Annotated in this window: 52 protein-coding genes and 1 pseudogene (1 of these 53 cut by a window edge); 32 read left to right on the plus strand and 21 right to left on the minus strand. The window is 71.8% G+C overall.

What is annotated here, in order from left to right; translation table 11 throughout:
* Positions 1-128: 128 nt before the first annotated feature.
* Together ACFW6B_RS32565 and ACFW6B_RS32570 are read right to left on the minus strand one after the other, a co-directional pair.
* A complete protein-coding gene (locus ACFW6B_RS32565) occupies positions 129-731 on the minus strand; it encodes a hypothetical protein (protein WP_386601768.1) in 603 nt (200 codons plus the stop codon).
* Positions 732-949: 218 nt separating this feature from the next.
* Positions 950-1,675 (minus strand): siderophore-interacting protein, encoded by a 726-nt coding sequence (locus tag ACFW6B_RS32570; protein ID WP_386601771.1) that lies wholly within the window; start codon positions 1,673-1,675, stop codon positions 950-952.
* A gap of 135 nt (positions 1,676-1,810) precedes the next feature.
* Between ACFW6B_RS32570 and ACFW6B_RS32575 the strand changes: the two genes are divergently transcribed.
* Positions 1,811-2,482 (plus strand): GNAT family N-acetyltransferase, encoded by a 672-nt coding sequence (locus tag ACFW6B_RS32575; RefSeq protein ID WP_386601774.1) that lies wholly within the window; start codon positions 1,811-1,813, stop codon positions 2,480-2,482.
* 216 nt (positions 2,483-2,698) lie between these two features.
* Entirely contained in the window at positions 2,699-3,433 is a 735-nt protein-coding gene (locus ACFW6B_RS32580; RefSeq protein ID WP_386601776.1) for a calcium-binding protein, read from the plus strand.
* A gap of 98 nt (positions 3,434-3,531) precedes the next feature.
* On the opposite strand, the gene ACFW6B_RS32585 is transcribed toward ACFW6B_RS32580, so the two are convergent.
* Both ACFW6B_RS32585 and ACFW6B_RS32590 read right to left on the minus strand, forming a co-directional pair.
* Positions 3,532-4,848, minus strand: a complete 1,317-nt coding sequence (locus tag ACFW6B_RS32585) for a cytochrome P450 (protein ID WP_386601778.1) — start codon at positions 4,846-4,848, stop codon at positions 3,532-3,534.
* A gap of 30 nt (positions 4,849-4,878) precedes the next feature.
* Positions 4,879-6,234 carry a glutamine synthetase family protein gene (locus ACFW6B_RS32590; protein ID WP_386601780.1) on the minus strand — a complete coding sequence of 452 codons (1,356 nt, stop codon included), beginning with the start codon at positions 6,232-6,234 and terminating at the stop codon, positions 4,879-4,881.
* A gap of 423 nt (positions 6,235-6,657) precedes the next feature.
* On the opposite strand from ACFW6B_RS32590, the gene ACFW6B_RS32595 reads away from it, so the two are divergent.
* From ACFW6B_RS32595 to ACFW6B_RS32630, 8 genes are all read left to right on the plus strand, one after another.
* A complete protein-coding gene (locus ACFW6B_RS32595) occupies positions 6,658-6,846 on the plus strand; it encodes a ferredoxin (RefSeq protein WP_037622194.1) in 189 nt (62 codons plus the stop codon).
* Positions 6,847-6,851: 5 nt separating this feature from the next.
* On the plus strand, positions 6,852-8,060 hold the full coding sequence (locus ACFW6B_RS32600) for an NAD(P)/FAD-dependent oxidoreductase (protein ID WP_386601782.1): 1,209 nt from the start codon (positions 6,852-6,854) through the stop codon (positions 8,058-8,060).
* Positions 8,061-8,082: 22 nt separating this feature from the next.
* On the plus strand, positions 8,083-8,889 hold the full coding sequence (locus ACFW6B_RS32605) for an acetoacetate decarboxylase family protein (RefSeq protein ID WP_386601784.1): 807 nt from the start codon (positions 8,083-8,085) through the stop codon (positions 8,887-8,889).
* A 34-nt stretch (positions 8,890-8,923) separates the two neighbouring features.
* Positions 8,924-10,387 carry an aldehyde dehydrogenase gene (locus ACFW6B_RS32610; protein ID WP_386601786.1) on the plus strand — a complete coding sequence of 488 codons (1,464 nt, stop codon included), beginning with the start codon at positions 8,924-8,926 and terminating at the stop codon, positions 10,385-10,387.
* Positions 10,380-11,315 (plus strand): 3,4-dihydroxyphenylacetate 2,3-dioxygenase, encoded by a 936-nt coding sequence (locus ACFW6B_RS32615; protein ID WP_386601788.1) that lies wholly within the window; start codon positions 10,380-10,382, stop codon positions 11,313-11,315. Before ACFW6B_RS32610 ends, ACFW6B_RS32615 begins: the two co-directional genes overlap by 8 nt.
* Positions 11,316-11,324: 9 nt before the next feature.
* Entirely contained in the window at positions 11,325-12,170 is an 846-nt protein-coding gene (locus ACFW6B_RS32620; protein WP_386601790.1) for a fumarylacetoacetate hydrolase family protein, read from the plus strand.
* A 184-nt stretch (positions 12,171-12,354) separates the two neighbouring features.
* A complete protein-coding gene (locus ACFW6B_RS32625) occupies positions 12,355-12,999 on the plus strand; it encodes a TetR/AcrR family transcriptional regulator (RefSeq protein ID WP_386601792.1) in 645 nt (214 codons plus the stop codon).
* 169 nt (positions 13,000-13,168) lie between these two features.
* Positions 13,169-14,629, plus strand: coding sequence for an APC family permease (locus ACFW6B_RS32630; RefSeq protein ID WP_386601794.1), 1,461 nt, complete (start codon positions 13,169-13,171; stop codon positions 14,627-14,629).
* A gap of 137 nt (positions 14,630-14,766) precedes the next feature.
* Here ACFW6B_RS32630 and ACFW6B_RS32635 read toward each other — a convergent pair whose 3' ends face one another.
* Entirely contained in the window at positions 14,767-15,477 is a 711-nt protein-coding gene (locus ACFW6B_RS32635; RefSeq protein ID WP_386601796.1) for a type 1 glutamine amidotransferase, read from the minus strand.
* A gap of 140 nt (positions 15,478-15,617) precedes the next feature.
* Between ACFW6B_RS32635 and ACFW6B_RS32640 the strand changes: the two genes are divergently transcribed.
* The gene (locus ACFW6B_RS32640; RefSeq protein ID WP_386601798.1) at positions 15,618-17,108 is read left to right on the plus strand and encodes an aldehyde dehydrogenase; all 1,491 of its coding nucleotides are present in this window, start codon (positions 15,618-15,620) and stop codon (positions 17,106-17,108) included.
* Positions 17,105-17,815: a gamma-glutamyl-gamma-aminobutyrate hydrolase family protein gene (locus ACFW6B_RS32645; RefSeq protein WP_386601800.1), complete on the plus strand. Its 711-nt coding sequence runs from the start codon at positions 17,105-17,107 to the stop codon at positions 17,813-17,815. Before ACFW6B_RS32640 ends, ACFW6B_RS32645 begins: the two co-directional genes overlap by 4 nt.
* Positions 17,816-17,971: 156 nt before the next feature.
* Here ACFW6B_RS32645 and ACFW6B_RS32650 read toward each other — a convergent pair whose 3' ends face one another.
* On the minus strand, positions 17,972-18,544 hold the full coding sequence (locus ACFW6B_RS32650) for a MarR family winged helix-turn-helix transcriptional regulator (protein ID WP_386601802.1): 573 nt from the start codon (positions 18,542-18,544) through the stop codon (positions 17,972-17,974).
* Between the two features lie 123 nt (positions 18,545-18,667).
* On the opposite strand from ACFW6B_RS32650, the gene ACFW6B_RS32655 reads away from it, so the two are divergent.
* The 7 genes from ACFW6B_RS32655 to ACFW6B_RS32685 all read left to right on the plus strand — a co-directional run bounded on the left by ACFW6B_RS32655 (position 18,668) and on the right by ACFW6B_RS32685 (position 25,277).
* Positions 18,668-19,069, plus strand: a complete 402-nt coding sequence (locus tag ACFW6B_RS32655; RefSeq protein ID WP_386601804.1) for a YciI family protein — start codon at positions 18,668-18,670, stop codon at positions 19,067-19,069.
* On the plus strand, positions 19,066-20,316 hold the full coding sequence (locus ACFW6B_RS32660) for an RNA polymerase sigma factor (RefSeq protein ID WP_386601806.1): 1,251 nt from the start codon (positions 19,066-19,068) through the stop codon (positions 20,314-20,316). The genes ACFW6B_RS32655 and ACFW6B_RS32660 overlap by 4 nt, the downstream gene beginning before the upstream one ends.
* A 122-nt stretch (positions 20,317-20,438) precedes the next feature.
* Entirely contained in the window at positions 20,439-21,359 is a 921-nt protein-coding gene (locus tag ACFW6B_RS32665) for a phytoene/squalene synthase family protein (RefSeq protein ID WP_386601808.1), read from the plus strand.
* Positions 21,360-21,512: 153 nt separating this feature from the next.
* Positions 21,513-22,154 (plus strand): DUF4240 domain-containing protein, encoded by a 642-nt coding sequence (locus ACFW6B_RS32670; RefSeq protein WP_386601810.1) that lies wholly within the window; start codon positions 21,513-21,515, stop codon positions 22,152-22,154.
* A 250-nt stretch (positions 22,155-22,404) separates the two neighbouring features.
* Positions 22,405-23,304, plus strand: a complete 900-nt coding sequence (locus ACFW6B_RS32675) for a type II CAAX prenyl endopeptidase Rce1 family protein (RefSeq protein ID WP_386601813.1) — start codon at positions 22,405-22,407, stop codon at positions 23,302-23,304.
* Positions 23,305-23,414: 110 nt separating this feature from the next.
* Positions 23,415-24,581: a sensor histidine kinase gene (locus ACFW6B_RS32680; RefSeq protein WP_386601815.1), complete on the plus strand. Its 1,167-nt coding sequence runs from the start codon at positions 23,415-23,417 to the stop codon at positions 24,579-24,581.
* A gap of 3 nt (positions 24,582-24,584) precedes the next feature.
* A complete protein-coding gene (locus ACFW6B_RS32685; protein ID WP_386601817.1) occupies positions 24,585-25,277 on the plus strand; it encodes a response regulator in 693 nt (230 codons plus the stop codon).
* A 12-nt stretch (positions 25,278-25,289) separates the two neighbouring features.
* On the opposite strand, the gene ACFW6B_RS32690 is transcribed toward ACFW6B_RS32685, so the two are convergent.
* The gene (locus ACFW6B_RS32690; protein WP_386601819.1) at positions 25,290-26,279 is read right to left on the minus strand and encodes a zinc-dependent alcohol dehydrogenase family protein; all 990 of its coding nucleotides are present in this window, start codon (positions 26,277-26,279) and stop codon (positions 25,290-25,292) included.
* An 86-nt stretch (positions 26,280-26,365) separates the two neighbouring features.
* On the opposite strand from ACFW6B_RS32690, the gene ACFW6B_RS32695 reads away from it, so the two are divergent.
* Positions 26,366-26,749, plus strand: coding sequence for a winged helix-turn-helix transcriptional regulator (locus ACFW6B_RS32695; RefSeq protein WP_386601821.1), 384 nt, complete (start codon positions 26,366-26,368; stop codon positions 26,747-26,749).
* 151 nt (positions 26,750-26,900) lie between these two features.
* Here the strand turns inward: ACFW6B_RS32695 and ACFW6B_RS32700 are convergent, their stop codons facing one another.
* Entirely contained in the window at positions 26,901-27,197 is a 297-nt protein-coding gene (locus ACFW6B_RS32700; protein WP_386601823.1) for a hypothetical protein, read from the minus strand.
* A 301-nt stretch (positions 27,198-27,498) separates the two neighbouring features.
* Here ACFW6B_RS32700 and ACFW6B_RS32705 point away from each other — a divergent pair, with 301 nt between their 5' ends.
* Complete coding sequence (locus ACFW6B_RS32705; RefSeq protein ID WP_386601825.1) at positions 27,499-27,675, plus strand: helix-turn-helix domain-containing protein; 177 nt, start codon at positions 27,499-27,501, stop codon at positions 27,673-27,675.
* A gap of 30 nt (positions 27,676-27,705) precedes the next feature.
* On the opposite strand, the gene ACFW6B_RS32710 is transcribed toward ACFW6B_RS32705, so the two are convergent.
* Positions 27,706-28,188: a winged helix-turn-helix transcriptional regulator gene (locus ACFW6B_RS32710; protein WP_386601923.1), complete on the minus strand. Its 483-nt coding sequence runs from the start codon at positions 28,186-28,188 to the stop codon at positions 27,706-27,708.
* 206 nt (positions 28,189-28,394) lie between these two features.
* On the opposite strand from ACFW6B_RS32710, the gene ACFW6B_RS32715 reads away from it, so the two are divergent.
* Positions 28,395-28,820: a tautomerase family protein gene (locus ACFW6B_RS32715; RefSeq protein ID WP_386601827.1), complete on the plus strand. Its 426-nt coding sequence runs from the start codon at positions 28,395-28,397 to the stop codon at positions 28,818-28,820.
* Positions 28,821-29,210: 390 nt separating this feature from the next.
* On the opposite strand, the gene ACFW6B_RS32720 is transcribed toward ACFW6B_RS32715, so the two are convergent.
* The 3 genes from ACFW6B_RS32720 to ACFW6B_RS32730 form a co-directional block, all read right to left on the minus strand.
* On the minus strand, positions 29,211-29,819 hold the full coding sequence (locus ACFW6B_RS32720) for a hypothetical protein (RefSeq protein WP_386601925.1): 609 nt from the start codon (positions 29,817-29,819) through the stop codon (positions 29,211-29,213).
* Between the two features lie 400 nt (positions 29,820-30,219).
* Positions 30,220-30,762, minus strand: coding sequence for a hypothetical protein (locus ACFW6B_RS32725; RefSeq protein WP_386601830.1), 543 nt, complete (start codon positions 30,760-30,762; stop codon positions 30,220-30,222).
* Positions 30,763-30,910: 148 nt separating this feature from the next.
* Positions 30,911-31,675, minus strand: coding sequence for an SDR family oxidoreductase (locus tag ACFW6B_RS32730; RefSeq protein WP_386601832.1), 765 nt, complete (start codon positions 31,673-31,675; stop codon positions 30,911-30,913).
* Positions 31,676-31,775: 100 nt separating this feature from the next.
* Here ACFW6B_RS32730 and ACFW6B_RS32735 point away from each other — a divergent pair, with 100 nt between their 5' ends.
* Complete coding sequence (locus ACFW6B_RS32735) at positions 31,776-32,630, plus strand: helix-turn-helix transcriptional regulator (protein WP_386601834.1); 855 nt, start codon at positions 31,776-31,778, stop codon at positions 32,628-32,630.
* 59 nt (positions 32,631-32,689) lie between these two features.
* Here the strand turns inward: ACFW6B_RS32735 and ACFW6B_RS32740 are convergent, their stop codons facing one another.
* A complete protein-coding gene (locus ACFW6B_RS32740) occupies positions 32,690-34,297 on the minus strand; it encodes an FAD-binding oxidoreductase (RefSeq protein ID WP_386601836.1) in 1,608 nt (535 codons plus the stop codon).
* Positions 34,298-34,365: 68 nt separating this feature from the next.
* Between ACFW6B_RS32740 and ACFW6B_RS32745 the strand changes: the two genes are divergently transcribed.
* The 4 genes from ACFW6B_RS32745 to ACFW6B_RS32760 all read left to right on the plus strand — a co-directional run bounded on the left by ACFW6B_RS32745 (position 34,366) and on the right by ACFW6B_RS32760 (position 39,571).
* Positions 34,366-35,016 carry a TetR/AcrR family transcriptional regulator gene (locus ACFW6B_RS32745; protein WP_386601838.1) on the plus strand — a complete coding sequence of 217 codons (651 nt, stop codon included), beginning with the start codon at positions 34,366-34,368 and terminating at the stop codon, positions 35,014-35,016.
* 241 nt (positions 35,017-35,257) lie between these two features.
* A complete protein-coding gene (locus tag ACFW6B_RS32750; protein ID WP_386601840.1) occupies positions 35,258-36,703 on the plus strand; it encodes a 3-hydroxybutyrate oligomer hydrolase family protein in 1,446 nt (481 codons plus the stop codon).
* Positions 36,704-36,778: 75 nt separating this feature from the next.
* Positions 36,779-38,248: a serine/threonine-protein kinase gene (locus ACFW6B_RS32755; RefSeq protein WP_386601842.1), complete on the plus strand. Its 1,470-nt coding sequence runs from the start codon at positions 36,779-36,781 to the stop codon at positions 38,246-38,248.
* 72 nt (positions 38,249-38,320) lie between these two features.
* Complete coding sequence (locus ACFW6B_RS32760) at positions 38,321-39,571, plus strand: MFS transporter (protein WP_386601844.1); 1,251 nt, start codon at positions 38,321-38,323, stop codon at positions 39,569-39,571.
* Positions 39,572-39,611: 40 nt separating this feature from the next.
* Here the strand turns inward: ACFW6B_RS32760 and ACFW6B_RS32765 are convergent, their stop codons facing one another.
* Positions 39,612-40,856, minus strand: coding sequence for an MFS transporter (locus tag ACFW6B_RS32765; protein WP_386601846.1), 1,245 nt, complete (start codon positions 40,854-40,856; stop codon positions 39,612-39,614).
* A gap of 139 nt (positions 40,857-40,995) precedes the next feature.
* Here ACFW6B_RS32765 and ACFW6B_RS32770 point away from each other — a divergent pair, with 139 nt between their 5' ends.
* Complete coding sequence (locus ACFW6B_RS32770) at positions 40,996-41,958, plus strand: LysR family transcriptional regulator (protein WP_386601848.1); 963 nt, start codon at positions 40,996-40,998, stop codon at positions 41,956-41,958.
* Positions 41,959-42,025: 67 nt separating this feature from the next.
* Here the strand turns inward: ACFW6B_RS32770 and ACFW6B_RS32775 are convergent, their stop codons facing one another.
* From ACFW6B_RS32775 to ACFW6B_RS32790, 4 genes and pseudogenes are all read right to left on the minus strand, one after another.
* The gene (locus ACFW6B_RS32775) at positions 42,026-42,895 is read right to left on the minus strand and encodes an SDR family oxidoreductase (RefSeq protein ID WP_386601850.1); all 870 of its coding nucleotides are present in this window, start codon (positions 42,893-42,895) and stop codon (positions 42,026-42,028) included.
* Positions 42,896-43,243: 348 nt separating this feature from the next.
* Positions 43,244-43,775: pseudogene (locus ACFW6B_RS32780) on the minus strand (hypothetical protein).
* Between the two features lie 25 nt (positions 43,776-43,800).
* On the minus strand, positions 43,801-44,943 hold the full coding sequence (locus ACFW6B_RS32785) for an acyl-CoA dehydrogenase family protein (protein WP_386601852.1): 1,143 nt from the start codon (positions 44,941-44,943) through the stop codon (positions 43,801-43,803).
* 88 nt (positions 44,944-45,031) lie between these two features.
* The gene (locus tag ACFW6B_RS32790; protein WP_386601855.1) at positions 45,032-45,844 is read right to left on the minus strand and encodes an SDR family oxidoreductase; all 813 of its coding nucleotides are present in this window, start codon (positions 45,842-45,844) and stop codon (positions 45,032-45,034) included.
* A gap of 487 nt (positions 45,845-46,331) precedes the next feature.
* On the opposite strand from ACFW6B_RS32790, the gene ACFW6B_RS32795 reads away from it, so the two are divergent.
* Positions 46,332-47,294 (plus strand): NAD(P)H-dependent flavin oxidoreductase, encoded by a 963-nt coding sequence (locus tag ACFW6B_RS32795; protein WP_386601857.1) that lies wholly within the window; start codon positions 46,332-46,334, stop codon positions 47,292-47,294.
* A 51-nt stretch (positions 47,295-47,345) separates the two neighbouring features.
* Positions 47,346-48,134 carry an enoyl-CoA hydratase-related protein gene (locus ACFW6B_RS32800; RefSeq protein ID WP_386601859.1) on the plus strand — a complete coding sequence of 263 codons (789 nt, stop codon included), beginning with the start codon at positions 47,346-47,348 and terminating at the stop codon, positions 48,132-48,134.
* Positions 48,135-48,208: 74 nt separating this feature from the next.
* Here ACFW6B_RS32800 and ACFW6B_RS32805 read toward each other — a convergent pair whose 3' ends face one another.
* Entirely contained in the window at positions 48,209-48,892 is a 684-nt protein-coding gene (locus ACFW6B_RS32805; protein ID WP_386601862.1) for a TetR/AcrR family transcriptional regulator, read from the minus strand.
* A gap of 55 nt (positions 48,893-48,947) precedes the next feature.
* Positions 48,948-51,131, minus strand: coding sequence for an MMPL family transporter (locus ACFW6B_RS32810; protein WP_386601864.1), 2,184 nt, complete (start codon positions 51,129-51,131; stop codon positions 48,948-48,950).
* A 336-nt stretch (positions 51,132-51,467) separates the two neighbouring features.
* Between ACFW6B_RS32810 and ACFW6B_RS32815 the strand changes: the two genes are divergently transcribed.
* Positions 51,468-52,643, plus strand: coding sequence for a sensor histidine kinase (locus ACFW6B_RS32815; protein ID WP_386601866.1), 1,176 nt, complete (start codon positions 51,468-51,470; stop codon positions 52,641-52,643).
* Positions 52,618-53,289, plus strand: a complete 672-nt coding sequence (locus ACFW6B_RS32820; protein WP_386601868.1) for a response regulator — start codon at positions 52,618-52,620, stop codon at positions 53,287-53,289. The genes ACFW6B_RS32815 and ACFW6B_RS32820 overlap by 26 nt, the downstream gene beginning before the upstream one ends.
* An 11-nt stretch (positions 53,290-53,300) precedes the next feature.
* Here ACFW6B_RS32820 and rph read toward each other — a convergent pair whose 3' ends face one another.
* On the minus strand, positions 53,301-55,708 hold the 3' portion of the coding sequence (rph, locus tag ACFW6B_RS32825) for a rifamycin-inactivating phosphotransferase (protein WP_386601870.1). The gene runs 211 nt beyond the window's last position; the window shows 2,408 of its 2,619 coding nt (coding positions 212-2,619); its start codon lies off the right edge, out of view; it ends in the stop codon at positions 53,301-53,303.

Genomic DNA, 55,708 nt, shown 5'->3' on the forward strand with positions numbered 1-55,708 from the left:
AGGCGCAGCGACTCGCGGCCCTGGTCGTCGAGGGACTTCAGGAGCTCGGCGTCGGGGGGGGGGCGGCCCCCGGGGGGGCCCCCCGCGCGGGCCCCCGGCCGCGCACGGCCACGGCGCGGACCGTTGCCTCAGATGCCGCGCGCGCCGGCCAGGATCGCGGCCTGTTCCATCATGCGGGTCGGCTCGCGGCCGTTGCCCCAGGCGTCGTTGAAGGACGGTACGGACTCCACCTGCGGGCCGAACCGTCTGCGGATCGCCTCCAGCAGTACCGTCATGGCCCGTGCCTCGAGGGTTCGGTCGCCGCCCGACTCCTTGCGGATCGCGCCCTGTGAGCACAGGGAGCCGTATTCGTCCGTCAGCGTTCCCGAGCACCAGCCGTCCGTCCGCAGCCGCAGCGACGCCCGGTGCAGGAGTGCCGCGACGGGTGTGGCGTCTGGGTCGGGGCCCGGGGGAGTGGTGGGGGGCAGCACGGCGGGAGCCGGTGGAGCGCCGATCCGGGTCCAGTCGACCGGAGGCGTCTCGATGTGCGCCGTGTTGACCTCGTAGGCGACGGCCGCCAGTGCGAGACGGGCGTCCATCTCCTCTTTGACCGCGGCCAGACGGGCTTCCAGACCGTCGCCGGGAGGTACGGGAGATCCGGCAGGCCGCTCGGGCTTCACGGCCGTGGGCGGGGCGGCGGCTGCGGATGCGGCTCGGCGGGCGGCGACGGCGTACGGCGTGAGGGACTGCATGGTGGATGGGTTCCTGGCGCGCCCCGCTTTCAGCGCCGCCAAACGGGCGGTACCGGGAGCGGGGCGGCAGGGACCGCGATGCGGGCGCGCGGGCCGGCCGCGGCACGGTCAGGTGCCGGACGGGCCGGCCGCGGCACGGTCGGTCGGGGCCGGGCGCCCCGGGACGGCGCGCCCGGCTGTCGCCCCCGGTCCCCTTCCGCCCGGTCACGCGCGTGTGCTCAGGTCGCCCGCCAGTACCCGAGCGCGTTGACCCGCTGCTTGGGCACCGACAGCTCCTTGCGGACGTGCGCCGACAGCGCGCGCGTGGTCGCCGTGTCGCACGCGATCCACACATAGGGGTGCGGGCTGTCCTTCAGTACCTCGGGCAACGCCGCCTTCACCTCGTCGACCAGATGGCGTCCGGCGTCCCGGCGCGCCACCTGCCGTACGTCGTGGTGCGCGGCGGCCCGGCAGGGCAGGCCCTCCAGGCTGCCCTCGAACCAGATCGTCGCGGGAACCGGGCCGAGTGCCGTGAGCAGGGAGTTCAGGGCGGGCAGGGAAGCCGGGTCGGCCACGGCGACGACGTGCGAGGGCGCGGGGCCGGGGTGCTCGAAGCCCGTCCCCTGGATCGTCGCCTCGATGGTGTCCCCGGGCTCCGCCGCCCTGGCCCAGTCGCTCGCGCGTCCTTCGTGCAGGGCGAACTCCAGGCTGAAGGTGCCGGCCGCCGGATCCGGGTCGACCAGGGTGTACGCCCGCTGGTGGGGCTTGCCCGCGTTGTCGAACCACAGCCGCACCCACATCGTGGGGTGGACGCCGGTCACCGCCAGCATGCCCCCGTCGGTGAAGTGGAGCCGGCGGTACTCCGCGGTGACGTCCTCCGAACCCGTCACGGTGAACACGTAGTCCTTCGCGCGCAGCAGTCTGAGAACCGCGCCCTCCCAACCCCGCCCCTGCGCCTGCCCCATCGTTTCCTCGCCTTTCGGTACGACTGCACCCGAGTGATCAATTAGGTGAGCCTAACCTAATATGACCGGGTGGTGCACAGGGTGCTCACAGGAAACCGCCGGGCGCACCCGTGGCCGGCCGAACGAGGGAGACCGATGTCCGACACGTACGCCACGCGCGCGGCCCTGCACGAGCAGTTCGTCGACGGCTACGGCACCGTCCGCGTCCTGCCCGTGGACGCGGGGCTCGACGGTCCGGTGGTCCACGGCTGGGTGAACGCGGACCGGGCCGCCTTCTGGGGCATGAGACAGCTGACGGAGAGTCAGGTCATCGAGATATACGCCCACATGGAGACGCTCGACACCCATCACGCCTACCTCCTCGTGAAGGACGGTGAGCCGGTCGCGCTGCTCCAGACGTACGAGCCGGCGGCCGACCGGGTCGGCGAGTGCTACCCGGTCGAACCCGGTGACATCGGCGTCCACCTGCTGCTCGCGCCGGCCGGACCCGGCGGCGGGCGTCCCGGCTGGACCACGGCGCTGCTGAGCGCGGTGGCGTCGTACGTCCTGCTGGGCCTCGAGCGCGACCGCGTCGTGGTCGACCCCGACGTGCGCAACGAGAGGGCCATCGCCCGCTTCCGCCGTCAGGGTTTCACCCCGGGCCCGGTGGTCGTCCTGCCGGAGGTCGACCTGCCGGACGTGTACCTCCCCGAGAAGCGGGCCCAACTCGCCTTCCTGGCCCGGGAGACGGTCTTCCCCGGGGGGACCCCGGACCACCGGGCCGACCGACCGGCGGCGACCTCGCTCCAGGCCGGCCAGGTCCTTTGAGCTGCGCATTTTCATAATCGTCACAAGATCGTCACGAATGCCGCACGGCACGGTTTCCTTCTGCGAGACTCACAGCTCACCAACATGGCTCGCGGCGCGAATCCCCTGCCCGGCACCGGAATCGACTGCCGAGGGGGCCTCGTCGTCGCGGTCGCCTGCGAGGACGAGGTCGCGACGCCCCTGGCGCGCGTGACCTGAATGAAGGAGAAACACCACATGGGCAAGCGCGTAGCGCTGTCTGTCGCCGCCGCGTTCGGGGTCGTCGGCCTCGTGGCGCCGACGGCTCACGCCGACGGCGGCTGGGGCGACACCGAGATTCTCGGTGTGACCGTCAACCACGGCTCGGACGTCGTCATCGGCACCACGGCCGCGAAGACCTTCGACGTGACGATCTACGCCTACGACGACTCGGGCCTGCTGTCGGCGGACACCTCCCTGGAGGGCCCCGGCTTCGGGTATGCCACCGACGAGACGATCTGCGAGACCGACAGCGAGTGCACGCACTCGTTCATCGTCGACCCCCGGGTCGATCTCGACAATGACCAGGCGGGCACCTGGTACGTGGGCTCCTGGGTGGACGCCCTCGACGACGACTACCGCTGGGACGAGCGCATCGACAGCTTCCGGCTCAAGCGCGCGAGCACGCTGACGGTCAACGCGTCGCCGGAGCCGGTGAGCAAGGGCAGGACCATCACCGTCACGGGCACGCTCAAGCGCGCGAACTGGGACGACTACCAGTACCACGGCTACACCGGCCAGTCGGTCAAGCTCCAGTTCCGCAAGGCGGGCTCCAGCACCTACACCACGGTCAAGACGGTGAACACCAGCAGCACCGGCACCCTGAAGACCACGGTCACCGCGTCCACCGACGGCTACTGGCGCTGGAACTTCGCCGGCACCACGACGACCGGCGCCAAGACGGCCACGGGTGACTACGTCGACGTGAAGTAGGACCAATACGGGCCGCTCGTACGGCTGTCCCCCCGTCCGGCGGGGCGGGGGGACAGCCGTTTCGCGCGTCGCGGAACGTGCTCCGCGGGGCATCCTCGTCAGGCGAGCGTGACCTCGACCGGGAGCTTCTTGATGCCGTTGACGAAGTTGGACAGGACGCGGGGCGCGTCGCCGGCCAGTCTGATGTCGGCGATCCTCGGGATCAGCTCCTCGAACATGATGCGGATCTCGGTGCGGGCGAGCAGGTTGCCCAGGCACAGGTGAGGGCTGCCCTTGCCGAAGGTCATGTGGTCGTTGTTGGTGCGCGTGACGTCGAAGTCGTACGGGTTGCCGAAGACCTCCTCGTCACGGTTGCCGGAGGCGAACCACATGACCACCTTGTCGCCCTCCTTGACCTGCTTGCCGCCGAGTTCGACGTCGCGGGTGGCGGTGCGGCGGAAGTGGTAGACGGGGGAGGCCCAGCGCAGGAACTCCTCGACCGCGCCCGGGATCAGGGACGGGTCGTCCTTGAGGCGGGTGAGCTGCTCGGGGTGCTGGAGGAGCGCCAGCATCGAGTGCGAGATGGTGTGGCGGGTGGTCTCGTTGCCGGCGACGACCAGGAGCAGGAAGTAGTTGTCGAAGTCCTGCTCGGACATCGGGATCCCGTCGCGCGGAACGGTGTTGACCAGTTTGGAGACCAGGTCCGTACCGTTGCCGCCGCGGCGCTGCCTGGCCAGTTCGCGCCCGTACTCGAAGACTTCGAGGGAGGCGGGCGAACGGAACGGCAGGTCGCGGTACTTGTCGCTCTCCGCGCTGTGCAGCAGCACGTCCGCGTAGTCCGGGTCGGTGTTGCCGATGATGCGGTTGCCCCAGTCGATGAGCTGCTGGTTGTCCTCCGGCGGCACGTCGAGCAGGCGGGCGAGCACGTTGATGGGGAAGTCGGCGGAGACGTCGGAGACGAAGTCGAAGGTGCCCTTGGCCAGGGCCGCGTCCAGGGTCTGCGCCGTCAGACCGCGCAGGAAGTCGCCGTAGCTGTTGATGACGCTCGCGCCGAACTGGCGCTGGATGACGCTGCGCATCGCGCGGTGGCGGACGCCGTCGAGCTCCAGGATGGACGCCCGCTTCTTGATCTGGTCGTCGTCGAGCTCTTCGAGGTTGACGAACCTCGAGGAGGTGAACGTCTCGGCGTCGCGGTCGACGGTGGCGATGTCCGCGTGCCGGGTGACCGCCCAGAAACCGGAGTTGGGGGCCTCCTCGGGCTGCCAGTGCACCGGGTCCTCGTGGCGCAGGGTGTGGAACATGCGCCAGGGCTTGATGCCGTCGGCGAAGTTGTCGAGGTTCGCGAGGTCGACCTCTTCGAGCGGCAGCGGCTCGGCGAGGGCCGCGCGCAGTTCGGCCTGGGTGGTGGGCGTGGCGGGAACGGTGGGGCTGGTCATGGTGGTTCTCCTGGGCCGGGCTTCGAGGGTTTACAGGTGGTAGGCGTACTCGGTGAACTCCCAGTCGGTGACGTGCCGCCCGAAGCGCTCGACCTCGTCCCGCTTGTAGGTGAGGAAGGACGAGGTGAAGTCCTTGCCGAGGATGTCGGTCAGGGCGGTGTCCGCCTCCAGCGCGTCCAGCGCGGCGGCCAGGCTCGTGGGCAGCAGGGCGGAGCGCGCGGTGTCGTAGCCGTAGCCCTCCAGGGGGGCCTCCGGCTCCTCGCCCGCCTGGACGCCGAGGAGGGCCGCGGCGATGGTCCCGGCGATCAGCAGGTAGGGGTTGGCGCTGGCGTCGCCGAGCCGCAGTTCCAGACGGGCGCCCGAGCCGCGCTCCGGCGGGATGCGCACCATGGCGCTGCGGTTGTCGAGCCCCCAGTCGATCAGCCAGGGCGCGAGCGTGTCGGGCCCGAAGCGCTTGTACGAGTTCACGGTCGGGTTGGCGAGCGCGGCGAGCGCGGGGGCGTGGGCGAGGATGCCCGCGATGGCGTGGCGGGCCGTGGCCGACAGGCCGTACGCGCCCGACGGGTCGTCGAAGGCGTTGCGGCCCTCGGCGTCGTCGCAGGACAGGTGGAGGTGGAAGCCGGAGCCGCCGGCGTCGCCGAAGGGCTTGGCCATGAAGGTGGCGAGGTTGCCCTCCAGGCGGGCGAGCTCCTTGACGGCGGCCTTGAAACGGAAGGCGCGGTCGGCCGCGTCCAGGGCCGAGGAGTGGGTCAGGTTGATCTCGTACTGGCCGCCGTCGAACTCGTGGTTGCCGGTGACGACGCCGAGACCCAGGTCGCGCAGCCGGCGCAGGGTGCGCAGCAGGTGGTTGCCCGGGTCGGCGCGCAGGCCGGCGGTGTAGACGGATCCGGTGGTCTCCGGGGCGCGGCGCCAGCCGGTGGGGGCGTCGGGTGCGGGCTCCAGCAGGAAGTACTCCAGCTCGGGGCCGACGACGGGGCGCAGGCCCTGTTCGGCGCACCGGGCGAGGACGGTCCGCAGCAGGTCGCGCGGTGATTCCGGGGCGGGGGCCGAGGTCGCCGGGTCGGTGACCTCGCCGAGGCAGGTCGCGACCCCGGGTTCCCACGGCAGTACGGCCGCGGTGGACAGGTCGGGGCGTACGGTCACGTCGGGCAGTCCGGCGTCCAGGCCGCCCGCGACGGGGACCACGTCTCCCTGCGGGGTGGTGTGGTAGACGGCGCGGCAGAAGGCCAGTCCGTGCTCGCAGGCCGAGGGCAGGTGGTCGAGCAGGACGTCACGGGCGCGGTCGGTGCCGATCAGGTCGGGATAGACGACCCTGACCACGTCGACGCCCTCGGCGGCGAGCCGCTCCACGTGCCGGCGGATGTCTGGGGTGTCGGATGCGCTCACCGTTGTCTCCTTGGCGGAAAGGTGGGATGTCCCCGGGGGCTGGGGCGCCGGGGACGCGTGGTGTGCAGAGAACGGGAGCCGGGGTGCGGGGGAGGCGGGGGCGCCGTCCGGAACGGTCCGGCGGCCCCGCGGCCGGATCCGGAACGTTCCGGGCGACACCCGCCGGGTCGAACCCCGAGTCGGTCGTTTGAGTCCGAACGGTATGAGGAGGGTCGGGGTCCCGCAAGGGGTTCGGCGGTAAGAATTTATCCACCTGGACAGGTATTGACCAGGGTCGAACGGCTTCCTATGTTGTTTGAAGCCAAACGAGTCAGGGGTGCGGTTCCGCATCCCTTTGGCCGAGGGGCCCGGTCCGACACAGGTCGGGCCCCTCTCTTTCCCCTTCTCCCTGCTCAGGCGCCCGTATCCCCAGGAGGACCGGCCATGAAGGTCGTCGTCGACATGATCAAGTGCCAGGACCACGGCCAGTGCGTCTTCGCCGCCCCCGACGTCTTCTCCATGGACGACGCAGGCCACCTCGCCTACGTCTCCGACGTGGACGAGGCGCTGCGCGACGAGGTCGAGGAAGCGGCCGACGTGTGCCCGCTCCAGGCCATCCGGATCGAGGGCTGAGGGCCATGACCGGACGCGTGGTCGTCGCGGGCGCCTCGATGGGCGGCCTGCGCGCCGCCGAACAACTGCGCGCGGCCGGCTGGACCGGCACCGTCACGGTCGTCGGTGACGAGCCGCACATGCCGTACAACCGGCCCCCGCTCTCCAAGGAGGTCCTCGCCGGCAAGGCGTCGTTCGAGTCCCTCCTCTTCACCCCGAAGGCCGCCGCGGCCGACGTGGAGTGGCGGCTCGGGACACCGGTCGCCTCCGCACGCCTGGACGAGCGGGTCGTCGAACTCGCCGACGGCGAGCGGATCCCGTACGACGGACTGGTCGTCGCCACCGGAATGCGGCCGAGGCGGCTGCGCTGCCCGGGTCCGCTCGCCGGGCGGCACACGGTCCGCACCCTCGCCGACGCCCAGACCCTGCGCGACGCGCTGATCCGGCCCGGAGCGCGTGTGGTCGTCGTCGGCGCCGGATTCATCGGCTGCGAGGTCGCCGCCACCGCGGTCGGACTCGGAGCGGGGGAGGTCACGGTCGTCGACCCGCTCCCGCTGCCCATGGCGGGACCGCTCGGGGACCTGCTCGGCGGCGCGCTGCTCAAGCGGCACGAGGAGCGCGGAGTGCGCTTCGCGCTCGGCACGGGCGTCGCCTCCTTCGAGGGCGACCAGCGGGTCACCGGAGTCGTCCTCGGCGACGGAACGGTCCTCCCGGCCGACGTGGTCGTCGAGTCGGTCGGCTCGGTCGCCAACACCGAATGGCTGGACGGCAACGGCCTCGACCTGTCCGACGGAGTCCTCACCGACGAGCACCTGCGGGTCGGCGGACGCCCCGAGGTCGTCGCGGTCGGCGACGTCGCCCGCTTCCCCAACGCCCGCTACGACGGCGTACCCCGCCGCGTCGAGCACTGGTCCATCCCCACCGACACCGCCAAGCACGCCGCCAAGGTCCTCGCCGCCCATCTCGCCGGCACCGAAGCCGAGCTGGCCCCGTTCTCCCCGCTGCCCACCTTCTGGAGCGACCAGCACGAGTTCAGGCTCCAGTCCTTCGGCTCGCCGCTCCTCGGCAAGGACGACGTACGGATCCTGGACGGCGACCCGGACGGCGACGTCGTGGTCGGCTACCACACCGGCGGCCGGCTGATAGGCGTCGTGGCCCTCGGCGGCCAGTCCGCCGCGATGCGCGCGGCACGCTACCGCGCCGAACTGCTGAAGCAGCCCGCCCCCACCGCGTAACGAAGCGTAAGGAATCCCCGCTATGTCCCCTGTCCGTGGCTACTTCCACCCCAAGACGGCGACCGGTTCCTCGTCGCTGATCCCGTCGCCGCCGTGGCGCTACTCCGGCGACCTGCTCACCGTCGAGTACCGCACGGACCCCGCCCGCGTACGCGAACTCCTCCCCGAACCGCTGGAGCCGGCCGACGAGGACCCGGGCGCGGTCGCGCTGATCTGGGCCGACTGGCAGTCCTGCTCCACCTCCGCCGAGGAACTGCTCGACCCGGTGCGCGCCCAGTACAAGGAGGCATTCGCGGTCGTCCGCTGCCAGTACCGGGGACAGACCTACAGCCGCTGCGTCTACATCTGGGTCGACAAGGACTTCGCCATCGCCCGCGGACTCCACCAGGGTTACCCGAAGAAGCTCGGCTCGATCCACCAGACCCGCCCGCACCCCTACGGCCCGGCCCCGCGCATCGAGGCCGGCGCCCGCTTCGGCGCCACCCTCGCCGCCGCCGACCGGCGCCTGGCCGAGGCCGTGGTCACCCTGCGGGAGCCGTCCGAGACCAACGGCTTCGTCAACGGCCACCCCATGGCCCACCACCGCTGGCTGCCCTCCGTCGAGAAGGGCAAGGGTCTCGCGCTCGACGAACTGATCGAGACCGGCGCGGCCTCCTTCGAAGCCGGACAGGCCTGGGTCGGCGACGCGGACCTGACCCTGTTCGAGGCGCCCACCGAGGAACTGGCCCGCCTGGAGATCCGCGAGCCGATCGCCGCCTACTACCGCCAGGTCGGCGTCGTCTGGGACGGCGGACGCCTCCTGGAGTCCGGAACCTCCGGCGCCGAGTGACCCCCTCACCCACCACAGGACTTGGAGTCCGGACATGACCGAGCACACCCTCACGGTGGCCGGGGTCGCCGTCGACACCCGGCACTGGATCGGCGGCGAACGCGTCGCCTCCGCCGAGACGTTCACCGACGTCTCACCGATCGACGGAAGCGTCCTCGGCGAGATCTCCCGGGGCACCGAGGCGGAGGCCGCCGCGGCCGTGGCCGCCGCGAAGGCCGCCTTCCCCGCCTGGGCCGCGACCCCGCGGGCCGAACGCGCCCGCGTCCTCCACGCGATCGCCGACGGCGTGGAGAAGCGGATCGAGGACCTGGCGATCGTCGAGACCACCGACAACGGCGCCCTCCTGCGCTCGCACCGCCGGGGCGTGATGCCGCGCGTCGCCCACAACTTCCGCTTCTTCGCCGACTGGCTCCTGAACCTGGAACACGGCGACTTCGAGACCCGCGGCCACACCAACCACGTCAGCTGGGACCCGGCGGGCCCCTCGGTGCTCATCACCCCCTGGAACGCCCCGCTGATGCTGTCGACCTGGAAGGTCGCCCCGGCCCTCGCGGCCGGCAACACGGTCGTCCTCAAGCCCGCCGAGTGGACCCCGCTGACCGCGTCCCTGCTCGCGGACATCGCCGCCGAGGCAGGACTGCCCGCCGGCGTCCTCAACATCGTCCAGGGCTACGGCTCCGAGATCGGCGACGCCCTCACCTCGCACCCCGACGTGCGCCGCATCAGCTTCACCGGCTCCGTGCCGACGGCCAAGCGGATCACCGCGTCGGCGGCCGCGAACCTCACCCCGCTCAGCCTCGAACTCGGCGGCAAGTCACCCCTGTTGGTCTTCGCCGACGCCGACCTCGACCTCGCCGTCGACCTCGCCGTCGAGCAGTACGACAACGCCGGCCAGGTCTGCCTCGCCGCCACCCGCATCCTGGTCGAGGAGTCCGTCGCCGAGGAGTTCACCCGCCGGTTCACGGAGAAGGCCGCGACGATCGTGCAGGGCGACCCGCGCGACGAGGCCACCGACATCGGCCCGAACATCCACGAGCGCCAGCTGGAGAAGATCGACGGCTTCGTGCGGCGCGCCCTCGACGCGGGCGCCCGCGCGGTCGTCGGCGGCCGGCGAGGAGAGGGCCAGTACTACGCGCCGACCCTGCTCACCGACGTCGCCCAGGACTCGGAGATCGTCCAGGAGGAGGTCTTCGGCCCCGTCCTGACCCTCCAGACCTTCACCACAGAGGAGGAGGCGGTCCACCTCGCCAACGACACCCGCTTCGGGCTCGCCGCCACCCTCGCCACCGGGGACCGGGACCGCGCCGCGCGCGTCACCGAGCGGCTCGTCGCGGGCACGGTCTGGGTCAACTGCTTCTTCGTGCGCGACCTCCAGGCACCCTTCGGCGGCTCCCGGCACTCCGGCGTCGGCCGCGAGGGCGGCACCTGGAGCTTCGACTTCTACTGCGACCTGAAGAACACCGTGACCGCGCCGAAGGGATGGAAGGACCATGGGTGAGATCGTCGGGGCGGGGCTGCTCGCCCACGTCCCCACCATCGTGCTCCCCGAGGAGATCCGGCTGGAGCTGAACGAGGGCAAGGAGATCACCCTCGTCACCGGCCTGGAACAGCTCCGCGAGGAGGTCTTCGAGCGCGACGACTACGACACCGTCGTGGTCCTCGACTCGCACTGGGCGACCACCGTCGAGTTCGTCGCCACCGCGCAGGACCGCAGGGCCGGCCTGTTCACCTCCGAGGAACTGCCGCGCGGCATGAGCCGGATGCCGTACGACTATCCGGGAGACCCCGAACTCGCGCACAACATCGCGAAGTTCGCCGACAAGCACGGCACCTGGATCACCGCGATCGACGACGCCTACCTGCCGGTCTACTACGCCACCATCAACCTCTGGAAGTTCCTCGGCGAGGGGCTGCCCGACAAGCGGTGGGTGACCATCGGGGTGTGCCAGACCGGCGACATGGAGGACCACCTCCGTCTCGGCCGGGCCCTCGCCGACGGCATCGCCGCCACCCCCGGCCGCCGGGTGCTCCTCATCGCCTCCGGCGCCCTCTCGCACACCTTCTGGCCGCTGCGCGAACTGCGCGACCACGAGTCCAGCGACCCGGCGCACATCTTCACTCCCGAGGCGCGCGACGCCGACGAGGAGCGCATCGCCTGGTTCAAGGAGGGCCGTCACGACAAGGTCCTCGACACCATGGACGAGTTCTGGAAGTACAAGCCCGAGGCGAAGTTCTTCCACTACCTGATGATGGCCGGCGCCCTCGGCGAAGGGGCCTGCGTCGCGAAGGCCCGCCAGTACGGCGAGTACGAGAACTCGATCGGCACCGGCCAGGTCCACCTCTGGTTCGACCGCCCGGCCGACGGCTGGACCGGCGCGGGTACCCCCGCGGCCGCCGCACCCCACAACCCGCACCGACGTTCCTAGGAAGCCGCCATGCCCGAATACCGCCGCATCCTCCTCGACGGCGCCGCCGTCCAGGTCACCGTCGACGGGGACGAACTCGTCGCCGGTGACGGCCGCCGCGTCAAGACCGAGGACGCGCAGCACCTGCCCCCGGTCGTGCCCTCCAAGGTGATCGCCGTCCACCTCAACCACCGGAGCCGCGTCGACGAGTTCGGGATCGAACTCCCGCCCACTCCCACGTACTTCCACAAGCCGACCTCGGCCCTCAACTCCCACAAGGGCGCGATCGTCCGTCCCGAGGGCTGCAAGTGGCTCAACTACGAGGGCGAGGTCGCCATCGTCATCGGGAGGACCGCGCGGAACATCTCCCCGGCCGAGGCGGGGGAGTACATCGCGGGCTACACCGTCGCCAACGACTACGGCCTGCACGACTTCCGGGACACCGACGCCGGCTCCATGCTCCGCGTCAAGGGCTCCGACACCCTCTGCCCGCTCGGCCCCGGCCTGGTCACCGACTGGGACTTCCGCGGCAAGAGCCTGCGCACCTATGTCAACGGCGAGGTGGTGCAGGACGGTTCGACCGACGAGATGCAGTGGGACATGCACTACCTCGTCGCCGACATCGCCCGCACCATCACCCTGTACCCCGGCGACGTCCTGCTGTCGGGCACCCCGGCCAACTCCCGTCCCGTACAGCCCGGTGACGTCGTCGAGGTCGAGGTCGAGGGCCTGGGACGGCTCACCAACCACATCGTGACCGGCCCGACCCCGATCCGCACCGACGTCGGAGCCCAGCCCACCGAGTCCGAAGAGGTCCTGTCCACCGCGCTCGGCGGCGACTGGGAGTTCCGCGGCGTCCGGCCGCCGCGGCGCTGATGCGGTCGGCACGAGCGCGCCGTACCGGGGGTCACGGAGAAGGACACCCGGTACGGCGCCCCGGCCCGTACCCGGCGCCCGCCCGCACGGGCCCGGGCGGGTCGACGGGCGGGGCCGCGGACCGGACCACGGCCCCGGTCGGGCCTGCGCCGCGGGCCGGAAACGGGCGAGTAGGGTCGGAGCCATGACCGAAACCGCCGAGACTCCTGAGAGCCGCAAGCCGCGCCGGCGCATGAACTACGGGGAGGGCCGCGAAGCCCTGCTCAACGCCGCCGTGCGCGTCGTGGCCCGGGGCGGACTGCGCCGGCTCACCTACCGCGCCGTGGCGGAGGAGGCGGGCACCACGCACGGGCTGGTCGTGCATCACTTCGGTTCCCGTGACGCGCTCATCGAGGAGGCGGTCGCGCACGCGATCCGCACCTCCCTGAACACCAGCGCCCTCGAACCGGGCACCGGCAGGGTCGAGGACTTCTCGGTGGGCGTCTCCGAGATGGTCACGGCCGATCCGGACATCCAGTCCTTCCAGTACGAGCTGCTGCTGGAGGCCAGGCGGCGCCCCGAACTGCTCCCGCACCTGCGCGCGTTGTACGACGAGTACTTCGACGCCACCGGACGGGAACTGTCCCGCATGATGCCCGACGGCGCCGGGCAGCCGCTCACCCGGCTCGTCTTCGCCGCCCTCGACGGTCTCGTGCTGCACCAGCTCGTCTTCGGCGGCCCCGAGATCACCGACAGCGCCGTCGAGGAACTGCGCTCGCTGCTCCGGCTGCGCCAGAGCGAGTGCGACACCGACACCGACACCGACACCGACGCCGAGAGCCGCGACTGACGGTCCGCACCCCGCGTTTCGAGGCCCTGGACGCCCGTCGTCCGGGGCCTGTCGCGTTCGGAGCAGGAAACCGGGCCCAGGCCCTTGTCAAACGGATAGTTCCAGCCCAGTATGAGGCAACTCGTTTGGCCTGAAACGAATTCCTCTTCCTCCCTGGCAGGTGATCCGAGTGGACAGTCAGACGGCGGTCGTGAACCAGACCGCGGCCGACGCCCCCACAGCAGGCAAGCTCAAGCCCAACTCGCTCGGCGTCTTGGGCATCCTCTTCTTCGTCCTCTCCGCCCAGGCGCCGCTGACCGGTGTCGCGGGAGCCGTGCCCATCGCCGTCGGCATCGGCAACGGCGCGGGAGCGCCCGCCGCATACGTGGTGGCGGGCCTGATCACGCTGCTCTTCTCGGTCGGCTTCGTGGCCATGGGCCGGCACGTCGTCGACGCCGGCGCCTTCTACACGTACATCGGCAAGGGCCTCGGCCGGACGGTCGGGACCGGCAGCGCGGGCGTCGCGCTGTTCGCCTACTGCGCGATCCAGGCCGCCATGTACGGCCTGTACGGGGCGACCGTCAATGGTCTGCTCGCGCACTACACCGGGGTCGACGTGCCCTGGTGGGCGTGTGCCCTGGTCACGATGGTGATCGTCCAGGTGCTCGGAAGCGCGGGCATCGAGATGGGCGCGAAGGTGCTGGCGGTCTTCGTCATGGCGGAGTTCAGCATCCTGACCGTCTTCGCGCTGGTCACCTTCTTCAAGGGCGGCGGCCCCGAGGGGCTGGCCTTCACGGAGTCCTTCTCGCCGAGCGCGGCCTTCGACGGCGCCCCGGGCGTGGCGCTGATGTTCGCCGTGGCGTCGATGATCGGCTTCGAGGCCACCGCGATCTACGGCGAGGAGGCGCGCGAGCCCCGCAGGACCGTCCCGCGGGCCACCTACGCGGCCGTCGCCTGCGTCACCGGTTTCTTCGGCTTCGCCTCCTGGATGCTGGTCTCCTCCTACGGCCCCTCGAAGGTGTCCGCGGCGGCCGGCAAGGCCCTGGAGAGCGGCGACTCGACGGGCTTCGTCTTCGCGCCCATCGCCGACCTGCTCGGCACCTGGGTCAACGACGTCCTGCCCGTCCTGCTGGTCACCTCGCTCTTCGCCGGCATCCTCGCCTTCCACAACTCCGCCAACCGCTACCTGTTCTCGCTCAGCCGCGACGGACTGCTGCCCAAGGCGCTGTCGTCGATCAACCACCGCCACTCGCCGAGCGTGGCCGGCCGGGTCCAGACGGCCGTCGCCGTCCTGCTGGTGGTCCCGTTCGCGCTGGCGGGCGAGGACCCGGTGGTGACCCTGTTCTCGTGGGGGAGCGGCGTCGCCGTCCTCGGCATCATGGCGCTGTACCTGATGACCTCGGTCTCCGTGGTGGTCTTCTTCCGCCGCGAACGCCTGGACACCCGGCCGTGGAACACCCTGATCGCCCCCTCCCTGGGAGCCGTCGGGGTGGCCGGGGCGATCTTCCTGATCGTCCAGAACTTCACCACGCTCATCGGGGGCGAGGGCGGCACCGCCCTCGTGCTCGAACTGATCGTCCCGGCCGTCCTCGTCCTGGGCGTCGTGGCGGCACGGCTCACCCGCGACAAGGCCGGCGCCGCCGGCGACTGACGCGCACCGGGCCGGTCGTCCGGCCCGGTCCGCCGTCCGGCCGGGTCCAGTGACCGGCCGGGTCCAGTGACCGGCCGGGTCCAGTGACCGGCCGGACGGGCCGGTCCACGATCCGGCCGGTCCGTCGGGCCGGCCGGTCAGCCTGTCCGGCCTTCCGTCAGGCCGAGGAAACCGTCCACCAGCCGGCGGGCGTTCGTCCGGGCCATGGACTCCATGGCCCGGCTCCGCGCCAGCAGCTCGCCGGGGTCCACGCCGTGGCGTACGCACTGCTCCGCCCCGCCCGCCTCGATCCAGCCGCGCACCATCGCGGTGGTGATCTCCGGGTGGAACTGCACGCCCAGGCCGTGTTCCGTCCGGAAGGCCTGGACGCACACCTCGTTGCGGGCCACCTCCTTCGCTCCCGGCGGCAGGACGCAGCGGTCGAAGTGCCACTGGAACCAGGGGCCCGGCCCCACCAGGGACGGGTCGTCCGTGGCGACCTCGACCCAGCCGATCTCCGGGCGCGGCGACGCCTCCACGCGGCCGCCGAGAGCGGTGGTCAGCGCCTGCGCGCCGAAACAGACCCCGAGCACCGGGACACCGAGGCGGTCGGCCTCGCGCAGGAGGGACAGCTCGCCGTCGATCCAGGAACCGACCGTCGTCCGGTCGTACACCGACCACGGGGCGCCGAGCGACACGATCAGGTCCCAGTCACCGGCCGCGGGGAAGTCGAACTCGACGTCCGGCGCGTGGTGGCGGTGCTCCGGTACGACCGTCAGGACGGTGAGGTCGTAACCACGCTCCTCGAGCCGGGCTCCGACGAGCCCCGGCTCCGTCACATGGTCGTGCTGGACCACGAGTGCGCGCACGGTGGCGCTCCCTTCCCCGCGGTGCCCGCGGGCCTGTCCCCGCGGTACCCGCGGGCCTGCCGGATCGATCGAAGGAGCCCTTGCCCCGGCTCCGCCGCCACTTTATCGTTTGGATTCAAATAACTTTCTGGAGGTCCCGCATGACGGACGTCACTTACGAGGAGTGGCTGCTCCGGGCCAAGTCCCTGGACCTTTCCGGCGCCCATCACATCGACGGCGCCGACGAGGGCGGCGCGGGAGCGGTCTTCGACGCCGTCTCACCCCGGGACGGCCGGGTGCTCACCCAGGTCGCCGACGCGGGCACCGCCGAGGTGGACGCGGCCGTCGCCGCCGCCCGCCGCGCCTTCGACACCGGCCCCTGGCCGCGCCTCGCGCCCGCCGAGCGCGGCGCGACGCTGCTGCGCATCGCCGACCTCCTCCAGGAGCGCCGCGCCGACCTCGCGCTCACCGTCAGCCTGGAGATGGGAAAGCCCGTCACCGACGCGTACGAGATCGAACTGCGCGCCCTCATCAACACCTTCCGCTGGTACGGGCAGCTCGCCGACAAGGTCACCGACGAGTCCCCGCACACCGCGGCGGACGCGCTCGCCCTGGTCACCCGGGAGCCGGCCGGCGTCGTCGGCGCCGTCGTGCCGTGGAACTTCCCCCTGACCCTCGCCGGCTGGAAGGTCGCCCCCGCGCTCGCCGCCGGCTGCACGGTCGTCCTCAAGCCCTCCGAGAACTCGCCCCTGTCCGCGCTCCTCCTGGGCAGGATCGCCACCGAGGCCGGACTGCCGCCGGGCGTCCTCAACGTCGTGGGAGGCACCGGACCGGTGGCCGGCCGGGCGATCGGCCTCCACCCGGACGTCGACGTCCTCGCCTTCACCGGCTCCACCGCCGTCGGCCGTCACTTCCTGCGCTACGCCGCCGACTCCAACCTCAAGCGCGTATGGCTCGAACTGGGCGGCAAGTCGCCGAACATCATCCTCCCCGACGCCCCCGACCTGGAGAAGGCGGCCGCCACCGCCGCCTGGGGCATCTTCTTCAACCAGGGCGAGATGTGCACGGCCCCCTCCCGGCTGCTCGTGCACGCCTCGATCGCCGAACAGGTCACCGAGTCCGTCGTACGACGCGCACGTGAACTGCGGATCGGCGACCCCCTCGACCCGTCCACCGAGATGGGCGCCCTGGTCGGCGAGGCGCACCTGGCGCGCGTACAGGACCACATCGCCACCGGCCTGGCCGACGGCGCCCGGCTGCGCACCGGCGGCTCCCGCACCCTCACCGACACCGGCGGCAGCTTCCTGGAACCGACCGTCTTCGACCGGGTGGACCCCGGCACGGGGCTCGCCCGGGAGGAGATCTTCGGTCCGGTCCTGTCGGTCCTCGCGTTCGACGACCTGGACGAGGCCGTACGGCTGGCCAACGACACCGAGTACGGCCTCGCCGCCGGACTGTGGACCTCTGACCTCTCCACCGCGCACCGGGTCTCCCGCGCCCTGAGGGCCGGCACGGTCTGGGTCAACTGCTACGAGGAGGGCGACCTGACCGTCCCCTTCGGAGGCATGAAGCAGTCGGGCAACGGCCGCGACAAGTCGGCCCACGCCCTGGAGAAGTACACCGAACTCAAGACCACCTGGATCCAGCTGTGACGCGCCCCCTGATCGCCGTCCCCGCCCGCTTCTCCGCGACGACCTCCGCCCTGCGGTACGCAGCCGAGGTCAACGCCCGCGCCCTGGTCGAGGCGGTGTGGCGGGCGGGCGGCGAACCGGCGACCATCCACCCGGCCGATCCGGCCGACACGGACGTGGCCGCGCGCCTCGCCCGCTTCGACGGGGTCCTGCTCCCCGGCGGCGGCGACCTCGCTCCCCACCGCTACGGGGCCGCCGACACCCACGACAGCGTCTACGACGTCGACGACCTCCAGGACGCCTTCGACCTCGAAGTCGCCCGCCGGGCACTGGAATCGGGCATCCCCCTGCTGGCCGTCTGCCGCGGTCTCCAGGCCGTCAACGTCGTCCTCGGCGGCACCCTGGAACAGGACATGGGCGGTCCCGACCGTGAACACCGGCACGTCGTGCACCCGGTGGCCGTCGAGCGCGGAACCCTGCTCGAACGGGCCACCGGAGCGCAGAAGGTGGAGGCGTCCTGCTACCACCACCAGCGCGTCGAACGCCTCGGCTCGGGTCTGACGGTCACCGCACGTGCCGCGGACGGCACCGTGGAGGGCCTTGAACTCCCGGACGCCGAGGGGTGGTTCACGGCGGTGCAGTGGCATCCGGAGGACACGGCCCATGAAGACCCGGCCCAGCAGGCCCTGTTCGACGCGCTGGTCCGCGCGGCGGGCGAGGGGCGCTGATTCGGCGAGGGACGCTGAGTCGGCTGAGTCGGCTGAGTCGGCTGAGTCGGCTGAGGGGTTGAGGGCTGCGGGGCGCGGGGTTGTCCCGGCCCTTCAGTGCCAAGTCCTCAGCCCTGAGTCCTCAGCCCTGAGTCCTCAGCCCTCAGTCCTCGGGCTTCAGCCCTTGGCCCGGCGGCCGCTGCGGCGGGGCGCCGGTTCGGCGCCGTCGAGGAGGGTGAGGCGGCGTTCCTCGCCCTCCTCCTCGACCTGGCGCACGATCTGCCGCAGTCCTTCGGCGACGGTGCGGCACTCCTCGTCGCTGAGCCGTGAGGCGACGAACGCCTCCTCCTGGTTGAACCGCGGGAACAGGCGCCGCATCAGTGCCTCGCCCTCGTCGGTGAGACCGAGCAGCTTCAGCCGGCCGTCGGAGGGATGGCCGGCCCGTGTCAGCAGCCCCCGTCCCTCCAGGGTCCGCGAGACGCCGGTGAGCGTGCCCTTGGAGATGCCGGCCTCCTCGGCGACGTGCCGGGTCTCCGACTCGCCCCAGACCCAGACCACCCAGAGCACGACGAAGGACGTCCAGGTCAGATCGGCGTCGCGCAGGACCGAGTTCTCCAGGTGCTGGCGGACCGCGGAGGCGGCGCGGTAGACGTTCGCGACCACCGCCATCTGCTCGTGGTGCACCTGGATGCCGCCCAGCTTCGCAGCCGCCAGCTTCTCCGCTTCGGTGATGGACCGATGGCCGGGCACAGGCACGCTCCCTTGATCGTTCGGACCCAAATTGTACTTCTCGGCGATGTAGAGAAACCGCCGGCGGCTCCGTTCACGGGGGGAGTGCGTCACACTGGGCGCGCCGAAGATCGAGGAGTTCACGTGCCGAAGTTCCTGCTGCTGGTCAACCACGACGGTGGAGAGTTCGAGCAGCCCATGGACGAGTGGGCCCCGGGCGACATCGCGGCGCACTTCGACTACTACGCGGCGCTGACCGAGGAACTGGTCGAGAGCGGTGAGATGGTGCAGTTCACCGGGCTGGCCGACCCGCGTCTCGCGAGGATCGTGCGCTCGGACGGTGCCACCGCCCCGGTGGTGACCGACGGACCGTTCCCGGAGTCCAAGGAAGTGCTGGCCGGGTTCAACGTCGTCGACGTGGATTCCGAGGCCCGGGCGCTGGAGATCGCCGCCAGGATCTCGGCGGTGCCCGGCCCCGGTGGCGTCCCGACACGGCAGCCGGTCGAGGTGCGCCGGGTGATGGACGCCGTCGCGTTCGACCTGTGACCGACGGCTCGGGTGTGGAGGACCTGCTGCGCTCCCTGGCGCCGCAGGTCCTCGGCCTGCTCGCCCGGCGGCAAGGGGACTTCGACGCGTGCGAGGACGCGGTCCAGGAAGCCCTGATCGCCGCCGCCCGGCACTGGCCCGTACACGGGGTACCGGAGAATCCGCGCGGCTGGCTGCTGCGGACCGCCACGCACCGCCACACCGACCGGATGCGCAGCGAGACCGCCCGGCGGCAGCGCGAGGAACGCGTGGCGAGGGAGCCGGCCCCGGGCACGGGCCCCGCCGGCGACGACACTCTGGTGCTGCTGTTCATGTGCTGCCATCCCGTACTCACACCCGCCTCGGCGACCGCCCTGACGCTCCGGGCGGTCGGCGGACTGACGACCGCCGAGATCGCCGCCGCCTACCTGGTGCCCGAGGCGACGATGGCGCAGCGCATCAGCCGGGCCAAGCAGCGCCTGAGGGCGTCATCGGCGGTGTTCGAGATGCCGACGCCGGACGTGCCGGACTGGCCGGCTCGGCTCGGCTCCGTGCTGCACGTGCTGTACCTGCTGTTCAACGAGGGCTACACCGCTTCCGCGGGACCGGCGCTGCATCGCGCGGACCTGTCGACGGAGGCCATCCGGCTGGCCCGGCAACTGCACCGGATCCTGCCGGCCGAGGGCGAGGTGGCCGGTCTGCTGGCCCTGATGCTGCTGACCGAGGCCCGCCGACCCGCGCGGACCGGCACGCACGGCGAGCTGGTCCCCCTGGCCGAGCAGGACCGCACGCTCTGGAACCGCCGTATGGTCCAGGAGGGCTCCGCGCTGCTCGTCGGCACGTTCTCGAAGGGCGGGCGGCCCGGCGCGTACCGGTTGCAGGCGGCCATCGCGGCCGTCCACGACGCCGCCGTTCGCGCGGAGGACACCGACTGGCCACAGATCCACGGCCTGTACGAGCTGCTCGAACTCGTCGCGGGAGGCCCGCTGGTCACCCTCAACCGGGCGGTCGCCCTCGCCATGGTCGACGGTCCGGCCGCCGCCCTGGCCCTGCTCGATCAACTCACCGCCGACGACCGCGGCCCCCTCGCCGGCCACCACCGGACGCACGCGGTGCGGGCCCACCTGCTGGAGACGGCCGGAGAGCCGGCCCGCGCCGCCTACCACTACCGCCTGGCGGCAGCCCTCACCACCAGCACCCCCGAGCAGCGCTACCTCACCGCCAAGGCCGCCCGGTCGTACGAGCTTTCACGACCGCCGATCGACTGAGGCGAAGGCCACCTCCGTCGTCAGGGGCGAACTCGTACCCTGCAGAAGCACACTTGACGCGACGACCGCCGCGCGGTCCGGATCCCCACCCCCCGACCCACAGGCAGACCAAGGAACGCGACATGTCCACGTGGACCCGCACGCTGCGCGAGACCGGCATCACGGAGCCGGACCTACGGACCGCGTACGGCCGGCAACGCAGGTTCGTACGGCGCTACAAGCCCGCGGAGTTCCTGACCGTCAGGCTCCTGCTTCCGGCGCACCTGCACCCACCGGCCGTCGCCGCGGTCGCCTTCATGCACGAGACGGACGAGCGCATCGACACCGGCACCCGCGAAGCGCGCGCCACGGCGCTGGAGTCGTGGGCGTCCGCCACGCGTTCGGCGCTCGACGGTGAGACCGGCGGCGACGCGACGCTCGGGGTGCTCGCGGACGCGGTCACGCGGCACACCCAACTGCGGCAGTGTGTCGAGGACTTCCTGCGAGGAGCGCAACACGAGGTCGACTACACCGGGTTCGACACCGAGGACGAACTGCAGGCCTATGTCGACGGGTACGCGCTGCCCGGTTTCATGCTCCTGGCCTGCCTGCTGGAGCGGGAGGACACCGCCGAGGACGAGGTGTTCGTGCAGCGCTGCCGTGACCTCATCGAGGCGATGCAGCGCATCGACTTCCTCGACGACCTCGCCGAGGACGCGGGACAGGGACAACCGGGCATCCCGGGCAAGGAGTTGGAGCGTCACGGCCTGTCGGTGGAGGCTCTGCGCAGTCCCACGGCCGCCGTTCGGGCGCGACTGGGCCAACTGGTCGCGGAACAGGTCGACCTGGTCCGTCCACGACTGTCCGCGAGCGGACAGCTGGCGTTCCTGGTGCGTCCGCGGACGCGTCCCTTCGTCACCGCCCTGCTGCAGGTGCAGGAGCTCCAGTTGCGTGCGGTCGGGCGGAAGGGCGGCGGCCTCGTCGACGGCGGCGCACGTCCTTCCGTACCGGCTCTGCTGGGGGTGTTGCTGCGCCAGTACCGGGCCGTGCGGCGGATGCGGTAGGCATCCATCGCTCCTGCTGCGCCGGTCCGCCCGACCGGAACGGCGCACGGTGCTTTCCCCGGCTCCGCGGGGCTGAGCGCCTGCCCGTGGACGCCGGCGCACGGGCGTGATCGCCGGCGCCGTTGTCAGACCCGGGTGGCACAGTGCCCAGGCATGGACACCACTGAGTTCTGGACCACCATCGAAGCCGCACGCTCGGCCGCCTCGGCGGACAGGCCGTTCGCCGAGGTGCTGGCCGACGATCTGGCCACCCGCAGCAAGGAAGACATTCTGCGTTACCAGGAGCGCTTCGACGAGGTGAGCGGCGCCGTGTACCGATGGGACGTGTGGGCGGCCGCCTACCTCATCGGCGGGGGCTGCTCCGACGACAGCTTCATGGACTTCCGCGCCGGGCTCGTCGCCCTGGGCCGGGACTGGTACGAGAAGGCGGCGGCCGACCCGGACGGACTCGCCGGGCACCCGGCGGTGATCGCCGCAGCAGGGGCGTACCGCGACGAGGCGCTCTTCGACGAGGACGTCAACTACGTGGCCGCCCGCGCGTTCGGGCGCGTCACCGGAGACGAAGAGGATTTCTACGAGGCGTGGACCGAGTACGAGGCCTCGCGCGACCGCCCCGCACGCCGCGGCGACGACGGAATGGGCGAAGACTTCGACTTCGACGACGCCGCCGAGATGCACAGCCGCCTCCCACGGCTCGCCGCGCTGTACCTCGGCGACATCACGGGCCAGGGGCCGTCCGACGGGGACGGCCGCGCTTCCGTGAGCGATCTTGAACTTGGCACGGTACCGGGGTGACGTCCCGAGCCGGGAACCGGGCGGGCCGAGGGCGGGTGGAGGCACGGTGAGGCAGGGGCCCGGGGCGGTGAAAGCGTCGGCGCGGCCGGGTAGGACAGGGGGTGCGCTGCGAATGCACGGCAGGGGGCGGGAACGCATCCCCCGTAAGAGCTACCGGGGTTGTCCGCTCGCGGGTGAACCGCGGATGTCGCGGGATTCCTAGCATGGCTGTCAGGTTGCCGCCCGGGCGGCCGGACACCAGGGGGAGGCCATGATGGACACACCATCCACCACGCACCACGAGGCGGACCGGGACCGGCTCGCGGACGTCTCCGTTTCGGACGTCTCCGTTTCGAGCGGTGGCCGCGTCGGCCGGATCTGCCGCTCTCCGCTCGGCTGGATGCTGATCGGGATCGTCGGCGTGGGGGCGGTCTCCAGCGTGACCGCGACCGGGCCGGGACCGGTGCCGGTGCTGGGAGCCGCCGTCGCGACGGTCGTGTACTGGGCGGTCCTGCGCTTCGTCGCGCGACGACCGACGGCGGAGATCGCCCGGCGCGGGGCCGTGCGGGAGGTGGTGTTCGGCGGCGGGATCGGCCTGGTCTTCGTCCTCGTGTCCGCCCTCGTGGTCGCGGCGTTCGGAGGCTACTCGTTCTTTTGGGCCGGAAACGGGTTCTTCTCCGTCGTGGCGTCCGCGGTCACCGTGCAGGCGGGCGCGGCGGTCACGGAGGAGCTGATGTTCCGCGGCCTCGCCCTCCTGGCCCTGGAGCGACTGTTCGGCAGCCGTGCCGCCGTCGCGATCACCGCGCTGCTCTTCGGTGCCGCGCACCTGGCGAACCCCGGGGCCACGGCGTGGAGCGCCCTGGCGATCGCCGTCGAGGCGGGCGTGCTGCTCGGCGCGGCGTTCCTGTGGCGGCGCAGCATCTGGTTCGTCGTGGGTATGCACTTCGCCTGGAACGCCACCGAGCAGCTGCTCGGCATCCCGGTCTCGGGCAACGCCGAAGGGGGGCTGCTGTCCGTGCACGTCAGCGGTTCGGGCCTGCTGACCGGTGGAGGTTTCGGTCTGGAGGCGTCGATCGTCGCCGTCCTCATCAGTGTGGCGCTGGCGGTCCCGATGTTCGTCCTCGCCCATCGGCGGGGCGGTCTGCTGCCCCGGCGGCGCGCCGTCCGCTGAGCCCCGCGCGCGCGGCACCGCCCACGGCTGACCGGAACGGAACGGAGAGGGAAGTGACGATGCCCGGGTGGTCTCGGACACCGACGCTGCCACGGAGGCCGCTCGGCTGGATGACGGAAGGTCGGCAACCCGTCAAGGACGGTGCTTTCGCGCTGGTTCTCACCGTGCTGGCCTTCGTGCCGACCCTGTCGCAGATCGGGGCGCAGATCGGCGACCTGTCCGGTCGGCCGCCGGGCCCCTTGAGCATCGGGCTGACCCTGGCGCAGACCCTGCCGCTGGCGTTGCGCACCCGGCGGCCCGCGGTCTGTCTCGTCGCTGTCGGATGCGCCTTCGCGGTGCACCAGGCCCTGGGCTGTCCGGCGACGTTCGGGAGCGTCGGGCTCTACGCGGCCCTCTACTCCGCCGGAGCCCACCAGGTCTCCTTCCGCCGCGCTCTCGCCATCGCGGCGGGCGCGGGCTACGCCGTGCTGGCGGTCGTCCTGCACCGCCTCGGCTCACCGACGCGGATCCCGGACCACCTCGCGTTCTTTCTGGTTCTGGCAGGGGTCTGGCTGCTGGGGAGCGGCATACGCAGGCGTCGGGCGGGGGAGGCCGAGCGGCGGCGGCTGGCCGCGGAGGTGGCCGCGGCCGCCGAGCGCGCACATATCGCGCGCGAACTGCACGATGTGGTGACCCACCATGTGACGGCCATGGTGGTCCAGTCCGACGCGGCGCAGTTCCTGCTCACGTCCGCGCCGGAGCGTGCCGTCGACAGTCTGACGGCCGTCAGCGACACCGGTCGCCGGGCGCTCACCGAGCTGCGGTACCTGCTCGGCGTACTGGAGGCGACCGGCCGGCCCGCGTCCGCTTCCGAGGACCGGGCACCCACCCTGGGAAAAGTGGGGGACCTGGTCGCGCAGGCCCGCATGTCGGGCCAGCCGGTCGAGTTCACCGAGCGGGGCGAGTGGCGGGCGCGGAGCGTGGAGGTGGAACTGGTCGCGTACCGCGTGGTGCAGGAGGCGCTCACCAACGCGATGAAGCACGCGGTCGGGCAGCGGACACAGGTCCTGGTACGGCACGGCGACGAGCACATCGAGATCGAGGTGGCCACCGAAGGAACCGCGCCCTCCTCGACGGCCGCACCCGCCGCCCGGACGGTGGGCCGCGGCGGTGGAAGAGGACTGACCGGGCTGCGGTCACGGGTACGGATGCTCGATGGTGAACTGGTGGCCGGGACCCTGCCGGACGGAAGGTTCCGTGTCCGTGCCCTGATCCCCGTCCAGCCCACGCAGGAGTGACCCGTGTCCGACGCGCCACCGCCGATCCGCGTACTCGTCTGCGACGACCAGGCACTGGTGCGGACCGGCTACGCCACCATCTTCTCCGCCCAGCCCGGCCTGGAGGTCGTCGGCGAGGCCGAGAACGGGCACGCGGCGGTCCAGGCCGCGTGGCAACTGCGCCCCGACGTCGTCGTGATGGACATCCGGATGCCCCTGCTCGACGGCATCGAGGCGACCCGTCGACTGGCCGGCCCCGATGCCGTGGCGCCCCCGAAGGTACTGGTCGTCACCACCTTCAACGTCGACTCCTACGTCTACGAAGCGTTCCGGGCCGGAGCGAGCGGCTTCCTCCTCAAGGACTCACCCCCGGCGGAGCTGGTGGGCGGGATCCGCACGGTCGCCCGGGGCGAGGCACTGCTGGCACCGGCCGTCACCCGCCACCTCATCGGCCACTTCGCCGAACGGCTGCGCCCGGCGGACACCTCCCGGCCGGCCAGGGAGGAAGTCGTGAGCGCGCTGACCGTCCGTGAACTGGAGGCGCTCCGGCTGATCGCCGAGGGGCTGTCGAACGCCGAGATCGCCGCGGAGATGTTCATCGCACCGGAGACGGCCAAGACCTATGTGTCGCGGATCCTGACCAAACTCGACCTGCGTGACCGCGTACAAGCCGTCGTCCTCGCCTACCGGATCGGCCTGGTTTCCGCCACGCCCTGAGCCGGCACGGCCTCAGGAGGCCGTCACGACGATCTTCTTCCCGGCGTGCAGCCCCTTCTCGAAATGGCGGTGCGCCTCGACGACCGTGTCGAGGGAGAACACCTTGTCGTCGACGGCGGGACGCAGCGCGCCGAGGCGTACGCCCGCGTCCAGGAAGGCCGCCATGCGCTTCACCACGACGGCGTCGAGGGTGTGCTCGAAGCTCCCGTAGCTGAAGATCGTGAGCGGCGGGCCCGCGGGGAAAGGCGTGGGCCGGGGGTCGAGGAAGCCCGCGGCGACCAGTGTTCCGCCGGGCCGGGCCGCCTTCAGGAGATCCTGCTGGCCGGGGCCCTTGACGAGGTCGAGGACGATGTCCGCGCCGGTCCCGCCGGTGTGATGGTCCACGGCTTGGACGATGTCCTCGTGGTCGGTGGCGACGACCGCGGCGGCACCGGCGGCGAGCAGCTCGTCCTTCTTCGCGGTGTGCCGGGTGACGGCGATGGGCACGGCACCGATCTGACGGGCGATCTGCATCGCCGCCCGGCCGACGCCGCCGGACGCGGCGGTGACGAGGACGTGGTCGCCGGGCCGCATCCCCGCCTTCTCGACCAGCGCGCCGTAGGCGGTGGAGAAGGCGACCCAGACCGCCGCCGCCTCCGTGATTCCGAGCCCTGTCGGCCGGGCGGCGACCCGGTTCACGGGGACCGTGGTGTATTCGGCGTAGCTGCCCCGGACGCTCGCGTCCGGAACGGCCGTGAGGATGACCGGATCACCGGTCCTCAGCCCGGTGGTCCCAGGCCCCAGCGCGTCGACGACGCCGGTTCCTTCGACGCCGAGGCGGGCGTGCGGCAGGGGGACGGGCGCGGGCGAGGCACCGGAACGCATCATCTGGTCGAGCGGGTTGACGGCGAACGCCTCCATCCTGACCCGGACCTCGCCGGCCGTGGGCTCGGAGAGGGGTTCCTCGACGACGTGCATGACCTCCGGCCCGCCGAACTCGTCGAACACGACGACTCGTGGCATGGTGACTCCTCCGCATCCGGTGCTGGTTTCCTGATCGAGGAGAACGCTACGGAGCCGTGGGTTACCTCCTGGTACCTTCGGCCTTCATGCAGAATGTGGACGGAGCAGCCTCCCTCGCCGACTGCCCCACTCGTCTGGCAGTCGAGATCATCTCCGACAAATGGGCCGTGCTCGTGCTCTTCGGCCTCGGCCAGAAGCCCCGCAGGCACGGTGAACTCGTCGACCTCATCGGCGGCGTCTCGCGCAAGGTCCTCACCCAGACGTTGCGCCGGCTCCAGGAGTACGGCCTGGTCGACCGCCGTGCCGAAGCGCCGAAGCGGGTCGAATACAGTCTCACCGACCTCGGTCGGACCCTCATCGAACCCATCGAGGTCTTGACGGACTGGGCCAGGGAGTACGGAGGGGACGTCGCCGACTTCCAGGAGGCGGCGCAAGCCGATCCTTCCGCTCGGGTCCGCCCGGCGGGTTGATCTCGGCGATGTCCGGTGTCCCGCCGGGGGTGATCTTGTGTCCTCGACCGGCCGGTCATGGGGGCATGTCCGAGAGCGAGTCGCCGAGCCATGCGGAACTCGTCGCGATCGTGGGTGAGTTGCGTGCTGAGCTGTGGAGGCGGACGCCGCTTCACCCCGCCGCTTCACCCCGCGCGTCGCTCCGGCCGGCCGCGGTCGTCGCGGCCGGCGGCCGGGCGGAGACGGCCCTGCGTCCGGGCAGCCTGCCCTGGGTGACGGCGAGAGCGGCTCCCGCGAGCAGGATCAGCGCCCCCGCTCCCTGCGACCGGCCGAAGGACTCGCCGAGGAAGAACGTGGCGCACAGAGTGTTGACCACTGCGGCGAGGACACCCAGCAGCAGGGCACCCGCGCAGGTCGCGTACGTGGTGGCGCGCAGTGGTTCGACTCCGGACAGGACACGGGGGCCCACCAGTGTGTACGAGGCCCAGCACGCCCGCCCCCGCCGCGTGCCGTGCGTTGCGGGCCGGGACGCACGTCCCGCGGTCGCCGACCAGCCGGACGGCCAGGAGCAGGGCGACGGCGGCGCCGCCGAACCGTAAGAAGGCGCCCACGGAGTGGGGAACGTGCTCCACGACCGCTTTGGAACTCGAGAAGGCGCTCCCCCAGAGCGCCATGGTCATCGACAGGTGCAGGTACGGACCGTTCGTCCAACTCCGTGTTTCCATGGCCGCGACTCTGCGGGACCGGCCCCCCGCCTGGCTTGAACGCTGGTGCGCGGGATACTCGCCGACGCCTCCGACGGACGCGCCGACGGGATGCCGCTCGGCGGCCTGTCGTCGGCGGACGCCGCGGCGTCCGCCGGTTTCTCCGACCAGGCGCACTTCCACCGCTGGTTCAAGCGCACGTACGGCATCACTCCGGGGACCTTCCGACGCGCCGCGCCGTGAAACCACCGTGACCTCGACCGTCGAAGGTCTCTAGTCGCGTCGCCAGGCGGGGTTCAACCGGATCTCGATGTCGTCGGACACCGCCTCCGGCGCCGGCTCCGCGGTTACGCGGGCCCGTACCGGACGGCCGGTTCCGGCCTCGACGAACGACAGGGGCGGGCGGTCTTCCTGCAGGTACTTGTCGCCCCATTGCATCAGTGACAAGAACACCGGCAGCAGGTCCTCGCCGGCCCGGGTCAGCCGGTACTCGGTGCGGGCACGGTTTCCCGGCTCCCGATAGGGAACGGGCTCGACGACACCCGCGGCCTTCAGCTGTTTGAGCGCTCGCGACACCGCGGGTGCCGAGGTTCCCATCCGCGCCACGAAGTCGTCGAACTTGGTCGTGCCGTAGAAGCATTCGCGGACCACCAGGAACACCGTCCTGGTGCTGAGCAGGTCCAGCACGCGTCCGGCCGAGCATCCGTCGCCGATCGACCACGCGTCCCGGTCGCCCAGCCGTTCCTCGAAGTTCATCACCACCCCGCCATTGTAACTAACGCTTGCGTTACCCAGCGGGGCGTGGTTCGATCTGGCTAACGAGATCGTTAGCCAGGTGGAGGTGCTCGCCGACGACGTCACGGTCGCCGCGAAGGCGGCTCTGTCGGGCCCCGCGGAACACCTGGCCCTCTCGGCCGCCCGTTGAACATCCCGACCCGACGATCGAGGAGTGGCGAACCGCCATGCCGTTGTGGACCGTTCATCACACACCCGGAATCTTCACCGCCGAGGAGAAGCGCCGACTCGCCTCACACATAGCCGACCACTACGAAAAGGCCGGACTGCCCCGGTTCTATGTGGTCACAGTGTTCCACGAGACCCGGCCCGAGGATTTCTACGTCGGCGGGGAACCCGCCCCGGTCGGAGTCCGCATCACCATCGACCACATCGCCCGCCGCAGCCCCGACCGGGAGAGTCGGCGCCGGAACGCCCGGTGGATCAAGGGCATGCTGCAGCCCCACCTCGAACGGCACCCAGGGCTGCACTGGGAGTTCCACGTCGACGAGACCAGCGAAGACCTCTGGATGATCAACGGGATCGCACCGCCCCCGGCAGGCTCCGACGCCGAGAAACTCTGGGCCGAGAACAACGCGGTGTCCCCCTACTGACCGCACTGCCGGTACCGCCCCCGTTCGAGGCTGATCCTTCGGAACGGACGCCCTGACAACGGATCCTGATGGTCCGGGGAGGTACGTTCAGACGGGGCGCAAGTCTCTGCGTCCGGAGGAGTCGCCGCCCGCGTCGGCACGGCCCGCCGCACTCGCCCGAGTGCGAAGTGGACGTCACTCGACCACGCCGAAGCCCTGAGGGCTGTCGCATGACGACCTCAGGGCTTGGTCTTGGTCGGACGGGCTGTCCCGCGAGGCCGTCGAGTGGAACGGCGCTTCGGCGTTCGTGAGTTGTTTTCCGGCGGATCCCCGGGCCGATCGGAGTTCGGCCGGGTCCGGTGCACGCGTTCCCGGCGTTCTCCCGGGTCGAGAACGAGAGGTGACGCCGCCTCAGATGGTCGGGGTGTCGTCGACGACCGGCTTGTGAATCTCGACGACCGGCTTCCATCCCGCGGAGAACTCGATGAAGTCCGCACGGGTGGGGTAGGTGTCGATCGCGCGACGGTCACGCTTGGGGGTGTCGCCCCCCTTGCGCCCCCGGGGAACCTGCTCCTCGAAGATGTCGACCTTCACGTCGGGAACCTCCTTGAGGCCCTGGCGCCAGATCTGCACGATGTCGGCGCCGAACGCCTGCCGGGCCGCGGCGTAAAGGGCCGTGAGGGCCCCCTTGTCCCCACCGGGGACGAAAAGCGCCAGGTCCAGCACGACACCGGCGGACTGGAGGACCTCGATGGTCACCGAGCCGTTCTCGTCGGCCAAGTAGATTCCGGCTTCATTCTCGTCGTCGGGAAGGCAGGAGACCTCTTCCTGGAATACGGTTCTCGCCGTGACGGAGCCGCCCTCGAAATCCTCACCGGACTTGATCAGAAAAGCAGGGACATAGCAGCCGGGAAGCTTGAGTTCTGCCGTGTCGGCGGAAATGAAGAGCTTGTCCTTCACACCGAGCTTCGTCACCTCTTCCAGCGAGAGGCGGCGAGCGGCGATCTTCTCCGTGTTCACGATTTCCCTTTCAGGTTGCACTGTCCCTCGGAACAAGGACGCTACCACGAAACCCTGAGGTCAACTGCCCAGTAATCCTTGGGTAAATAGCCTTCGGTGACCTGTGCGGGAGGATGCCGAAGCGAGTGCCACCCGGTCGGGAACGCGCATCCGCCGAGTAGTGTCCCCCGTCATGGTGTTGGGGATCAACTGGCGGTTGCATTTCGGTGCGTCGGGTAGCGCGGAGGAACTGAAAGAGAGCTTACGGTAGATATCGCCCATATCACCTTCGGGTTGAACTCGCCCCGGTCGCCCACTCCTCACGGCGCATCCGCGTCGAGCACGGCATCGCTCCCCCGAAGAACTGGCGTGCCCTCGCCCACCACCCTCGACGCGCCGAGGCCAACCGTGCGCGAACTCGTCAGTCCCCGGTCCCCGCGGCCCTGATGCGGAGGCTCTCCGTGATGGCGGCGGCAGGACAGGCGCGCTGCCACGTGGCCACGGTCTGCCGTGTTTCCTCGGTGTTCGTGCCACGCCATCGACCGCGGTAGCCCAGGACGCCCTGGCGAAGCCGCAGTTCCAGCGTCAGTGTGCCCTGGGTGACGGCCGAGGCGTCCTGCCACGGTGTGTACACCAGGTTGACCCGGGCCACATCGTTCGCCGCGCGCGTCAGGACGCGGCCCGCGGTCGTCGTCATCCGCAGTTGCCGTCCTCCGTCGGTCACCCGCACCTCGACCAGCGACCTGAGGTCACGTACGAGGAGGAAGGCCCAGACCGCGAAGGTGAGCGCCGTACCGCCCAGGGCGACGCGGAAGAGCACTCCGTCGACGCCGCCTCCGGTCGCTGTGAGCAGGAGGGCCAGGGTGGTCAATCCGGCCGTACCCAGGGTGTTCATCAGCCAGCGACGCCCAGGTCGTTTCGCGGACACCATGTTGGCGTGCCACAGGATGTCATCGGTCTGCATCGGCCTCGTCCCTTGCCGGCGTCGACGGTAGGGCAATCCTACGAACCGTGATGAGGTGTTCGGTAGGGGGTGTCGGCCCCATGACGTGGCTGCCGAATCGGACTCCCCGCAGTCCCCGTGCTGCCGCGGGCGGCTCGCCCGCCTCGCTTCACGGATGCGTCGGCAGCGGGAGGTTGAGGGTCTCGACGACCTGGTCGTAGTCGCCACGAGCCTCGCCGTAGCGCAGGAACTTCACCCGCTCGACCTGGATCTCCTTCGCGTCGGGCCGGGATTCGATCAGGTCCATCACCTCGGCGACGAACTCGTCGAGCGGCATGGCGTGTTCGTTCTCCTCGTGACCGGGCATCAGCTCCGTGCGCACCGCCGGCGGTACGAGCTCCACGACGCTCACGGACGTACCGGAGAGCTGCAGCCGGACGGACTCGCTGAGCATGTGGATCGCGGCCTTCGACGCGTTGTAGCTCGGCGTGATCCGCAGCGGGGTGAACGCCAGGCCCGAGGACACGGTCATGATCGTGGCGGACGGGCGGTTCTGGAGGTGTTCGACGAACGCGGCGATGAGCCGGATCGGACCGAGTACGTTCGTCGTCACGGTCGACTCGGCGTCGGCGAGGAACGACTCGGGCTTGCGCCAGTCCTCGGCCCGCATGATTCCGGCCATCGTCACCAGGACGTCGAGGTCCGGATGGGCGGTCAGCACCTGCCGTGCGGCGGCGGTGATGCTCGCCGCGTCCGCGGTGTCGATGCGCACGGTGTCGATACCGGGGTGCTCGGCCGCGATCCGGTCCAGCACGTCGGCGCGCCTGCCGCCGACGACGACGGTGTTGCCCCTCGCCTTCAGCGCGAGGGCGAGAGCGAGGCCGATACCGCTGGTGGCCCCGGGGATGAAGACGGTGTTTCCGGAGATGTTCATGCTCCGATCCTCACCGTTCCGTCGCCGCAGGTGCAGAGACCGGTTATCGGGGGATCGGCGATCCCTGGTTCGTCCTCGGAGGGCGGACGACAATGGCCCCATGGACCGAGCAGCACTGGCTGAATTCCTGCGTCGCCACCGCGAGGCGCTCCAGCCGGAGGACGTCGCCCTTCCTCCGGGCGCACGACGACGGGCCCCGGGCCTGCGGCGCGAGGAGGTGGCCTCCCTCGCGGTGATGTCGACCGACTACTACACCCGGCTGGAACAGCGGCGCGGCCCGCAGCCCAGTGACCAGATGCTGGCCTCGCTCGCCCGCGCCCTGCGGTTGACCGACGACGAGCGTGCCTATCTGTACCGGGTCGCCGGACGCAACGCGCCCGCCAGGCTGTCCGCCCCCACGCATGTCGCCCCGGCACTGCTGCGCGTCCTGGACCACCTCGACGACACACCCGCGATGATCCTCACCGACCTCAACGAAACGCTGGTGCAGAACCGGATGGCCGTCGCCCTGTTCGGTGACGCCTCACGGCACACGGGGCTCGCCCGCAGCGCGATCCACCGTTGGTTCACCGATCCGTCGGAGCGCGCTCTCTACCCCGAGGACGATCACGAACGGCAGAGCCGCGCCCAGGTCGCCAATCTGCGCGCGGCCCACGGGCTGCGCGGACCGGGGTCGCGTGCCGGGACACTCGTACGGACTCTCCAGAGGTCGAGCGTGGAGTTCGCCGAGCTGTGGGACCGGCACGAGGTCGCGCAGCGCTTCGAGGACCACAAGACACTCCTGCATCCCGAACTGGGCCCGATCGAGCTGGACTGCCAGGCGCTCTTCACCGAGGACCAGTCCCAGACCCTCCTCGTCCTCACCGCCCCGCCCCGCACCGAGGGCCACGAGAAGCTGGGCCTGCTCGCCGTGCTGGGCCTGAATCGCTTCACGGAGGCGCAGACCGATGTCTGAAGCCGCTGTGGTCGTCGCACATGTCGCCGGGATCCGCCGCGCCGCCGAGGGGAGCCGATTCAGCGAAGCGGATCGACCAGCACGCCGGGATTGAGGATCCCGGACGGGTCCAGCACGGCCTTGCCCGCACGCAGGGCCGCGGCGAACAGGTCCGGGCGCTGCCGGTCGTACCACGGCCGGTGGTCCCGGCCCACCGCGTGATGGTGGGTGATGGTGGCGCCGTGCGTGATCAGCGCCTCGGAGACCGCCTGTTTGATCTCGTCCCACTGCTCGACGGTCCTGCCCCACGTGCCCGCGGCGTAGACCCCGAAATACGGGGCGGGGCCGTCGGGGTAGACATGGGTGAACCGGCAGGTCACGACACCCGTGGCGCCGACCTGGCGCATGGCGTCCCGGGCCGCGGCGTCGACGGCCGCGCGGAGCCCGGCGAACCGGTCCCAGGTGCAGGCCGTCTCGAACGTCTCCACGATCATGCCCTGCGCCGCGAGGGCGTCCCGCTGGTAGGGCATCCGCAGGAAGGCGGAGCGCCAGGTGTCGGCGGTCGAGGTCCGGGCGGCCGTGTCCGTGGTGCCGGTGTACCGCGGTGGTTCCGGAAGCGCGCCCCCGTGGTCGAGGCAGAGCTCCAGCGCGCGTTCCATCCACGCGTCGACGGGATGGTCGGCGGACTCGAAGCCGAGCACGAGCACCGAGGCCGGGCTGCCCGCGTTGATGAACGCCTCCATCGGGTCCAGCAGGCGGCAGTTGGCCGGATCGAGTCCGGACTGCGCGAGGGCTCGTACGGCCCGGACGCCCGCCTCGTGGTCCTCGAAGGCGACCGACGCCCCCGCCCGCCAACGCGGCCGGTCCTGAAGGCGTACCCACGCCTGGGTGATGACACCGAGGGTCCCCTCGGAACCGAGGAACATCCGGTCGGGCGAGGGACCGGCACCCGAACCCGGGAGACGGCGGCTCTCGACGACACCGGCGGGGGTGACCACCCGCAGCGACTCGGTGAGGTCGTCGATGTGGGTGAGACGGGTCGCGAAGTGACCACCGGCCCGGGTCGCCAGCCAGCCGCCGAGAGTGGAGAACTCGAAGGACTGGGGGAAGAACCGGAGCGTGTGTCCATGGGGTCTGAGCTGCTCCTCCAGGCGAGGGCCGAGGGCGCCGGCCTGGACGAGTGCCGTCCGGCTGGTCCCGTCGACCTCCAGGACCCGGTCCAGGGAGCCGAGGTCCAGGCTGACCACCCCGGCGTACTCCGCGCCCGTACGGGCCTCGACGCCTCCCACGACCGAAGTGCCGCCGCCGAACGGGACGACCGCGATGCCGGCGCCGTCGCACCACTCCAGTGTCCGCACCACCTCGGCCTCCGACGTGGGCCGCACGACGAGGTCCGGCACGTGGGGCAGCTCTCCGAGCAGCGCGCGGACGACGTCGCGGAACGCCTGGCCGTGGCTGTGCGCCAGCCGGTCGCGGATGTCGTACGACGCCAGCGGGGCCAGCGCGGGCGGAGCCGTGACCCGGCTCGGGGCCACGTCGAAGGACTCCACCGGGGGAGCCCCGTGCACGGTCAGGTCCGCGTCCGGGAGCAACTCGGCGGTGCGCCGGGTGAGTTCCGCCCGCTCCGCGCCCCGCACCGCGTCCTCGACGTTCCCCCAGCCCCACCACGAACGCGTCTTGCCGCTCATCGTCCCTCCACCCTCAACTGAACGCCAGGTAACTTACCGCTCGGTCAATTTGGCATAGGGTGGGGGACATGAGCAAGCAGGCGAGGGCGACACAGGGCGTGGGCACCAAAGGGATGCCCCGCAAGGACCGGGAGCGGCTGATCCTGGAGGCGGCCGCCGAGGAGTTCGGCGCGAAGGGCTACGCACGCGCGTCGACCGCGCACGTGGCGGCGCGGGCCGGCATCACCAAACCCATGATCTACGAGTACTTCGGCTCCAAGGACAGCCTCTATCTGACCTGCCTCGACCAGGCCGGCACCCGCCTCGCCGAAGCCGTCGCGTCCGCCCAGCAGGGGCCCTCCGACCTCTCGCGCGCCGTGCGCACCCTGGAGGCCGTCTTCTTCGCTCTCGAATCGCGCCCGCACGACTGGGAACTCGTCTACGACGGGACCCTTCCGGCCGAGGGACCGCTGCACGAGGCGGCGAGCGAGTACCGGAGGGAGCTCAACCGGATGGGCGCGGTGGGCGTGTCCGAGTTCCTGGACACCTCGTCGGCCGTCGAACCGCTCGACGCGGACCTCGTCACGCACCTGTGGTACGGGACGGTGAGCGCCGCGGTCGCCTGGTGGCGGCACCACCCCGAGCAGACGGCCGCCGAGATGGCCGCGCGCTTCGAACGCGTCGTGGCGGTGCTCTGCCCGGACCTGTGGGCGGCGTCCGGCCGACGACAGCGGGACTGATCCCCACGGTCCACCGCTCGCCCGCCCCGGAGGACCGGGCGGAGCATCCGCGATCCGTGCGACACCGACTGCTCCTGACATGGCGTCAAGTCCCGTCCGCACAAGGAGGCAGGAGCCGCCATGGTGGCCGACGCTGCTCCCGCCACCGCCATCATGGTGGCCCGACATATGTCCCCACCTGCCCTCATGTCACTAACCTCCGGCGCGTCCACCCCATCCCCACGAGGATTCGAGGTCCCGGATGCCCCGCCTTCGTACGGACGTCACCCCACCCGGTCGCGGGCGGCCCCGATGGCGGGCCGCGCTCTGCGCGCTGGTGCTCGCGACCGCCGGTTCCGGCGTCCTCGCGTCGGCCGCGCCGTCACCCGCCGTCGGCGGCCACGGCCCGCACACGAGGCCCTGCTCCACGGGCGGCCATCCCCGCGTACCCGGGGCCGCTCACCAACAGGCTTCCTGTCTGGACGAGTTGACCACCGCGGGGACCGTGGCCTCCGGCCACACCGACCCCGCCGACTACGCGGGCCTGACGCCCAGGGACCTGCCGACGCCCAGCGGAGTGCCCGGGGCCCAGATCGACGGCTACTTCCCCGACACGTCCACCACCAACACCAACCACGGCTGGAACCACGACGCGCAGTTCGTCATCCGGCTGCCCGACCGCTGGAACGGCGGACTCGTCGTCGCCGGAACACCGGGCAACCGCGAGCAGTACGCCAACGACCGCGCGATCTCCGACTGGGTGCTGGCGCGCGGCTACGCCTACGCCGCCACCGACAAGGGCAACACCGGTCTCGCCTTCCACCGCGACGGCCGCCGGCCCGGCGACGCGATCGCCGAGTGGAACACACGGCTCACCCAGCTCACCCGGGCGGCCCGCGCCGTCGTCGAGGAGCGCTACGGGAAGCCCCCGTCCCGCACCATCGCCACCGGCATCTCCAACGGCGGCTACCTGGTCCGCTGGCAGCTGGAGAACCACCCCGAGCTCTACGACGGGGGAGTCGACTGGGAGGGCACGCTCTGGAACTCCGACGGCGGCCTGCTCGCCTTCCTGCCGCCCGCCCTGCGCGCCTACCCGCTCTACGCGGCGGGCGGACCCGGCGCCGACGCGGCCGAGGACGCCCTGCACGCGGCCGGCTATCCGGCCGGGTCGGAGTTCCTGTGGCCGTACCACCACAAGACCTACTGGGACCTGACCCAGCGCCTCTACCGTGAGGAACTGGACCCCGGATACGACGGGGCGACCGAGGCGGGAACCCCGTTCTGCGCCTCCGGAACCCCCGGATGCGACGCCGACTACGACTACGGCGCGAGGCCGCGGACCGTGCACCGCGCCGTCGGCCGCATCGCGCTGACGGGGCGGATCGGCAAACCGCTCGTCACCCTCCAGGGCACGCTCGACGTGCTGCTGCCGATCGGCCGCGACGGGGACGTCTACGCCCGCATGGTGCGCGAGGCCGGGCGGAGTTCGTCACTGCGCTACTACCGCATCGAGGGCGGGACGCACACCGACTCGCTCGTCGACGCCTTCCCGGGCGAACTCCGCCCGATGACCCCCTGTCACCGCTCGGCCTTCACCGCGCTGGAACGCTGGGTGGCCGGCGAGGGACGGCCTCCGGCCGGCCGCACCGTGCCGCGCCCGGCCGGCGCGGACGCTTCGACGCTGCTGACCGAATGCCCTTTGGAATAGAACCCGTTGGGAACGAGGGGCGGCTGCTCCTGAACAGCACCGACGTCCTTCGCTTCCTGCTCTAATCTGACGCGTATGAACGCAGCGGGGGACGTGGTCGACGGACGCTTCGAGCTGATCGAACGGCTCGGCAGCGGGGGCATGGGCACGGTGTGGCGGGCCCGCGACACCGTGCTGGACCGCGACGTCGCCCTCAAGGCCGTGCACCCTGAAGCCGAGGCCTCCCACGCGGTCCGTGAACGGGTCATCCGCGAGGCGAAGGCATTGGCACGGCTCAGCAACCCGCACGTGGTGACCGTCCACCAGATCATCGACACCCACCCCCACCCGTGGATCGTCATGGAACTGGTCCCCGGCCAGTCCCTGCAACAACGCCTGGCCGAAGGCCCGCTGAGCCCGGAGGAGACCGCGCGCATCGGCCGCCAGGTGCTCACCGCCCTGCACGTGGCCCACACCGCGGGCATCCAGCACCGGGACGTCAAACCCGCCAACGTCCTGCTCCGCCCCGACGGCCGGGCCGTGCTCACCGACTTCGGCATCGCCGCCCTCCAGGGCACCACCGCCCTCACCGCCACCGGCGAACTCGTCGGCTCCCCCGAGTACATGGCCCCCGAACGCATCCGCGGCCACGACGACGACCCCGCCTCCGACCTGTGGTCCCTGGGCCTGCTCCTGTACGTGTGCACCGAAGGCGTCAGCCCGCTGCGCCGCGCCACCACCCTCGCCACCCTCGCCGCCGTCCTCGACGACCCCGTCCCACCGCCCGTACGCTCCGGCCCCCTCGCCCAGGCCCTGCAGTCCCTCCTCGTCCGCGACCCCGCCGCCCGCCCCGACGCCGCACGACTCGACCAACTCCTCACCCAGGCCGAGTCGGGCGACGCACCACAATGGGACCGGCCCACACTGACCGCGGTATCGACACCGGCCCCACCCGTCCCGGCGCCGCCCACCCTGCCGGACTCCCGGCTCCCCGGGGATCCGCACCGGCATCGCAGAGCCGCCCTCGCCGTCACCCTCACCCTGGCCGCCGTCGCGGTCACCGCTCTGGTTCTCACCCTGGTCCCGTTCGGCGACGACGAGCCCTCCCACCAGGCCGGAGGCTCCACGCCGAGCACATCCACCACACCCGCCACCACACCTCGGAGTCCGTCTCCACAGCAGAGTTCACCGTCGCGGCGGAGTCCGTCGCCGCAGCAGAGTTCGAGTCCCGTTCAGGCGCCCAGCGAACCCGTGGCCTCCACCCCCGGCCGTTCCGAGCCCTCGCCCCTTCCGGCCGGGACCGGTCGCTGGATCGCCCAGCTGTCCTCCGAGCCCGTCTCCGCGGGCACCGCGGCCCGCGACCGGCACCTCGCGCAGATCCGTGCCACCGTGCCCGAAGCGCTCGTCCTGCGCAGCGACGACTACGCGCCCCTCCGCCCCGGCTACTGGGTGATCTACGCGCCCGGTCCCTTCGCCGACAGCGACGCGGCCCGCGCGTTCTGCGCCGAACGCGGCCGTACGACCACCAACAGTTGCATCAGCCGCTACATCAGCGGCCGTACGTGAGCACGCGGCCGCACGTGAGCCGATGTCCGTTTCGTCGCGGAGGGTTCCGCGGCCACTGCTAGCCTGCCGTTCGTGATCAAAAGTGGTCTCGCGGGCCGAATAGGCCGCATGGCGGGGGACAGCGGGCCCGAGCGCGCGCTGATCGCCGCCAGTTTCGTCAACCGGGTCGGCAACGGTCTGTTCAACGCGGCGTCGGCGCTCTACTTCACCTCGGTCGTGGGCATGCCCGCGGCGCAGGTCGGTGCCGCGCTCACCGTCGCCGGAGTGATCGGCCTGTGCGCGGGCGTACCCGGAGGGCATCTCGCCGACCGGCGCGGGGCGCGCGTGATCATGATGCTGGCCCTCACGGTCCAGGCGGTGTCGATGGCGGCCCTCGTCCTCGTCGAGAACTGGGCCGCGCTCACGGTCGTCGCGACCGTCGACCAGATCGCCGCGGCGGCCGGCGGGGCGGCCTGGGGCGTTCTGGTGGTCCGGGTCGGGGGCGATCGTCCGGCCCTGTTCCGGGCGAAGATGCGCACCTTCGTCAACCTGGGCGTCATCACCGGAACGGTGGGTGCCGGGCTGGCGCTGGCCGTGAACACCCGTGGCGCCTATGTCACGCTGATCCTCGGCAACGCGGCGAGTTTCGCCCTGTGCGCGGCGCTCCTGCTCCTGCTGCCCCGATATCCGGTGCGGGCGGCACCACCGCGGCAGGGCCGCCGGCTCGCTTTCACGGACCGTCCGTTCCTGACGTTCACCGCCCTCTACGGGGCCATGGGACTGCAGTACCCGGTGGTCTCCCTGCTCCTGCCGATCTGGATCTCCGAACACACCGAAGCGCCGCGTTGGACGGTGGCCGCGCTGTTCGCCGTCAACGCCGCCTTCTGCGTGCTGACGCAGACCAGGATCGGCTCCCGCGTCGAAACCCTCCACGACGGCGGCAGGGCGTTTCGCGTCGCGGGGCTGCTCTTCCTCGTCAGCTGCCCGATGATGGCGCTGGCGGCGTACGCCCCTGTCTGGGCGGCGGCGGGACTGGTCCTGGCGGCGGTCTTCGTGCACAGCCTGGGAGAGGTCTGGGAGTCCTCGGCGGGCTTCGCCCTGGGCTTCGGTCTCGCCCCCGACCATGCCCAGGGCCAGTACCAAGGCGTCCTCGGCCTCGGCTTCGGCGCGGGCCAGGCCCTCGCCCCCGCGATCCTCACCACGGTGGTGCTCGGCCTCGGCACGGCGGGCTGGCTGCTGCTGGCGGCGTTCTTCGCGGCGCTGGGTGCCGTCGGCCCGTCTATCGCCCGCTGGGGCGTGCGGACCCGGCCGCAGCCGGGCGTCGCCGCGGAAGCGGTGGGATGACCGCCGCCCCGAGAGCGGCGGGACGACCGGGGAGCGGGCGTCAGGAGCCTGCCGGTGCCGTCTCCGCCCCGGCGACCGGCGCCCCGGCCCGCCGGGGGAGGAGCAGCGGGGTCGCCAGCAGGAGCACGCCGGCCAGGGCGACGGCCGTGCGCGGGCCGAGCAGCGCGCCCAGTACGCCCCACAGGGCGGTCAGGAGCGCGGTCGCGCCCTTGGTCGTCACCGACCAGGCGGTCAGGGTGCGGGCGACCCGGTCCGTCGCGGTGCGTTCGAGGCGGTGGGCGGAGCAGACGGGATTGAAGACCCCGCAGCAGAAGATGAGCCCGAACTCGACGGTCATCACCAGCAGCAGTCCTCCGGTGCCCGGTCCCAGGAAGGCCAGGCCGAGCGGCCAGACCGCACGCAGCGTCCCGGACGCGACCAGGACCCGGCGCTGTCCGAACCGGGTGACCAGCGGTCGTGCCAGCCGTGAGCCGAGCAGCCCGCCGACCGAGGGCGCGGCGAAGGCGAGGCCGTACTGCCACGGTGCGAAGCCGAGCCCGCCGAGCATCAGGACGGCCAGCAGCGGCTGGGCGGCCATCACCAGGCCGTTGAACAGGGAGGTGTTGAGGAACAGCGGACGCAGGGTGGGATCGGCGAGGACGTACCGCCAGCCGTCGAGCAGGTCCGGGGCGCGTACGCGCGTGGCCTCCCGGTGTTCGGGCCGCGGCTCGTGCCCGCCCGCCGCGCGGATGCCGAGGGCGGAGAGCAGGTAGCTGACCGCGTCGGCCAGCACCGTCGCCACCGGACCGAGAAGCCCGATCGCCGCGCCGCCCAGCGGCGGTCCGATGATCGTGGTCGTCCAGGCCGTCGACTCGAACCGGGCGTTCGCGACGAGCAGGTCCCCGGGCGCCACCAGTGTCTTCAGGTACGCGCCGGAGGCGGCGCGGAAGGCGATGTCGGCCGCGGCGACGACGACCGAGACGAGCAGGAGGTGGACGAAGGTGAGCGCGCCGAGCGCGAACGCGGCGGGGATCGTCAGCAGGGCCGCGAACCGCACCAGGTCCATCACCACGAGGACCGGCCGCTTGCGCCGGAACTCCACCCACGGGCCCAGCGGAACCGCCGCGGCCGCGCCCACCGCCGCCCCCACGGAGGCGAGCACGGACACCTCGGCCGGTCCGGCGTGCAGCACCCGGACGGCGATCAGTTCGAAGGAGCCGAAGGCGAGCCACGTGCCGAGCGCGCTCGTCCCGTACGCCCCCCAGAGCCACCCGAACGACCGCCCCAGCCGGTGCCCGCTCCTCATGCCCGACACCCCTCGCCCCTCGCTCCCCACCCGCACGGCCGATCCGCGTCCGAGGACATGAAAGCGAGCACCGCGACCGGGATCAAACAACCGCATGAGCGTGCACCACAACCATCGGTTGTGGCGTTAGGGTGCCTGTGTGGACCTCGAAACCGTCCGGACGTTCGTCGCCGTCGCCGACGCGGGGCAGTTCCAGGAGGCCGCCGTCGAACTGGCGGTCACCCAGCAGGCCGTCTCCAAACGCGTCGCCGGGCTGGAGCGCACCCTCGGGGTGAGGCTGTTCACCCGCACACCGCGAGGCGCCGAGCTCACCATCGACGGCCAGGCGTTCCTGCCGCACGCCCGTGAGCTGCTGCGGGTGTCCGAACGCGCGGTCGCGTCCGTGCGCACCGGCCGCCGTCCGCTGCGCGTCGACATCATCGCCTCGCGCGGCGCGGCCTCGGGCCTGATGCGCGGCTTCCACCGTACGCACCCCGAGGTCGACCTCGACGTGGTGATGCTCCTCGACATCGAGACGGCCGTCGCCGCCGTCCGGTCCGGCACGATCGACGCGTCCTTCCGTGCCGTCGCCGTGCCGGGCCGGACCCTCCCCGAGGACATCGAGTCGGTACGGGTGCTCGACGAGCCGCTCCACCTGCTCACCGGGGCCGGCCACGCCCTGGCGGGAGCCCGGTCGGTGACCGTCGCCGGGCTGGTGGGCCACCGGATCTGGATGCCGGGCCTCGTCCCCGGGTCCGAGTGGGCCGCGTACTACGACGACCTCGCCGCCGAGTTCGGTCTCACCATCGAGGCGACGGGCCCCAACTTCGGCTCCGACGCGCTGCTCGACACCGTCGCCGACACCCCGGAGCTCGCCACGTTCATGGGCGTGCGGACCCTTCCCCGGCTCTCGCCGGGAGACGCCCCCGGCGTCTGGCGCGACGAACGCGGTCTGCGGCTGATCCCGGTGACCGACCCGACCCCCGTCTACCCGCACTCGCTCCTGTGGCACCGCGACGATCCCCACCCGGCGCTGGCCACGCTCCACACCTACCTCGCCGCCGCGGCCGCAGGTCACGACGCGGCCGGGACCTGGACCCCGGGCTGGGTGCTCCCGCGCTGAACACGTCCGCCGCGCGTCCCGCGCGCACGGAGGAGGGGCGGCGCGTCACACCCGCCGGCGGCGTCCCTCACGGGGAGGGAGAGCCGTCGGCCGCCGCGCGCAGTACCTGGTCCAGGGGTGTCGCCCGGTGCCCGGTGAGGTCCTCGACCGCGGTGGTCACGGTGGCGAGCGAGCCGTCGGCGATCGCCGTGTAGGTGGACACCCACGCGTCGAGCTGCCAGTCGGGCGCCCCGTACGCCGCGCGGGAGGCGTACGCCTCCTCGGTCGTCTCCGGTACGTAGGTGACCGGTCGGCCGCCGACCTCGGTGAGGGTCCGGGCCACTTCCGCGAGGGTGAGTGCCTCCGGTCCCGTGAGCTCGTAGGCGCGGCCGGTGTGCGGACGCGGATCGCGCAGGACCGCCACCGCGGCGTCGGCGATGTCGTCCTGGGCGATCAGGGCCGCCCTGCCGTCACCGGCGGGCCCGCGGATCGCGCCGTCCGCGCCCACGAGAGCGGGCATGAAGTCGGCGTAGAGATTGTCGCGGAGGAAGGTGAACGGGATTTCGGCGGCGCGGATGTGCTGTTCGGTGTGCCAGTGGTCCCGGGCCAGTGTGAAGGTCGCGTCGGGGGAGGCCCCGTAGAAGGAGACGTACACGAGGTGTGCGACACGGGCCCGGGCCGCGGCGTCGACGAACGTGCGGTGGTCCCGGAGCCGGTCGGGGGACTCCGAGGCCGAGACCATCAGGACGCGGTCGGTGCCGTGCAGCGCGCGTACGAGGGCTTCGTGGTCGTCGTAGGCGCCGGGCACCGCGATCGCGCCGGGGAGCCGCGGAGCGCGGGAGGGGGTGCGGGCCAGGAGGGTCTGCGCGATGCCGGCGGCGGCCAGCCTGCGCGCGATCCGCCCGCCCAGGCGGCCTGAGGATCCGGTGATCGCGTAGGTGATGTCGGCGGAAGCCAATGCTGTCCTCCATGAGCAGGTGCCGGGCGCCGGGTGCCGGTTTCACCCCGGTGGCCCTGGCGGACGGGGCGGACGGCCGGTCCGCCGGGGTGCGGGTACGGACGAAGAGGCACGGGACGAGGAAGAGGCGCGAGGAGAGGAAGGGATCCGAGGCGGGGAAGAGGTACGAGGCGACGAAGTGGTACGAGACGAGTGTGACGCCGGAGCGGGACGTCTTCGAGGCGGCGGGAGCGCTTCGCCGTGCCGGGGGAGACGACCGTGGCGTCCGAAGGGCGGACGCGGACGCGATGGCAGGTCGTCGGCGTCGTTCCCGGCGAGCCCCGCGTCCGGATGTCACGCGTCCGGACGTCACGCGTCCGGCGTCGTCAGCCAGCGGCCCGGGTGTCCCGGGGGCAGCCGGAGATCCTCGCGCACGGCCGCGTAGTAGCCTTCGCGGCCCCTGCGCTGGCGTTCCAGGAGCGCCTGCCACGCCCGGGGGTCGTGGGTGCCCGCGCGCAGGAACCGTTCCATCTCCATCACCACGGTCACCCATTCCCTGGCCCGGTCCACCACTTCGCGGCTGCCCAGCATGAGCAGGGCCTCTCCCGGAGGATCGCGGTCGTCGGTGGCCCGGGCCAGGAGCGCTTCGGCCTCGGCCAGGGGGCAGCGGGTGCGGATGCGGGTCGTTTCCGATGTGGGCGGCGACCCGGTAGGTGAGGGTCACCGACTTCTTCAGGGACCGCGCGTACTCCGAGTACACGGCGAGACGCCGCTCCTCCCAGCGGCCCGCCTGATCGCGCTCGAAGCGCCGGCGGTCGCTGCGGACGAGAGCCAGGTACGAACCCAGCGCACCGATCACGACGCCTGCGAGAGCGGGGAGTTGCTGAAGAAACGCGGACATGACCGCACCGTACCGACCGCAGGGGTCAGGCGAGCAGCGAGCGTCCGATGATCTCCTTCATGATCTCCGTCGTCCCGCCGTAGATGGTCTGGACGCGGCCGTCGGTGAACGCCTTGGCGATCGGGTACTCGGTCATGTAGCCGTAGCCGCCGTGGAGTTGCAGGCACCGGTCGGCGACGCGCTTCTGCAGCTCGGTCGCCCACCACTTCGCCATCGAGGCGTGGACGGCGTCCAGGGAGCCGTTCGCGTGCTCCTCGACGCACCGGTCCAGGAAGGCGCGTGTGACGGCGCACTCGGTCGCCATCTCCGCGAACTCGAAGCGGACGTGCTGGAGTTCGGACAGCGGCCGCCCGAACGCCTCACGCTCCTTCACGTACCGCGTGGTGATCTCCAGCAGGCGCTCCGCTCCGGCGACGGCGGCCACCGCGATCGTGATGCGCTCCTGCGCGAGGTTCGTCATCAGGTGCAGGAAAGCCCCGTCGAGCTCGCCGAGCAGGTTCTCCTTGGGCACGCGGACGTCGTCGAAGAACAACTCCGCGGTGTCCTGCGCCTTCTGGCCGATCTTGTCGAGGTTCCGGCCGCGCTCGAAGCCCTCCATGCCCCGCTCGACGACCAGCAGCGACATCCCGTGCGCACCGCCCTCGGGTGTCGTCCGGGCCACGACGATCACCAGGTCCGCGCTGATGCCGTTGGAGATGAAGGTCTTGGAACCGTTCAGGACCCAGTGGTCCCCGTGGTCCTCGGCGGTGGTGCGGATGCCCTGGAGGTCGGAGCCCGCCCCGGGTTCGGTCATCGCGATCGCGGTGACGATCGAGCCGTCGCAGAAGCCGGGAAGCCAGCGCCGCTTCTGCTCCGCGGTCGCCAGCGAGGTCAGGTAGGGGCCGATCATGTCGTTGTGCAGGCCGATGGCGAAGCCGGCGGCGTACGCGCGGCCGAACTCCTCGGCGAGCACGGCGCTGTACCGGTAGTCGGTGTTCCCGCCGCCTCCGTACTCCTCCTCCACGGCGAGACCGAGCAGGCCCTGCCGGCCCGCGGCCCGCCAGACCTCGCGGGAGACGATGCCGTCCTCCTCCCACTGCTCGTAGTGCGGCAGCACCTCCTTCTCGAGGAAGGCGCGCACGACCGCCCGGAAGGCTTCGTGGTCCTCGGTGTAGATCAGACGCTTCATGCGGAAGGCTCCTGAGAGGTGAGAAGTGAGAGGCGAGAGGTGAAGGGCGGAGCGGACACGGCCCCGGGAGGGGCCGGTCGAGGCTCCGTCATCGCGCGGCCGAGGCGAGGAAGCGGCCGGCTTCCTCGATCGCGCGGACGCTCTCGAAGGAACCCCCGCCGTCGCAGGGGACGACCGCGCCGGAGATGTAGGCGGCGGCGGACGACGACAGGAACATCGCCAGATCGGCGATCTCCCGCGTGGTGCCGAACCGGCCCAGCGGAACGCTCCCGACCGACCTGTCGCCGTCCGGGTCGTCCCCGGGCGAGAGCCGGGCCAGCCCCTCCGTTCCGGCGATCGGTCCCGGCGCTATCGCGTTCACGCGGATGCCCCTGCCGCCCCACTCCAGCGCGAGCACCCGGGTGAGCTGGTCCACTCCGGCCTTCGCCGCGCACACATGGGCCTGGTAGCGCACGGGGATCGTCGCCTGCGGCGCGGTGATGTTGATGACCGAGGCACCGCGAGCCAGGTGCTCGGAACCGGCGCGCATGACGTGGAAGGTGCCGTTCAGGTCGATGTCCACGACCACCTTGAAGCCGTTCGACGACAACTGGTCCGCCTCGGCGAGGAAGTTGCCGGCCGCGCCGGAGACCAGGACGTCGACCGGACCCCACTCGGAGCGCACCGCCGCGAAGACCTCCGTGACCGACCCCATGTCCCGCACGTCGGCGGTGAAGCCGCGTACCGGGTTCCCGTGCGCGCCGAGCCGCTCGACGGCCGCGTCGACGTTGGACCGTCTCCGGCTGGCCACCGCCACCGAGGCACCCCTCGCGGCGAAGGCCTCGGCGATGGCGAGGTTGATGCCGGACGTGCCGCCGAACACCACCACCCTCTTGCCGCTGAAATCGAACTGGACGTCCATGCGCGTCTCTCCCTGGGGCTTTGTCCGATGCGAACAGCCGCACCGTTCACGGTGGGCTGGGGTTGCGATGACGGCAGCGTCGATGAAGCTGACAAAATAGTCAAGTCTTGGATCGAGCACTTCTGCGGCTTGATGAGCCTGGGGTTGGTGCTTGAGGGGCCTTCTGGTGCTGTGATGCGCGTCTCTTTGACAAAAAAGTCAGGTTGCGGATTCGGTCCGGCGCGTTCCTGGAAAAGCCGCTGGTCGGGCCGTGGACGGGGAGGCCGGGGGCTCGGGTGTCGATGCCGTCGGTCCGCGCGGGCGGCCGGAGAGTGCCCTTGCCCGATTGTGCAACGAGTTGCACAATCGCTGCTCTGTCCTGCTCCGCCCCGCTCCCGCCGAGGCCCCGCCGCCGGCCGTCATGCCGCCGAGGGCTCGACGCACGCTGCCGAAGGACCCGTCATGCCGCTGCCCCCCCGCCCTGTCACGGCCCCTCACGCTGCCCGTCGTGGGCTCGCCCCTGTTCATCGCCTCCGGACCCGAACTGGTCATCGCCCAGTGCCAGTCCGGTGTGATCGGTTCCTTTCCCGCGCTGAACGCCCGGCCCGCGTCGCTCCTGTCCGACTGGCTGGACCGCATCACGGAGGAGAACGCCGCGTACGCGGACGCGCATCCGGACGCCGTCGTCGCCCCGTTCGCGGTCAACCAGATCGTCCACCGCTCGAACGACCGCCTCGAACCCGACATGGACGTGATCGTGAAGCACCGGGTGCCGATCGTGATCACCTCGCTCGGGGCGCGCCCCGAGATCAACGACGCCGTGCACTCGTACGGCGGGATCGTCCTGCACGACGTGACCAGCGACGCCTTCGCCCGCAAGGCCGTCGAGAAGGGCGCCGACGGCGTCATCGCCGTGGCCGCCGGAGCCGGCGGCCACGCAGGGACGCAGTCACCCTTCGCCCTCGTCCAGGAGATCCGCGACTGGTTCGACGGCCCCCTGCTGATGTCCGGCGCCATCGCCCACGGCAGGTCGATCCTGGCCGCCCTGGCCGCGGGCGCCGACCTCGCCTACATCGGATCGGCGTTCCTCTCGACCACGGAGGCCAACAACTCGGCCGCCTACAAGCAGATGATCGTGGACAGCACGGCCAAGGACATCGTCTACAGCAACCTGTTCACCGGCGTCCACGGCAACTACCTGCGCGGCAGCGTCACCGCGGCCGGTCTCGACCCCGACGACCTTCCCGAGTCCGACCCCTCCGCCATGGACTTCGGCTCCGGCGGCAACACGAACGCCCGGGCGTGGAAGGACATCTGGGGATCCGGCCAGGGCATCGGCGCCGTCAAGGAGAGCCGCACCGTCGCCGGACTCGTCGCGACGCTCAAGACGCAGTACGACGACGCGCTGCGCGCCCTCGGGGCGAAGACGCTCGGGGCCACGGTCCGTACGGCCCCGTCGACGACCGCCTGAAGACCCCCTCCCCGTCGGACGACCCGGCACCGATCCAGAAACGGAACCACCATGACCGAAACCACCGCCGTCACCACCTCCACGCGGGGAGGCGTCCGGACGGTCCGGCTCGACCGGCCGGCCCGGATGAACAGCCTGGACCTGAACGCCAAGGCCCGGCTCCTGGACGCGTTGCGGACCGCGGCCGACGACCCGGACGTCCGCGCCGTGGTGCTCACCGGAAGCGGGCGGGCGTTCTGCGTGGGCCAGGACCTGGAGGAAGCACGGTCCGCGGGCGACGCGCAGGCCATGGCCGATGCCGTACGGGAGCAGTACAACCCCCTCGTACGGACGCTCCTGACCATGCCGAAGCCCGTGGTCGCCGCGGTCAACGGGGTCGCCGCGGGCGCCGGCATGGCGCTGGCGCTCGCGTGCGACGTCCGCGTCGCCGCCTCGTCCGCGACGTTCGCCACCGCCTTCGCCGGCATCGGCCTGTCCTGCGACACCGGGATCTCCTGGACCCTGCCCCGCATCGCCGGGCGCGCGGTGGCGCTCGACCTGCTGCTGCGCCCCCGGCTCCTCGGCGCGGCGGAAGCGCTCGACCTGGGACTGCTCCACCAGGTCGTCGCCGACGAGGAGTTCGAGGACACGGTTCGCCGGAACGCGGCCGAACTCGCCGCCGGACCCACGCGCGCGTTCGCCGCCATCAAGGCCGCCGTGACCTTCGCGTCCGGACCGACGCTCGACGCGGCGCTGGAACACGAAGCGCGGCAGATCGCCCTCACCGGCGCCTCGGAGGACTACCGGACGGGCCTGGACGCCTTCCTGGCCAAGCGGAGACCCGCGTTCACGGGGTGCTGAACCCGCCGCGCGGCGACCGCTGCCGTGCCCGCGGGCGACGGGACGGCGCACCCGGACGCGGCGGCCCGCGTGCCTCAGCCGGACGTCGTACCGACGGGGGCGTCGGCGGAAGCCGCCCAGCCCTCGTCCGGCGCGCCCCGCAGGCCGATGGCCGACGCCCACAGCCGCGAGAGGTGGTCGACCACCGTGTCCTCGTCGTAGGACTCGTCCATGGAGAACCTCGCGTGGGCGACCTGCTCGACCATCGACCCCAGCGCCAGCGCGGTCAGCCGGGTGTCCAGGTTCGGGTTCGCCAGCCCCGCGTCCTGAAGGCGCCGGATGCCCCGCGTGGCACGGTCGACGTAGAACTCCCGTATCTCCAGGACCATCTGCCGCAAGGTCTCGTCCGCGGCCGCCCCCTGGTCCACGAGCCGCATCACCTTCGACGCCCGGTCCCAGGCGCGGAGGTAGAGCCGGTTCGCCTCCACCAGCTTGGTGTACGGATCGTCCGCGGTGTCCGGCGGCACCAGGCTGGACGCGAACATCTCGCCGGCGACCGACCGGACGACGTGGTGCAGCAGGTCTTCCCTGGACTCGAAGTACGTGTAGAAGGTGCCGTACGAGACGCCCGCCTCCTGGGCCACCGCCTCGGGGCTGAACGCCGACCAGCCCTGCCGCTCCAGCACGTTGCGGCCGGCGAGGACCAGGCCGTCACGAGTGCGCCGACCACGCGTGGTGGTCGGCGGCGTCGGAGCCGGCTTGGTCCTATGTCGTCCCATGCCCCCATCATCGCACCCGGCCGCACCCGTGAAGGAGGCTCCTGGCGTCGTGGTCCTAGTCGTCCGCGGGGCGCTCGATCGACACCCTCGGGAGCCTTCGGGCGAGTGGCGCGGGCAGCCACCAGGCCCGTGCGCCGAGCATCTGCATGACGGCGGGGACGACGAGACAGCGGATGACCACGGCGTCCAGCAGGATGGCCACGGCGAGGCCGAGCCCGAACTGCTGGAGCATCCGGTCGGAGCTGAGCACGAAGGCGGCGAAGACGACGATCATGATGGCCGCGGCCGCGGTGATGACCTTGCCGGTGGAGGCCAGCCCCTCGCGCACCGACCGTGAGTGGTCCTTGGTGCGCGTCCATTCCTCGTGGATGCGGGAGACGAGGAAGACCTCGTAGTCCATGGACAGCCCGAAGACGATCGCGAAGACCAGAGCGGGGACGAACGCCTCGACCGGCCCGGGCTGCGCGCCGAACCAGCCGTGCTGGAACACGAGCGTGATCACGCCGAGCGAGGCGGAGATGGACAGGAGGTTCAGGACGGCCGCCTTCACGGGGATCCACAGGGAGCGGAAGACCAGCAGGAGAAGGAGCGAGGAGACACCGACGACGACGGCGACGAAGAGCGGCAGCCGGTCGGCGAGCGTCTCGGAGACGTCCTGGGAAGCGGCGGTGGCACCGCCCACCAGGATGCGGGCACCGGTCTCGCGCTCCAGGGGCGGAGCCACGTCGTCGCGCAGGCGGTGCACGAGGTCGACGGTGCCCTCGGACTGAGGAGAGGTCGTCGGGTAGACGAACACCGTGGACAGGGCGCCGTCCTCGGAGGGCAGCGCGGGGCTCGCCTCCGCGACGCCCTCGGTCCCGGCCAGCGCGGCCCGCACCGTCGCCCCGGCGGCCCGCTCACCCTCGACCAGGACGATCAGCGGACCGTTGAAGCCGGGGCCGAACCCCTCGGCGAGCAGGTCGTACGCCTTCCGGGAGGTCGTCTCCACAGGATCGTTGCCGGAGTCCGCGAAGCCCAGCCGCATCCCCAGCGTCGGCGCGGACAGGGCGAGCAGGGCGATCGCACCGACCAGCAGGGTCGGGACCGGGCGGCTCTGGACGACCCGGGCCATGGCGCGCCAGCGGTCGCCTTCGGTCCTTCCCCTCGCCTCCGCCCCGGCCCGCCGCCTGAGGACCTGACCCTGGATGCGCCCGCCGAACAGGGCCAGCAGGGCGGGAAGGAGCGTGAGGGAGGCGGCCATGGTGATCAGGACCGTGACGCTCACGGCCAGGGCGATGCCCTGGAGCGAGCCGAGCCCGAGCGCGACCAGACCCAGCAGGGCGACGATGACGGTGCAGCCGGCGAAGAACACCGTACGGCCGGCGGCGTCCAGGGCCCTGCTGCCGGCCTCGGCGGGACGGGCGCCGTCCAGGAGTTCCTGGCGGTAGCGGTGGAAGATCAGCAGGGCGTAGTCGACGCCCACACCGAGTCCGACGAGCATCAGGATGGGCGGGGTGAAGTCCGCGACGGTGAGGACGTGCGAGGCCAGGACGATCAGGCCGACCGCCCCGCCGACCGCGAAGAGCGCGGTGATCAGGGGCAGGGACGCCGCGAGCACGGAACCGAAGAGCAGCACGAGGACGACCAGGGCGGCCACGATGCCGGCGAGTTCGGCGGTCGGCCCCTCCTTGTCCTCCGCGTTGCGCGCCGCCTCACCGCCGACCTCGACCTGGAGACGGTCGGTCCCGATGCTCCGGGCCGTGTCGATGATCCTGGCGACGTCCTCCCTGGGGACGTCCTCCGTCTTGCCCTCCAGCGTGACGGACGCGTACGCGACCGTGCCGTCCTCCGACACGGCGGAGGCGTCGGCGAACGGGCTCCGCACGTCGGCCACGCCCGCCATCCGCTTCACCCCGTCCAGCATCGGCCCGATCGCGGCCCGGTCGCTCCCGACACCGCCGGCGTCCTTGAAGACGATCTCGACGCTGTCGCCCGCCCGGTCACTGCCGTGCCGCCTGAACAGGTCGGTCGCCGCCTGGGAGTCGGTGCCCGGCAGGGAGAAGTCGTTCTCGTACGCGGGACCGGCCACCGCCGAGCCCAGCGTGATCGCGGCCAGGACCGCCAGCCAGAGGACGACCGCCGTCCAGCGCCTGCGCTGCGCCCAGCCGGCCAGGGCGCCGAACCGGCCGGTACGCGCGGGCCCGGCGGCCCTTGGCGCGGACGGGGCGAGGGACGCGGCCGAGCCGCGGGGGAAAGACATGATGCCTGCCTCGGATTCGAGCGAGTGTTGCGTGGGGTCACCGCCGCGCCCGTCACCGTGCCGGCCGGTGCGGAGCCCGCGGGCGCGCCGACGGGGTCGGCGCCGGTACGCCGGGTGGTGCCGGACGGGGCGGTGATCCCGATCGTGCCCGCGGGCCCGGGCCGCGGGCGTCTGCCCATGGCTGACAACGCGCGTACACCAGCGGTAGTACGTGGATCCGCGCCCTGCACCAGCGGAGGTACGTCACGCGGGCCGGCTCTGCGCCCCTGGCAGGCATTCGGGCCGCGGCGGCGGCATACGCACCGGCCGGGGCCGTGCCGCAGGCAGAATGAAGGCATGCCGCGCCTCGTCCCGACCCGTTTCCGCCTGCCCGGCGGACTCCGCGCCGATCTCCTGGCGGCCCTGGTCGTGCTGGTGCTGGTGGGCGTGGCCGAGGGGCAGCGGCCGGGCCCGGACGGCCACGCGGCGACGTCACCGGCGCTCTCGTGGCTCCTCGCCGCGGCGGTCTGCTGCGCCCTGCTGCCGCGTCGCCGGTTCCCGGTCGCGGTGGGCTGGTTCACCGTGGTCGGCACCGGTGCCTACTACCTGCTGAGCACGGTCGACGGCCCGCTCGTCCTGGTGCCGATCGCGGTCCTGTACGCCCTCGCGTCCCAAGGGCGCCTCCGGGCGTCCGCCGCCATGGCGGCCGTGATGGTCGTCGGCGTGGGCGCGGGCGCCCTCGCCGGGACCGGCGACGTCAACGGCACGGCCGTGTTCATGCTCGGCGGCTGGCTGGTCGCCGTCGTGGCCCTGGGTGCCGTGCGGCACGGACGGGTCGCCTACGCCGAGGAGGAGGCCCGGCTGAGGGCCACCCGGGAGCGACTGCGCATCGCGCGTGAACTGCACGACGTGATCGGCCACAACATGTCCATGATCAACGTGCAGGCGTCCGCCGCCCTGCACCGGCTGAAGAAGGACCCGGGCCAGGCGGAAACGGCGCTCACGGCCATCAAGGAGGGCAGCAAGGAGGGCCTCCGGGAACTGCGGGCCACCCTCGGCGTGCTGCGGCAGGTGGACGAAGCGGCGCCGACGGCTCCCGTGCCGGGCCTGGGCAGGCTCGACGAGCTGGTCGCGTCGGCCGCCCTGGCGGGCATGGACGTACGCGTGGAACGGAACGGGAGCGGACCCTCTCTGCCCGCCGCCGTCGACCTGGCGGCCTACCGCGTCGTCCAGGAGTCGCTGACCAACGCCGCCCGGCACAGCGGCGCCCGCCACGTCGTCGTCCGGCTCGACCACGACGAGAGCCGGCTGGTCCTCACGGTCGAGGACGACGGCCGGGGCCCGCGGCACGGCGGCGACACGGGCGGCAGCGGCATCGCCGGCATGACGGAACGGGCGCGGGCACTGGGCGGAACGCTGAGCGCCCGGCCGGGACGCGAGGGCGGGTTCGTCGTACGCGCCCGGCTACCGTTCACGGACCACGACCAGCCGAGGAGCGGAGCGGTGGATGATCAGGATCCTGCTGGCGGATGACCAGCGGCTCGTCCGCGCCGGGATCCGCTCGATCCTCGACGACGAGGACGACCTCGACGTCGTGGCGGAGGCCGCCGACGGACGGGCGGCCCTCGCCGCCTGCCGCGAACTGCGCCCCGACGTGGTGCTGATGGACATCCGCATGCCCGGCATGGACGGACTGGAGGCCGCGCGGCTCATCTCCGAGGACGAGGAACTGTCGGCGGTGAAGGTCGTCATGCTGACCACCTTCGACCTCGACGACCACGTGTACGGGGCCCTGCGCGCCGGAGCGACGGGGTTCCTGGTCAAGGACACCGAACCCGAGGAGCTCCTGCACGCCGTGCGCGTGGCCGCGCGGGGCGACGCGCTCATCAGCCCGTCCGTCACCCGGCGGCTCATCACCGAGTTCGCGCGCCGCGAGAGGAACACCCGGGAGCCCGACACCCGGCTCGACGCCCTCACCGGCCGTGAACGCGAGGTGATGCGGCTGGTCGCCGCCGGGTGCACGAACGGCGAGATCGCCGCACGGCTGGTGCTCTCCCCCCTCACGGCGAAGACCCACGTCAGCCGCATCATGGCGAAACTCGGCGCGCGCGACAGGTCCCAGGTCGTGGTCATGGCGTACGAGTACGGGATGGTCGTCCCCGGCCGGCCGGACGACTAGGACCTGTCCGGTCAGGACAGGAGTTCCACGTACCCGTCGGTGCCGTGCACGCGGATCCGCTGCCCGTCCCGGATCAGCCGGGTGGCCCCCTCCACGCCCACGACGGCCGGCAGACCGTACTCCCGGGCGATCACCGCGCCGTGCGTCATCGGACCGCCCACCTCCGTCACCAGGCCCGCGACCGCGACGAACAGCGGCGACCAGCTCGGGTCCGTGAAGGGTGTGACCAGGACGTCGCCGGGTGCGAGGTCGGCGTCCGCCATGTCGAGGACGACGCGGGCGCGTCCCTCGACCGTCCCGGCGGAGACGGGCAGGCCGACCAGGGCGCCGTCGGGCGCGTCGTCACGCCGGTAGGACCCGGTGAGGGCCTCACCGTCCGAGGTGAGCACCCGGGGCGGTGTGAGCGTCCGGTACGAGCCGAACTCCTCCTTGCGCCGCCGGATGAGACGCTCGTCGGCCCGGTTCGTGCGGACGACGTCGTGGAACTCCTGGAAGGTGAGGTAGAAGACGTCCTCCTCCTTAGAGAGCACGCCGGCGCGCACCAGGCGTCCGGCCTCCTCCAGCAGGGCCCGCTTGTAGACGAAGGAGCGGCTGACGATGCCGTACTTCGGGTACTCGCGGTACCCGGCGAAAGCCCTGACCTGGTCGATCATCCGCTTGGTGTCGTCCGCCCGGCGCTCCCCGTCCGGCAGGGCCCGCAGACGTGCCAGCACGTCCTCCTCCTTCTCCCGCGCCTTGCGCCGCCCTTGCTCGAAGCGCCGTTCGGCGGCGCCCCTCCCGAAGTTCCTGACGTTGTCGAGGATCACGGGTACGAGCGTGCCGGGGCGCTCGCGCCACCGCGGCCGCGTGATGTCGATCTCGCCGACGCAGCGCATGCCGTACCGGTCGAGGTAGGCCTCGATGGCGTCGCGGGCCTCGGTCCCGCCCGCGAGCTCCGGCAGCTCGTCCAGGAAGCCGTCGCCCTCGGCGCCCTGGAGGAACGCCACCACCTCCGGCCGGGTGCGGATCACGTCGGCGACGTCGAGCAGGTCCAGGCCCATTTCCGACGTGATGTTGTCGGGAGCGGACAGGGTCAGCGTGTCGGCCGCGTTCTTCTCGCCCAGCCACTCCAGCAGCCTGTCGTTGAGCCACCAGGCGGCCTCCATCCCCGCCATGATCGCCCGCATGTTCAGCGGATCACCGAGGACCCGCTTGTGTTCCTCGAAGGCATCCAGCAGGAAGTCGAACAGTTCAGGTCCGCTCTTCGTCCGGATGCCGCGCTCCAGGGCGGCGACGGACGCCCGGCTGCGCTCGATCAGTTCGGTGACGATCGCGGGGTCGGCCTCGGCCGGCATCGACGCCCCGCTCGCGGGCGGTCCGGCGGGGCCCGTGTCCGGGAGCGGGGGGACGAAGTCGCCGCGATCGAGGACGGTCTCCAGAGCGTTTCTGACCAGCGGATCCCCCTTCCCCATGGCGTCCAGGAGGGCGGCGCGGCTCGAGGGCGAGGCCAGGCGCCGGGTGACGTCGACGAACAGCCTCCCCCCGGCCTCGTGCATCGGCACCATGGCCGTGAGCTGCCACATGGAGTACCCCAGCGGCTTCATCGCGTCGGTCATCATCTGCTGATGGCCGACCGAGACGTAGACGTGGTTCTCCTGGTCGTCGGCCTTCGGGACGGGGAACAGCGTCGTGATGGGCCGGCTCTGCACGATCCGGAAGCCGTCGTCGGCCAGGCACCACTCGATGTCCTGGGGGCGGCCGAAGTGCGCTTCGATCCGCCGTCCGAGCCGCACCAGCTCCACGACCTGATCGTCCGTCAGCGACGGCTGCTCCCGCTGCCGCGCGTCGACCGCCACTTCCCGCGTACCACCGCCGGGCAGCGCCCGGACGGCACGCTCCTTGGCGCCGATCGTCCTGACGACGACCTCGTCGTCCCGCACCTTGAAGACGTCCGGGTTCACCAGCCCGGAGACCAGGGCCTCGCCGAGACCGAAGCCCGCGTCCACGGTGGCGGCCTTGCGGTGGCCCGTGACGGGGTCGGCCGTGAACAGGACGCCGGCCGAGTGCGGGAGGACCATCCGCTGGACGACCACGGCCATGCGGACCGTACGGTCGTCGACGCCGTTCCGCCGGCGGTAGGCCACGGCCCGCTCGGTGAACAGCGAGGCCCAGCACCGGCTGACGTGCCGCAGGATCTCCGCGGACCCCACGACGTTCAGATACGTGTCCTGCTGGCCGGCGAACGAGGCCGTCGGCAGGTCCTCCGCCGTCGCGCTGGACCGGACGGCGTAGGCGGCGCGCTCGTCGCCGTGCCGGGCGAGCGCGCCGGTGACCGCCGTCGCGAGGTCACCCGGAACGGCGGTCTCCTCGATGATCCTGCGGATCCGGGCGCTGAGCGTACGGACCGCCTCCCGGTCGTCCGGGTCCAGGCGCGACAGCT

Source organism: Streptomyces sp. NPDC058751 (assembly GCF_042746485.1).
Taxonomy (GTDB): Bacteria; Actinomycetota; Actinomycetes; order Streptomycetales; family Streptomycetaceae; genus Streptomyces.

What these genes read in the sequence shown, in the direction of transcription:
- ACFW6B_RS32565 (WP_386601768.1), bottom strand. Translation starts at nt 731, where the DNA reads ATGCAGTCCCTCACGCCGTACGCCGTCGCCGCCCGCCGAGCCGCATCC.
- ACFW6B_RS32570 (WP_386601771.1), bottom strand. Translation starts at nt 1,675, where the DNA reads ATGGGGCAGGCGCAGGGGCGGGGTTGGGAGGGCGCGGTTCTCAGACTG.
- ACFW6B_RS32575 (WP_386601774.1), top strand. Translation starts at nt 1,811, where the DNA reads ATGTCCGACACGTACGCCACGCGCGCGGCCCTGCACGAGCAGTTCGTC.
- ACFW6B_RS32580 (WP_386601776.1), top strand. Translation starts at nt 2,699, where the DNA reads ATGGGCAAGCGCGTAGCGCTGTCTGTCGCCGCCGCGTTCGGGGTCGTC.
- ACFW6B_RS32585 (WP_386601778.1), bottom strand. Translation starts at nt 4,848, where the DNA reads ATGACCAGCCCCACCGTTCCCGCCACGCCCACCACCCAGGCCGAACTG.
- ACFW6B_RS32595 (WP_037622194.1), top strand. Translation starts at nt 6,658, where the DNA reads ATGAAGGTCGTCGTCGACATGATCAAGTGCCAGGACCACGGCCAGTGC.
- ACFW6B_RS32600 (WP_386601782.1), top strand. Translation starts at nt 6,852, where the DNA reads ATGACCGGACGCGTGGTCGTCGCGGGCGCCTCGATGGGCGGCCTGCGC.
- ACFW6B_RS32605 (WP_386601784.1), top strand. Translation starts at nt 8,083, where the DNA reads ATGTCCCCTGTCCGTGGCTACTTCCACCCCAAGACGGCGACCGGTTCC.
- ACFW6B_RS32610 (WP_386601786.1), top strand. Translation starts at nt 8,924, where the DNA reads ATGACCGAGCACACCCTCACGGTGGCCGGGGTCGCCGTCGACACCCGG.
- ACFW6B_RS32615 (WP_386601788.1), top strand. Translation starts at nt 10,380, where the DNA reads ATGGGTGAGATCGTCGGGGCGGGGCTGCTCGCCCACGTCCCCACCATC.
- ACFW6B_RS32620 (WP_386601790.1), top strand. Translation starts at nt 11,325, where the DNA reads ATGCCCGAATACCGCCGCATCCTCCTCGACGGCGCCGCCGTCCAGGTC.
- ACFW6B_RS32625 (WP_386601792.1), top strand. Translation starts at nt 12,355, where the DNA reads ATGACCGAAACCGCCGAGACTCCTGAGAGCCGCAAGCCGCGCCGGCGC.
- ACFW6B_RS32640 (WP_386601798.1), top strand. Translation starts at nt 15,618, where the DNA reads ATGACGGACGTCACTTACGAGGAGTGGCTGCTCCGGGCCAAGTCCCTG.
- ACFW6B_RS32665 (WP_386601808.1), top strand. Translation starts at nt 20,439, where the DNA reads ATGTCCACGTGGACCCGCACGCTGCGCGAGACCGGCATCACGGAGCCG.
- ACFW6B_RS32670 (WP_386601810.1), top strand. Translation starts at nt 21,513, where the DNA reads ATGGACACCACTGAGTTCTGGACCACCATCGAAGCCGCACGCTCGGCC.
- ACFW6B_RS32675 (WP_386601813.1), top strand. Translation starts at nt 22,405, where the DNA reads ATGATGGACACACCATCCACCACGCACCACGAGGCGGACCGGGACCGG.
- ACFW6B_RS32680 (WP_386601815.1), top strand. Translation starts at nt 23,415, where the DNA reads ATGACGGAAGGTCGGCAACCCGTCAAGGACGGTGCTTTCGCGCTGGTT.
- ACFW6B_RS32690 (WP_386601819.1), bottom strand. Translation starts at nt 26,279, where the DNA reads ATGCCACGAGTCGTCGTGTTCGACGAGTTCGGCGGGCCGGAGGTCATG.
- ACFW6B_RS32695 (WP_386601821.1), top strand. Translation starts at nt 26,366, where the DNA reads ATGCAGAATGTGGACGGAGCAGCCTCCCTCGCCGACTGCCCCACTCGT.
- ACFW6B_RS32710 (WP_386601923.1), bottom strand. Translation starts at nt 28,188, where the DNA reads ATGAACTTCGAGGAACGGCTGGGCGACCGGGACGCGTGGTCGATCGGC.
- ACFW6B_RS32715 (WP_386601827.1), top strand. Translation starts at nt 28,395, where the DNA reads ATGCCGTTGTGGACCGTTCATCACACACCCGGAATCTTCACCGCCGAG.
- ACFW6B_RS32725 (WP_386601830.1), bottom strand. Translation starts at nt 30,762, where the DNA reads ATGCAGACCGATGACATCCTGTGGCACGCCAACATGGTGTCCGCGAAA.
- ACFW6B_RS32730 (WP_386601832.1), bottom strand. Translation starts at nt 31,675, where the DNA reads ATGAACATCTCCGGAAACACCGTCTTCATCCCCGGGGCCACCAGCGGT.
- ACFW6B_RS32735 (WP_386601834.1), top strand. Translation starts at nt 31,776, where the DNA reads ATGGACCGAGCAGCACTGGCTGAATTCCTGCGTCGCCACCGCGAGGCG.
- ACFW6B_RS32740 (WP_386601836.1), bottom strand. Translation starts at nt 34,297, where the DNA reads ATGAGCGGCAAGACGCGTTCGTGGTGGGGCTGGGGGAACGTCGAGGAC.
- ACFW6B_RS32745 (WP_386601838.1), top strand. Translation starts at nt 34,366, where the DNA reads ATGAGCAAGCAGGCGAGGGCGACACAGGGCGTGGGCACCAAAGGGATG.
- ACFW6B_RS32750 (WP_386601840.1), top strand. Translation starts at nt 35,258, where the DNA reads ATGCCCCGCCTTCGTACGGACGTCACCCCACCCGGTCGCGGGCGGCCC.
- ACFW6B_RS32755 (WP_386601842.1), top strand. Translation starts at nt 36,779, where the DNA reads ATGAACGCAGCGGGGGACGTGGTCGACGGACGCTTCGAGCTGATCGAA.
- ACFW6B_RS32765 (WP_386601846.1), bottom strand. Translation starts at nt 40,856, where the DNA reads ATGAGGAGCGGGCACCGGCTGGGGCGGTCGTTCGGGTGGCTCTGGGGG.
- ACFW6B_RS32785 (WP_386601852.1), bottom strand. Translation starts at nt 44,943, where the DNA reads ATGAAGCGTCTGATCTACACCGAGGACCACGAAGCCTTCCGGGCGGTC.
- ACFW6B_RS32790 (WP_386601855.1), bottom strand. Translation starts at nt 45,844, where the DNA reads ATGGACGTCCAGTTCGATTTCAGCGGCAAGAGGGTGGTGGTGTTCGGC.
- ACFW6B_RS32800 (WP_386601859.1), top strand. Translation starts at nt 47,346, where the DNA reads ATGACCGAAACCACCGCCGTCACCACCTCCACGCGGGGAGGCGTCCGG.
- ACFW6B_RS32805 (WP_386601862.1), bottom strand. Translation starts at nt 48,892, where the DNA reads ATGGGACGACATAGGACCAAGCCGGCTCCGACGCCGCCGACCACCACG.
- ACFW6B_RS32810 (WP_386601864.1), bottom strand. Translation starts at nt 51,131, where the DNA reads ATGTCTTTCCCCCGCGGCTCGGCCGCGTCCCTCGCCCCGTCCGCGCCA.
- ACFW6B_RS32815 (WP_386601866.1), top strand. Translation starts at nt 51,468, where the DNA reads ATGCCGCGCCTCGTCCCGACCCGTTTCCGCCTGCCCGGCGGACTCCGC.
- ACFW6B_RS32820 (WP_386601868.1), top strand. Translation starts at nt 52,618, where the DNA reads ATGATCAGGATCCTGCTGGCGGATGACCAGCGGCTCGTCCGCGCCGGG.